51 protein-coding genes, 2 tRNA genes and 1 pseudogene are annotated in these 54,742 nt (G+C 32.3%); 22 read left to right on the top strand and 32 right to left on the bottom strand.

Annotated elements, in window-relative coordinates; genetic code table 11:
• Positions 1-342, top strand: a 342-nt coding sequence (locus ABD935_RS02410) for a transposase (RefSeq protein WP_345189963.1), incomplete at its 5' end; no start/stop codon positions are given.
• A gap of 210 nt (positions 343-552) precedes the next feature.
• Here ABD935_RS02410 and ABD935_RS02405 read toward each other — a convergent pair.
• Together ABD935_RS02405 and ABD935_RS02400 are read right to left on the bottom strand one after the other, a co-directional pair.
• Positions 553-1,032, bottom strand: coding sequence for an Lrp/AsnC family transcriptional regulator (locus ABD935_RS02405; RefSeq protein ID WP_345189961.1), 480 nt, complete (start codon positions 1,030-1,032; stop codon positions 553-555).
• 70 nt (positions 1,033-1,102) lie between these two features.
• Positions 1,103-2,248: a M14 family zinc carboxypeptidase gene (locus ABD935_RS02400; protein ID WP_345189960.1), complete on the bottom strand. Its 1,146-nt coding sequence runs from the start codon at positions 2,246-2,248 to the stop codon at positions 1,103-1,105.
• A 292-nt stretch (positions 2,249-2,540) separates the two neighbouring features.
• On the opposite strand from ABD935_RS02400, the gene ABD935_RS02395 reads away from it, so the two are divergent.
• A complete protein-coding gene (locus ABD935_RS02395) occupies positions 2,541-2,921 on the top strand; it encodes a helix-turn-helix domain-containing protein (protein WP_345189958.1) in 381 nt (126 codons plus the stop codon).
• Between the two features lie 39 nt (positions 2,922-2,960).
• Positions 2,961-3,329: a DNA topoisomerase IV gene (locus ABD935_RS02390; protein ID WP_345189957.1), complete on the top strand. Its 369-nt coding sequence runs from the start codon at positions 2,961-2,963 to the stop codon at positions 3,327-3,329.
• Between the two features lie 154 nt (positions 3,330-3,483).
• Here the strand turns inward: ABD935_RS02390 and ABD935_RS02385 are convergent, their stop codons facing one another.
• Together ABD935_RS02385 and ABD935_RS02380 are read right to left on the bottom strand one after the other, a co-directional pair.
• On the bottom strand, positions 3,484-3,984 hold the full coding sequence (locus tag ABD935_RS02385) for a hydrolase (protein ID WP_345189955.1): 501 nt from the start codon (positions 3,982-3,984) through the stop codon (positions 3,484-3,486).
• 10 nt (positions 3,985-3,994) lie between these two features.
• Entirely contained in the window at positions 3,995-4,756 is a 762-nt protein-coding gene (locus ABD935_RS02380) for an MBL fold metallo-hydrolase (RefSeq protein ID WP_345189954.1), read from the bottom strand.
• 95 nt (positions 4,757-4,851) lie between these two features.
• On the opposite strand from ABD935_RS02380, the gene ABD935_RS02375 reads away from it, so the two are divergent.
• On the top strand, positions 4,852-6,315 hold the full coding sequence (locus ABD935_RS02375; RefSeq protein ID WP_345189952.1) for a nucleotidyl transferase family protein: 1,464 nt from the start codon (positions 4,852-4,854) through the stop codon (positions 6,313-6,315).
• 72 nt (positions 6,316-6,387) lie between these two features.
• Here ABD935_RS02375 and bcp read toward each other — a convergent pair whose 3' ends face one another.
• Positions 6,388-6,843: a thioredoxin-dependent thiol peroxidase gene (gene bcp, locus ABD935_RS02370; RefSeq protein ID WP_345189951.1), complete on the bottom strand. Its 456-nt coding sequence runs from the start codon at positions 6,841-6,843 to the stop codon at positions 6,388-6,390.
• A gap of 36 nt (positions 6,844-6,879) precedes the next feature.
• Between bcp and ABD935_RS02365 the strand changes: the two genes are divergently transcribed.
• On the top strand, positions 6,880-7,539 hold the full coding sequence (locus ABD935_RS02365) for an endonuclease III domain-containing protein (RefSeq protein WP_345189950.1): 660 nt from the start codon (positions 6,880-6,882) through the stop codon (positions 7,537-7,539).
• A gap of 33 nt (positions 7,540-7,572) precedes the next feature.
• On the opposite strand, the gene ABD935_RS02360 is transcribed toward ABD935_RS02365, so the two are convergent.
• Both ABD935_RS02360 and ABD935_RS02355 read right to left on the bottom strand, forming a co-directional pair.
• A complete protein-coding gene (locus ABD935_RS02360; RefSeq protein ID WP_345189949.1) occupies positions 7,573-7,719 on the bottom strand; it encodes a hypothetical protein in 147 nt (48 codons plus the stop codon).
• Positions 7,720-7,776: 57 nt separating this feature from the next.
• A complete protein-coding gene (locus ABD935_RS02355; protein WP_345189948.1) occupies positions 7,777-8,361 on the bottom strand; it encodes an RNA polymerase sigma factor in 585 nt (194 codons plus the stop codon).
• A gap of 235 nt (positions 8,362-8,596) precedes the next feature.
• Here ABD935_RS02355 and uvrA point away from each other — a divergent pair, with 235 nt between their 5' ends.
• Entirely contained in the window at positions 8,597-11,383 is a 2,787-nt protein-coding gene (gene uvrA / locus ABD935_RS02350) for an excinuclease ABC subunit UvrA (RefSeq protein WP_345189947.1), read from the top strand.
• 136 nt (positions 11,384-11,519) lie between these two features.
• Here the strand turns inward: uvrA and ABD935_RS02345 are convergent, their stop codons facing one another.
• Together ABD935_RS02345 and ABD935_RS02340 are read right to left on the bottom strand one after the other, a co-directional pair.
• Complete coding sequence (locus ABD935_RS02345; RefSeq protein WP_345189946.1) at positions 11,520-12,620, bottom strand: DUF3667 domain-containing protein; 1,101 nt, start codon at positions 12,618-12,620, stop codon at positions 11,520-11,522.
• A gap of 190 nt (positions 12,621-12,810) precedes the next feature.
• Positions 12,811-13,548 carry a hypothetical protein gene (locus tag ABD935_RS02340; RefSeq protein ID WP_345189945.1) on the bottom strand — a complete coding sequence of 246 codons (738 nt, stop codon included), beginning with the start codon at positions 13,546-13,548 and terminating at the stop codon, positions 12,811-12,813.
• 315 nt (positions 13,549-13,863) lie between these two features.
• On the opposite strand from ABD935_RS02340, the gene ABD935_RS02335 reads away from it, so the two are divergent.
• Positions 13,864-15,117 carry a hypothetical protein gene (locus ABD935_RS02335; protein WP_345189944.1) on the top strand — a complete coding sequence of 418 codons (1,254 nt, stop codon included), beginning with the start codon at positions 13,864-13,866 and terminating at the stop codon, positions 15,115-15,117.
• Positions 15,118-15,481: 364 nt separating this feature from the next.
• Here ABD935_RS02335 and ABD935_RS02330 read toward each other — a convergent pair whose 3' ends face one another.
• The 4 genes from ABD935_RS02330 to ABD935_RS02315 form a co-directional block, all read right to left on the bottom strand.
• Positions 15,482-16,939, bottom strand: coding sequence for a lipopolysaccharide biosynthesis protein (locus tag ABD935_RS02330; protein ID WP_345189943.1), 1,458 nt, complete (start codon positions 16,937-16,939; stop codon positions 15,482-15,484).
• Positions 16,939-18,216 carry a glycosyltransferase gene (locus ABD935_RS02325; protein ID WP_345189942.1) on the bottom strand — a complete coding sequence of 426 codons (1,278 nt, stop codon included), beginning with the start codon at positions 18,214-18,216 and terminating at the stop codon, positions 16,939-16,941. The genes ABD935_RS02330 and ABD935_RS02325 overlap by 1 nt, the downstream gene beginning before the upstream one ends.
• Positions 18,217-18,295: 79 nt before the next feature.
• Complete coding sequence (locus ABD935_RS02320) at positions 18,296-20,740, bottom strand: YfhO family protein (protein WP_345189941.1); 2,445 nt, start codon at positions 20,738-20,740, stop codon at positions 18,296-18,298.
• Between the two features lie 116 nt (positions 20,741-20,856).
• Positions 20,857-21,141, bottom strand: coding sequence for a DUF4834 family protein (locus tag ABD935_RS02315; RefSeq protein ID WP_345189940.1), 285 nt, complete (start codon positions 21,139-21,141; stop codon positions 20,857-20,859).
• Between the two features lie 133 nt (positions 21,142-21,274).
• Here ABD935_RS02315 and ABD935_RS02310 point away from each other — a divergent pair, with 133 nt between their 5' ends.
• Together ABD935_RS02310 and ABD935_RS02305 are read left to right on the top strand one after the other, a co-directional pair.
• Positions 21,275-22,306, top strand: a complete 1,032-nt coding sequence (locus ABD935_RS02310) for a transporter (protein WP_345189938.1) — start codon at positions 21,275-21,277, stop codon at positions 22,304-22,306.
• A gap of 24 nt (positions 22,307-22,330) precedes the next feature.
• Positions 22,331-23,452: a GTP cyclohydrolase gene (locus tag ABD935_RS02305; protein ID WP_345189937.1), complete on the top strand. Its 1,122-nt coding sequence runs from the start codon at positions 22,331-22,333 to the stop codon at positions 23,450-23,452.
• A gap of 105 nt (positions 23,453-23,557) precedes the next feature.
• On the opposite strand, the gene capB is transcribed toward ABD935_RS02305, so the two are convergent.
• The 3 genes from capB to ABD935_RS02290 all read right to left on the bottom strand — a co-directional run bounded on the left by capB (position 23,558) and on the right by ABD935_RS02290 (position 28,396).
• Positions 23,558-24,817: a cysteate-C-fatty acyltransferase gene (gene capB / locus ABD935_RS02300; protein ID WP_345189936.1), complete on the bottom strand. Its 1,260-nt coding sequence runs from the start codon at positions 24,815-24,817 to the stop codon at positions 23,558-23,560.
• A gap of 401 nt (positions 24,818-25,218) precedes the next feature.
• A complete protein-coding gene (capA, locus tag ABD935_RS02295) occupies positions 25,219-26,259 on the bottom strand; it encodes a cysteate synthase (protein WP_345189935.1) in 1,041 nt (346 codons plus the stop codon).
• A 76-nt stretch (positions 26,260-26,335) separates the two neighbouring features.
• Complete coding sequence (locus tag ABD935_RS02290; protein WP_345189933.1) at positions 26,336-28,396, bottom strand: S9 family peptidase; 2,061 nt, start codon at positions 28,394-28,396, stop codon at positions 26,336-26,338.
• Between the two features lie 86 nt (positions 28,397-28,482).
• Between ABD935_RS02290 and ABD935_RS02285 the strand changes: the two genes are divergently transcribed.
• Together ABD935_RS02285 and ABD935_RS02280 are read left to right on the top strand one after the other, a co-directional pair.
• Positions 28,483-28,806, top strand: a complete 324-nt coding sequence (locus tag ABD935_RS02285; RefSeq protein ID WP_345189932.1) for a YbaB/EbfC family nucleoid-associated protein — start codon at positions 28,483-28,485, stop codon at positions 28,804-28,806.
• Between the two features lie 570 nt (positions 28,807-29,376).
• Entirely contained in the window at positions 29,377-30,690 is a 1,314-nt protein-coding gene (locus tag ABD935_RS02280; protein WP_345189931.1) for a phenylacetate--CoA ligase family protein, read from the top strand.
• A gap of 34 nt (positions 30,691-30,724) precedes the next feature.
• On the opposite strand, the gene ABD935_RS02275 is transcribed toward ABD935_RS02280, so the two are convergent.
• The 3 genes from ABD935_RS02275 to ABD935_RS02265 form a co-directional block, all read right to left on the bottom strand.
• The gene (locus ABD935_RS02275; RefSeq protein ID WP_345189930.1) at positions 30,725-31,873 is read right to left on the bottom strand and encodes an ATP-grasp domain-containing protein; all 1,149 of its coding nucleotides are present in this window, start codon (positions 31,871-31,873) and stop codon (positions 30,725-30,727) included.
• The gene (locus ABD935_RS02270) at positions 31,874-32,569 is read right to left on the bottom strand and encodes an ATP-grasp domain-containing protein (RefSeq protein WP_345189929.1); all 696 of its coding nucleotides are present in this window, start codon (positions 32,567-32,569) and stop codon (positions 31,874-31,876) included.
• Between the two features lie 264 nt (positions 32,570-32,833).
• Positions 32,834-33,850, bottom strand: a complete 1,017-nt coding sequence (locus ABD935_RS02265) for a threonine aldolase family protein (protein ID WP_345189928.1) — start codon at positions 33,848-33,850, stop codon at positions 32,834-32,836.
• Between the two features lie 264 nt (positions 33,851-34,114).
• On the opposite strand from ABD935_RS02265, the gene ABD935_RS02260 reads away from it, so the two are divergent.
• From ABD935_RS02260 to ABD935_RS02240, 5 genes are all read left to right on the top strand, one after another.
• The gene (locus tag ABD935_RS02260; protein WP_345189927.1) at positions 34,115-35,542 is read left to right on the top strand and encodes a DUF7467 domain-containing protein; all 1,428 of its coding nucleotides are present in this window, start codon (positions 34,115-34,117) and stop codon (positions 35,540-35,542) included.
• Positions 35,543-35,863: 321 nt separating this feature from the next.
• A protein-coding gene (gene prfB, locus ABD935_RS02255) for a peptide chain release factor 2 (RefSeq protein ID WP_345189926.1) occupies positions 35,864-36,974 on the top strand; the annotation gives its coding sequence in 2 pieces (ribosomal slippage) (positions 35,864-35,926 and positions 35,928-36,974; 1,110 coding nt in all).
• Between the two features lie 79 nt (positions 36,975-37,053).
• Positions 37,054-37,671: an HAD family hydrolase gene (locus ABD935_RS02250; RefSeq protein WP_345189925.1), complete on the top strand. Its 618-nt coding sequence runs from the start codon at positions 37,054-37,056 to the stop codon at positions 37,669-37,671.
• Complete coding sequence (gene arsC, locus ABD935_RS02245; protein WP_345189924.1) at positions 37,671-38,012, top strand: arsenate reductase (glutaredoxin); 342 nt, start codon at positions 37,671-37,673, stop codon at positions 38,010-38,012. The genes ABD935_RS02250 and arsC overlap by 1 nt, the downstream gene beginning before the upstream one ends.
• Positions 38,013-38,098: 86 nt before the next feature.
• Complete coding sequence (locus ABD935_RS02240) at positions 38,099-40,519, top strand: TonB-dependent receptor (protein ID WP_345189923.1); 2,421 nt, start codon at positions 38,099-38,101, stop codon at positions 40,517-40,519.
• Positions 40,520-40,591: 72 nt separating this feature from the next.
• Here ABD935_RS02240 and ABD935_RS02235 read toward each other — a convergent pair whose 3' ends face one another.
• The gene (locus ABD935_RS02235) at positions 40,592-40,765 is read right to left on the bottom strand and encodes a hypothetical protein (RefSeq protein WP_326283304.1); all 174 of its coding nucleotides are present in this window, start codon (positions 40,763-40,765) and stop codon (positions 40,592-40,594) included.
• Between the two features lie 348 nt (positions 40,766-41,113).
• Between ABD935_RS02235 and fumC the strand changes: the two genes are divergently transcribed.
• Positions 41,114-42,511 carry a class II fumarate hydratase gene (gene fumC / locus ABD935_RS02230; RefSeq protein WP_345189922.1) on the top strand — a complete coding sequence of 466 codons (1,398 nt, stop codon included), beginning with the start codon at positions 41,114-41,116 and terminating at the stop codon, positions 42,509-42,511.
• Between the two features lie 283 nt (positions 42,512-42,794).
• On the opposite strand, the gene ABD935_RS02225 is transcribed toward fumC, so the two are convergent.
• Both ABD935_RS02225 and ABD935_RS02220 read right to left on the bottom strand, forming a co-directional pair.
• Positions 42,795-43,379: a Crp/Fnr family transcriptional regulator gene (locus ABD935_RS02225; RefSeq protein ID WP_345189921.1), complete on the bottom strand. Its 585-nt coding sequence runs from the start codon at positions 43,377-43,379 to the stop codon at positions 42,795-42,797.
• 34 nt (positions 43,380-43,413) lie between these two features.
• Entirely contained in the window at positions 43,414-43,572 is a 159-nt protein-coding gene (locus tag ABD935_RS02220) for an aspartate/glutamate racemase family protein (RefSeq protein ID WP_345189920.1), read from the bottom strand.
• Between the two features lie 294 nt (positions 43,573-43,866).
• On the opposite strand from ABD935_RS02220, the gene hutI reads away from it, so the two are divergent.
• Positions 43,867-45,105, top strand: a complete 1,239-nt coding sequence (gene hutI, locus ABD935_RS02215) for an imidazolonepropionase (RefSeq protein ID WP_345189964.1) — start codon at positions 43,867-43,869, stop codon at positions 45,103-45,105.
• 55 nt (positions 45,106-45,160) lie between these two features.
• Here the strand turns inward: hutI and ABD935_RS02210 are convergent, their stop codons facing one another.
• The gene (locus ABD935_RS02210; protein ID WP_345189919.1) at positions 45,161-46,045 is read right to left on the bottom strand and encodes a chromosome partitioning protein ParA; all 885 of its coding nucleotides are present in this window, start codon (positions 46,043-46,045) and stop codon (positions 45,161-45,163) included.
• Between the two features lie 117 nt (positions 46,046-46,162).
• On the opposite strand from ABD935_RS02210, the gene ABD935_RS02205 reads away from it, so the two are divergent.
• Both ABD935_RS02205 and ABD935_RS02200 read left to right on the top strand, forming a co-directional pair.
• On the top strand, positions 46,163-47,182 hold the full coding sequence (locus tag ABD935_RS02205; protein ID WP_345189918.1) for a formimidoylglutamase: 1,020 nt from the start codon (positions 46,163-46,165) through the stop codon (positions 47,180-47,182).
• Positions 47,175-47,636 carry a GNAT family N-acetyltransferase gene (locus ABD935_RS02200; RefSeq protein WP_345189917.1) on the top strand — a complete coding sequence of 154 codons (462 nt, stop codon included), beginning with the start codon at positions 47,175-47,177 and terminating at the stop codon, positions 47,634-47,636. The genes ABD935_RS02205 and ABD935_RS02200 overlap by 8 nt, the downstream gene beginning before the upstream one ends.
• Before the next feature lie 993 nt (positions 47,637-48,629).
• Here the strand turns inward: ABD935_RS02200 and ABD935_RS02195 are convergent.
• The 4 genes from ABD935_RS02195 to ABD935_RS02180 are packed head-to-tail and all read right to left on the bottom strand — an operon-like array spanning position 48,630 to position 49,849.
• Complete coding sequence (locus tag ABD935_RS02195) at positions 48,630-49,217, bottom strand: NUDIX domain-containing protein (RefSeq protein WP_345189916.1); 588 nt, start codon at positions 49,215-49,217, stop codon at positions 48,630-48,632.
• Positions 49,218-49,255: 38 nt separating this feature from the next.
• On the bottom strand, positions 49,256-49,477 hold the full coding sequence (locus ABD935_RS02190; protein WP_345189915.1) for a hypothetical protein: 222 nt from the start codon (positions 49,475-49,477) through the stop codon (positions 49,256-49,258).
• 15 nt (positions 49,478-49,492) lie between these two features.
• Positions 49,493-49,654, bottom strand: coding sequence for a hypothetical protein (locus ABD935_RS02185; protein ID WP_345189914.1), 162 nt, complete (start codon positions 49,652-49,654; stop codon positions 49,493-49,495).
• A 45-nt stretch (positions 49,655-49,699) separates the two neighbouring features.
• Positions 49,700-49,849 carry a hypothetical protein gene (locus ABD935_RS02180; protein ID WP_345189913.1) on the bottom strand — a complete coding sequence of 50 codons (150 nt, stop codon included), beginning with the start codon at positions 49,847-49,849 and terminating at the stop codon, positions 49,700-49,702.
• Positions 49,850-50,382: 533 nt separating this feature from the next.
• Here ABD935_RS02180 and ABD935_RS02175 point away from each other — a divergent pair.
• Positions 50,383-50,622, top strand: a complete 240-nt coding sequence (locus ABD935_RS02175; RefSeq protein ID WP_345189912.1) for a hypothetical protein — start codon at positions 50,383-50,385, stop codon at positions 50,620-50,622.
• Positions 50,623-50,656: 34 nt separating this feature from the next.
• Here the strand turns inward: ABD935_RS02175 and ettA are convergent, their stop codons facing one another.
• Entirely contained in the window at positions 50,657-52,348 is a 1,692-nt protein-coding gene (ettA, locus tag ABD935_RS02170) for an energy-dependent translational throttle protein EttA (RefSeq protein ID WP_345189910.1), read from the bottom strand.
• Positions 52,348-52,530 (bottom strand): CAL67264 family membrane protein, encoded by a 183-nt coding sequence (locus tag ABD935_RS02165; RefSeq protein ID WP_019387444.1) that lies wholly within the window; start codon positions 52,528-52,530, stop codon positions 52,348-52,350. The genes ettA and ABD935_RS02165 overlap by 1 nt, the downstream gene beginning before the upstream one ends.
• 231 nt (positions 52,531-52,761) lie before the next feature.
• Here ABD935_RS02165 and ABD935_RS02160 point away from each other — a divergent pair, with 231 nt between their 5' ends.
• Complete coding sequence (locus tag ABD935_RS02160; protein WP_345189908.1) at positions 52,762-53,235, top strand: hypothetical protein; 474 nt, start codon at positions 52,762-52,764, stop codon at positions 53,233-53,235.
• Between the two features lie 193 nt (positions 53,236-53,428).
• Here ABD935_RS02160 and ABD935_RS02155 read toward each other — a convergent pair.
• The 3 genes and pseudogenes from ABD935_RS02155 to ABD935_RS02145 all read right to left on the bottom strand — a co-directional run.
• Positions 53,429-53,503: transfer RNA gene (locus ABD935_RS02155), tRNA-Pro, on the bottom strand.
• A gap of 32 nt (positions 53,504-53,535) precedes the next feature.
• Positions 53,536-53,623, bottom strand: a tRNA-Ser gene (locus ABD935_RS02150).
• Between the two features lie 99 nt (positions 53,624-53,722).
• A pseudogene (locus ABD935_RS02145) lies at positions 53,723-54,673 on the bottom strand (HD family phosphohydrolase); the annotation flags it as partial.
• Positions 54,674-54,742 lie beyond the last annotated feature (69 nt).

Genomic DNA, 54,742 nt, shown 5'->3' with positions numbered 1-54,742 from the left:
ACAAATCAAATGTCTTGGACAGCAAACACCATAACCGAACTCTACAAAGCTAGATGGGAAGTAGAAATATTTTTCAGGGATATAAAACAACAGCTGCACATAAAGTCTTTTATCGGAACGAGCCAAAATGCGGTTATGATACAGATTTGGACAGCACTTATAACTATTCTCATCCTAAAAGCACTAAAAACACAGGCCAAACATGCTTGGTATTTATCAAATTTAGTAGCTTTTATCAGACTTAATCTTTTTGTTAAAGTAGACCTGCACAAATGGCTCGATAATCCATTTGCAAAGGAACAACCTCCGCCAAACAAGTATGTGCAAGGGGTTCTTTTTTGAAATTTAGTAAAAGCAATGAAATAAACCAGTAAAATGGTTAGATTTAGTGTGTCCAAAATTTATTTAGGACAGGATTGATTTGAGATATAAAAACAAGGTTCCTAAAAAAAAATAAAATTTTTAAAGCAAACAAGAACTACTGAACTAAAACATTTTGTATAAAAAAAGCCCTTAAAAAGGGCCTTTTTTATATAATTGTAAAAAATAAATCTACATGTCATTAAAAATTGAATGCATCAAACGCTTTTTATCGTTAATGCTTTCTTCTAAAGAAATCATTGTTTCAGTTCTATAAACGCCTTCAATATCGTCTAGTAAAAAGATTACTTCTTTAGCATGCTCAGTACTTCTCGCTCTAATTTTACAAAAAATATTAAACTTCCCAGTTGTAATATGTGCCACAGTAACAAAAGGTATTTCATTTATACGCTCTAAAACAAATTTTGTTTGAGAGGTATTGTTTAAATACACTCCAACATAGGCTATAAATGAGTAGCCAAGTTTTTTATAATCCAACATCAATGAAGACCCTCTTATTATTCCTGACTCTTCCATTTTTTTAACACGTACATGAACGGTACCTGCCGAGATTAATAATTTTTTAGCAATGTCTGTAAACGGAATTCTTGTGTTGTCGATTAACATATCAAGAATTTGATGATCGATTTCGTCTAATTTGATTTTCCCCATAATTAATTATTCTTAAATAAAAAGCGAAATTAATACATTTTCATTAATAATAACACATTTTAGATACGTTTTATTTCGGTAATAATGAGATTTTCTCATTATTTAATATTACGAAAACGTTTTCGTGGTCTTTTTCCAATAATTGTCCATCACTATTAAAAACTTCAAAACCACTAGCATCAATTTCTCTATGTCCAAAAAGTTTTTCTAATTTTTGTGTTTTAACAACTTTTGGGATGAATTCTACTTTATTGTCAACCAATTTTTCTTGATATTGAATACCAATATCAACTAATGTTTCATCAATTTTTGCGTTTCTGATAATAACATCCAAAAAACACTTGTCGTTTTCCGGAATTTTTAAATAGGCTTCGAAGTTATCGCCTTTTATATCCGTTTTAGAAATATAGTCCAATGAAGAGATATATGACATATAAATAAGCTCGCGCGTATTTTCACGTTCATAGTCGTTAGGATAATGCCCAGCTTCAAACAGAATGGTTGGTACATTTTCACTTTGAAAGGTATCTCCAACACAATTTAAGTTAAAAGCATCGTCATACACCCCAATTTGGTTTGGAATTACGTCTTGCAAAGTTTCATTCATAACGCCAATAAGCTCCATGGCGATTTTTCTATTTGGGGTTATCGTGCATGCTTCATCTTGTGCTGGAGCTAAAAAAGATACTGTTGCCAATTTATTTGTGCTTCCTGCGCTAAAAATTGTGCGTTGCCCATGCAGATTATAACAAAAATGAGGCTTAAACGTTTTAAAAACCGATTTTAAAACCTTGCTTTCTGGTTGCGACAAGTCTTGAGCATCTCTATTTAAATCTACCTGATTAGCATTTATACGCGTGTAAGCCTTTGCGCCATCTGGATTTAATATGGGTATAATATACAATGTACAAGCGTCTAAAATGTATTTCAGCTTTTCATCATCATCCAGTAAGGAGTTTAATAGGTCAAATAAAGCCTTGGTAGTTGTTGATTCATTTCCATGCATCTGTGACCACATTAAAACCCTTTTTTTTCCATTACCAATTTTTAATCCATAAATAGAATCGTTTAAAACAGATTTACCAATAATTTCAACAACTGCACATTTGCTTAAATTACCTAGTAAAGGCTCTATGTCTTTATTCGTTATATAACGATTAAACAAGCTGGTTTCCTTATGCTTTAAAAATAATGATTTTATATACTCAATTTGCATGCTAATATTTTTATGTCACAAATGTAAACAATTACTAATTTACAAATGTAAACAGTTAAAATCAAGGATTTGTTTACAGTCGTATACAAAACATATCGCGAGGTTGCTTTTTTGAATCTAAATTTTATTAAACAAAATAAAATAATACATAAATTACTATAAACTATATGATTAACATGTTCTAAATAAAGTTTCTATTTAAAATTTTTAAAAGCTTAAACATAATAAAATTCTGTTTTTAAAGTTATATTGTTACATTTGTAAATCAAAATAGCCGCTATACCAATTTACAATGATAAACACTGAAGATTTTATAAAACGCTTACACAAAGTGATGGATTACTACGGTGAATCTGCCTCCTCCTTTGCCGAAAAGATTGGCGTGCAGCGTTCAAGTATTTCTCATATTCTATCCGGAAGAAACAAACCAAGTTTAGATTTTGTTTTGAAAGTACTTTCGGCATTTCCTGAGGTCGATTTATATTGGCTGTTTAATGGTAAAGGCCAATTTCCTTCTGAGAATAAATCTGTAAAAATCAACTCGCCAACAAAAAAAGAAATCATTCCGCCCACAACCGACCATATAATAAAATCCGAAATGAAGGAAAATAAAACCATTGAACGCATTGTTATTTTTTATTCTGATGGAAGTTTTAAAAATTTCAATAATTAAAGGTATTCTTTTAGTAGTTTTGCTGTTCAATATTATTTTATGCGAATTTTAGCCCTTCTTATACTATTAAGTCTTTTTAGTTGTTATGAAACCACCAGAAACTGTAAAGACTACAAAACTGGTGAATACTACAGTGAAGTTGTTATAAATGATGAACTGTTTAAGTCTTCTTTTAAAAGAAGCGAAAATTTACAGGTTGAAGTTTATAACAATAAAACAGATTCATCTTATCTTCGATGGATAAACGATTGCGAAGTCATTTTCAAAACCATCAACCCAAAGAATATGGCAGAACGAAAAGATATTCATTTAAAAATACTGACGACAACAGACTCCTCATATACTTATGAATACTCGTATGTAGGCGAAACAAAAAAACAAAAAGGTATTGCTTACAAGGTTGAATAATTCAGTTGCAATTTTGATTATCCCACTAAACATGCTCCGCACTATAAACTTAGGGATTTTCAAGATTTCAATAAATCTGAAAGATTTTTATTGGCGATATATGACAATCCCAAATTTTAAAACTGGACCATTCGTGAATTCGCGGCTAAAAAAACTAATCAAACGGATACAAAAAAGACTCTACCAAGTTGAATTTAAGCTGTTTACCTTCAGTGATTTGATAGGTTAAAAAAATCTCCCCCCAATATTCACCATCCGAAAAATCGGCAATAATCCATTTATGGTTTAGCATTTTCACGGTGTTAATGAGCATCTTTCTGCCCTCACTAGCCGCATAAGGCACTATGGGATGGTCGCCTTTAGCTTCGTTTAACTTGTAAAGTTCATCTTTAATAAAAGGGATTAATTCATCAACGTTATACCCTTCATTTTCAAAATAACTAATAGCATCTTCGTTTCTATCCAAATTAAAATGAGACACTTCTGCTATATCATTTTGCAAACCCGCCACTGAATCTTTATATTTTTCTAATTGCGTTTTATACCCAATCAATTTATTATCCATGTCTTCAAATACGCGCTTAGCATTTACATACTGGAATAACACAAGTAATATGGAGAATACAAACAAATACATTAAAATTCTTGACTTCATTTTTTAAAATTTAAATTGTTAGCTGCAAACCATCATAGGCTAAAAAAACATTTTCGGGCAATGACTTTTCAACATCTTCATGAAACCCTAATAAATGGCTAATATGGGTTAAATAAGCAGTTTCAGGATTTACTTTACTAATAAATTCTAAGGCTTCTTCTAAATTAAAATGTGACTGATGTGGCTTTAAACGCAATGCATTTACAACCAAAACCTTAACATCTTTCAGCTTTTCAACCTCTTTGTTTTTAATGGTTTTCATATCGGTTAAATACGCAAAATCATTAAACCTATATCCAAAAACCTGTAATTCATCATGCTTCCCATTTATAGGAACCACCTCCAAATCATTCAACATAAAAGGTTCATTCTTAACACGATTAGTTATAACCGTTGGAGCTCCTGGGTATCTGTTTTTAGTTTTGAAAACATAATCAAATCGCTTGTTCAATGCTTTCAACACCCTCTTATGAGCATAAATTGAAATATCGCCTTGCATGTAATAAAAAGGCCTGATGTCATCAAATCCTAACACATGATCGGAATGTTCATGTGTAAAAATAATGCCGTCAATTTTTACACATTTCGACCTTAGCATTTGATATCTAAAATCCGGACCGCAGTCTACAACGTAAGTAAAATTATCCCACTCCACTAAAATAGAGACCCGCAAGCGTTTATCTTTTGGATTTGCACTCAAACAAACAGGGTGTTTGCTTCCAATAATCGGAATCCCTTGAGATGTACCAGTGCCTAGAAAAGTAATTTTCAATCTTAAGTAAAGTTTTACACAAAAATAAGCTTATTTTTTTGTTTGCCTTACTTATTTGATACCTTTGTCATTATTAGCTATAACCTATAATTGACATGGAAATTACCATAAAAGGAGACAAAGAATTTGATGATATCCCATCATTAAAATCTAAGGCACTGAAAATTAATCTTAATGCAAATATTTACGGGTCATTTGCCGAAATTGGCGCAGGACAAGAAACCGCTAGACACTTCTTTAGGGCTGGTGGCGCTTCTGGCACTATTGCTAAAGCCATGTCTGCATACGACAAAGACTTCAGTGATGCCATTTATGGAGCAGAAGATGACGGACGCTACGTAACGGAAGCTCGTTTGCGCAAAATGCTTATTCATGAAATGGACCTTATGGAAAACAGGTTAACTCGTGAAAAAAACCCAAATAAAATATTTTTTACTTATGCTAATACCGTTGCCACCATTGACTTTGCTAAACAATTTAAAGGCCATGGTTGGGTTGGAATTAAGTACCAGGTAGAAGCTACTGGTGATTACAACGAAATCATTTTACATTTACGTTTTAAAGAAACAGATGCGCGTTTGCAACAAGAAACCCTTGGTGTACTTGGTACAAACCTAATTTATGGTGCCTTTTACAAGTACAATGAACCTAAAAAGTTGCTACGCTATTTATATGACCATTTAGACAATGACCAATTAGAAATTGACACCATTAATTTTTCTGGTCCTGTTTTTAAAAATATTGACAATCGATTAATGAGTCTGCAATTGGTTAAAAACGGCATGACAGATGCGGTAATGTTTGGACCAGATGGCACAAATGTATTGCCAGCAAAAGTATTTTATAAGAAAAACATTTTAGCCTTGCGTGGTAGTTTTAGACCTGTAACTAGGGTAAATATGGCTATGTATGAGAAATCATATGAAATGTTTATTAAAGAGAACAAGGTTGATGTTGATAAAACCGTGGTGGTTTTTGAAATCACCCTATCGAATTTAAGAGCTGAAGGTGAAATTGATGAACAAGATTTTATTGACAGAGCAGATTTACTGTGTTCATTAGGGCAATCTGTAATGATTTCTAATTTTCAGGAATATTTTAAAGTCGTTGAATACTTCTCTAATTACACCAAAGCAAGAATGGGATTAGCCATGGGTGTTAGTAATTTAATCGATATTTTTGATGAGAAATATTACCGACACATAAGCGGCGGTATTCTTGAGGCCTTTGGAAAATTATTCTTTAAGGATTTAAAGGTATACCTATACCCAATGAAGGATCTTGAAACCGGCGAGTTAATCACTAGTGAAAACTTAAAAGTATATCCTCGTATGAAAGAATTGTACAAATTCTTCAAATATAACGGAAAAGTTATTGATATAAAAGATTACGATGAAAGTATCATGAATATTTTCTCGCGTGAAATATTACAAATGATTTTGGATGGTCAACGCGGCTGGGAAGAGATGGTACCAGAAGGAACAGCAGAATTAATTAAAGATTACCGCTTATTTGGCTACACCAGAAAACCTTTAACTTTAAGTAGAAAAAGAAAATAATTTATCACTTCATCTAATAAAAAAGCAGGTTGTTCTTAATAGAACAACCTGCTTTTTTATTATGACCAAACTTCACTTCTCTAATATCTGAGCAGCATGATCTTTAGTTTTTACTTTTTCAATAACACGATCCACAACACCGTTTTTATCTATTAAAAAAGTCATTCTATGGATACCATCATACTCCCTACCCATAAACTTTTTTGGTCCCCAAACGCCAAAGGCATTAATTACAGTTTTATCTTCATCTGCTAAAAGCGGAAAAGGAAATTCATATTTATTTTTAAAATTAGATTGTCGCTTTGCTGAATCTGCACTAACACCTAATAGTTCATAACCTTGAGCTTGCAACTCCTTATAGTTATCTCTTAAATTGCAAGCCTCCACAGTACAGCCCGGAGTGCTTGCCTTTGGATAAAAAAATACAACTAGCTTTTTTCCTTTGTAATCACTTAATGATATAGTATTTCCTTGTTCGTCTTTTGCCGTAAAATTAGGCACAGCATCACCTTGTTTTAGTGTGTTCATAGTCTTAACTTTGAGTTTTTACCAAAAATACAATTTATGACTAAAAAAGAGAAGGTTAACTTTGTTATTAATACGCTTTACAAACTTTACCCAGAAATCCCTATCCCTTTAGACCATAAAGACCCCTATACTTTACTTATTGCTGTATTAATGTCTGCTCAAAGTACAGATGTTAGAGTCAACAAAATAACACCATTACTATTTGAAAGAGCAGATAACCCTTATGACATGATAAAGCTTAGTGTTGAAGAAATTCGAGAAATCATAAAGCCTGTTGGATTATCTCCCATGAAGAGCAAAGGTATTTATGGTTTATCAAAAATACTTATTGAAAAACATAATGGCAAAGTACCGCAAAGTTTTGAAGCTTTAGAAGAATTCCCTGCGGTTGGACACAAAACAGCTAGCGTGGTCATGTCGCAAGCTTTTGGAGTTCCTGCATTTCCTGTGGACACCCATATTCACAGACTAATGTATCGGTGGAATTTAAGTAATGGTAAAAACGTTGTGCAAACTGAAAAAGACGCAAAGCGATTATTTCCAAAAGAATTATGGAACGATTTACACCTTCAAATTATTTGGTACGGACGTCAATATTCGCCTGCAAGAGGCTGGGATTTAGACAAAGATATTATCACAAAAACCATTGGAAGGCAATCGGTAATTCAAGACTTCTTTAAAAACAAAAAGTCCTAATAAAATAACATGTATTAGGACTTTTCAAGAAACTTAATTTAGAAGTGTTTCAAACTTCAACTCATTACAAGTAATTACACTTAAAGCCTTAGAGTAATTTAGAAGAAAACTAACCGTTTCTTCTTTCGGATTAAGATTATCTACTTTTTTAATAGAATTTTCAGAGTAAATTTTTGCCATTATTTTAAGTTAAGGGATTATTTAAACCATTAACGCAGCAAAATTTACTTTATTGTACTAATTTGTTAAAACAATATTGTGCTTATCTATAATCTTACGCAAATTAATTAAAGCATAACGCATTCGCCCTAGAGCCGTATTGATACTAACGCCAGTTCTTTCAGATATTTCTTTAAAACTCATATCCTTATATATGCGCATCATTAATACTTCCTTTTGATCTTCGGGAAGCTCATCAACTAATCGTCTAACATCATTTTCAACCTGCTCTTTAATAATAGCTTTTTCAGCATTTAAACTACTATCGCTTAACACAGAAAAAATACTAAACTCACCAGTATTATCAAATTTTGGCATACGATTATTTTTTCTAAAAAAATCAATGACCAGATTATGCGAAATACGCATAACCCAAGGCAAGAACTTGCCTTCTTCGTTATAAGCACCACGTTTAAGCGTGCGAATCACTTTTATAAAAGTATCCTGAAAAATATCTTCAGCAACATCTCTGTCATATACTTTTGAATAAATAAAACTGTAAATTTTTTGCTTGTGCCTAATGATGAGTGTCTCTAAAGCGCCTTCATCTCCTTTAATGTAATTGCTAACCAAAGTAGCATCCGTGATAATTTCGTGTTGCATAATAATTACTTTTAGCGCATAGAAGAGGGCTTCTTTGCTTGGGGTTAAGTGTTTAAAAGTAATTTTCTGCGTATAGGCGAGAGTTTATTTAATAGCTATATCTTATCAAAGATAACAACAATCATTCCTAAAATGCAAAAAATAACATCTTTTTTAACATTTTATTGAACAATAATGTACTTTTCAGGTTCATTTACTTATAGTATCTTTGCAAAACCACTCCCTTTAAAAGCTTATGAATACTAATATTTCCGAAGTAAACCCAAAAGAAAACATCATTATAAAAGGTGCAAAATTGCATAACTTAAAAAATATTGATGTTGTTATACCAAGAAACAAATTAGTAGTAATAACTGGTTTATCTGGTTCTGGAAAATCCAGTTTAGCGTTTGACACACTTTACGCAGAAGGACAAAGACGCTATGTTGAAAGCCTATCGAGTTATGCGCGTCAGTTTTTAGGCAGGCTTAACAAACCCAAAGTAGATTACATAAAAGGCATTGCTCCTGCTATTGCTATTGAGCAAAAAGTAAACTCCACTAATCCACGCTCAACCGTTGGCACGACTACTGAAATTTACGATTACTTAAAATTATTATTTGCTAGAATTGGCAAAACATATTCTCCTGTCTCTGGAGTAGAAGTTAAAAAAAATACCGTTACAGACGTTTTAAATTATTTAAAAACGTTTCCCGAAGGTGAAAAACTACTACTCCTCGCTCCTATTTATTTAGAAGAAGGACGAACTATTGAAGACAAGCTAAATGCATTACAACAACAGGGCTATGCTAGGATTAAAGTGAATGATTCGGTAGTTAGAATTGATGAATTAGAAGCTATTAACAAAAAAGACAACATATTACTAGTCGTCGATAGAGTTATTACTAAAAACGAAGAAGACTTTTATAATAGATTAGCAGATGCCATACAAACAGCTTTTTTTGAAGGTAAAGGTGAATGTATTATTGAAACGCTAAGCGATAAGAAACAACGGCCTTTTAGTAATAAATTTGAATTAGATGGTATTAATTTTTTAGAACCTAATGTTCATTTATTCAGCTTTAACAACCCTTATGGTGCTTGCCCTAAGTGTGAAGGTTATGGCGATATTATTGGTATTGATGATGATTTAGTGATTCCAAACACGGGGCTTTCAGTCTATGAAAGTGCCATTTTTCCATGGCGTGGAGAAAGTATGAGTTGGTATAAAGACCAATTGGTAAATAATTCGCATAAGTTTGATTTCCCTATTCACAAACCTTATTTTGAGTTGAGTGATGCTCAAAAACAGCTTGTTTGGACTGGAAATGAATATTTTGAAGGATTAAATTCATTTTTTACTGAATTAGAATCGAAAGCTTATAAAATTCAAAACCGGGTCATGTTATCACGGTACCGCGGAAAAACCAAATGCAAAGCCTGTGATGGTAAACGCTTGCGCATTGAAGCCAATTATGTGAAAATCGCTAACTCCACTATTACGGATTTAGTTGAAATGCCTTTGGACAAATTGACCAGTTTTTTCAAACAATTGGAATTAAACGATTACGACACGAAAATTGCCGATAGACTATTAAAGGAAATCAATAATAGATTGTCATTTCTTGCTAATGTTGGCTTAGATTATTTAACATTAAACAGAAAGTCGAATACACTTTCTGGTGGCGAAAGTCAGCGTATAAACCTTGCAACCTCTTTAGGCAGTAGCTTAGTTGGCTCTATGTATATTTTAGACGAACCTAGTATTGGTCTACACCCAAAAGACACGGAGCGTTTAATATCCGTTTTAAAATCTTTACGGGATTTAGGCAATACAGTTATTGTGGTTGAACATGACGAAGATATTATGAAAGCCGCCGATTACATTATAGATATTGGACCAGAAGCAGGAACTTTTGGAGGTCACGTAGTTGCGGAAGGTACTTACGCAGATATTTTAGCATCAGAATCTTTAACCGCAAAATATTTAAATGAAGAACTGAAAATTGAAGTTCCAGGAATTAGAAGAACTTCAAAATACAGTGTTGATATTATTGGAGCTAGAGAAAACAACTTAAAAAATATTGACGTTAGTTTTCCATTGGGCATGTTAACTATAATTACCGGTGTTTCAGGAAGTGGAAAAAGCACCCTAGTCAAAAAGATTTTATTTCCTGCTTTGCAAAAGAAATTGACCGATTTTGGAGATAAACCAGGACAGTTCACAGCTTTAGAAGGTAATTTTAGTATTGTTAATCATATTGAATTTGTAGATCAAAATCCTATTGGACGGTCGTCTCGTTCTAATCCAGTAACCTATATTAAAGCCTACGATGATATTCGTGCCTTATATTCTAAACAGAAATTAAGCGCGATTAGAAACTACCAAGCAAAGCATTTTTCTTTTAACGTAGATGGCGGACGTTGTGAGACTTGTAAAGGTGAAGGTGAAGTAACCATTGAAATGCAATTTATGGCAGATGTACATTTGGAATGTGAAACTTGCAAAGGCAAACGCTTTAAAAAAGAAGTTCTAGAAGTCACTTATGCCGGCAAAAGTATTGACGATATTTTAAACCTAACTATTGATGACGCTGTTGCATTTTTTGATGCTAACCAACAAACTAAAATAAAAACGAAACTACAGCCCTTACAAGATGTTGGTTTAGGTTATGTTACTTTAGGGCAAAGCTCTTCTACCCTTTCCGGTGGAGAAGCCCAGCGTATTAAGTTAGCAACTTTTTTAGGAAAAGGGAACAATAAAGATAAAGCCCTTTTTATTTTTGACGAACCCACTACAGGGCTTCATTTTCATGATATTCAAAAGCTATTAAAATCATTTAATGCGTTGATCGAAAAAGGACATTCTATTATTGTTGTAGAACACAATCTAGAACTTATAAAATGTGCAGATTATATTATTGACCTTGGTCCTACCGGAGGTGAATATGGGGGAAGCCTAGTTGCCGTAGGAACTCCCGAGGAAATTGTAAAAATTAAAACTTCTGAAACAGGGAAATATTTAAACGATAAGATTCAATAATATTAAAATTATTTGGGCGTTACCCAAGGGTCGGGCTTTCACTACTCGCTTCCTCCTATCGTCGGCAAGCTCAAACAAGCCGTTCAATCCCTAACGCAAACCCAACATACATTTGCATCCAAATTAATTTTAAATATCAATAAAACATAAACGCAAATACTCCTAGAATAACTACTGTTAATGGCGCAACAAGCAATAAAAACAAGAGCGTAGTTATACAAGTCTTAAAAAAGGTCATAAAACGGCCTTGCTGATAAAATCGCTTCAATGCCATAAATAAATATATAAATACAGATAGCGACACGAGCCAATCAATCCAATCTGGCACATCCCAAATAAAATTTACGCCAATAATGACACTAAATACGGTAAAGAGGAATGAAAAATAGTAGAAACTAAATACAAGGTGGTGCGCATACAGACCGTGTTTTCTATATAAAATTTTAAGAATTAGCGCGAATATCGGCAATAAGAAAAACATCGCGATAGGTATCGTATCATAAAAGGTTTGAAGGATACTACCACCCTTTCTTGACCTATAAAACTTCAATGCTTGAGCATACAATCGCCTTTTAAAAACCCCTGCATCATCGTTCATTCCCATTTCCTTGTAAAGAATATTATCAGGAACTTCTAAGGCTATTAAAGAATCTAAAGATTTTGTATTAAAATCGAAATTAGCAATATCATTATTTCTAAAATCTTCAGTACTTACTAATGAATCCATTTGTTTTTCAGAAAACCCATGAATAAAGGTGTTGTCTTTTAAGGTTTTACGGAGTTCAGCAAGCGCTATGGAATCTTCTGTTTTTTGTTTTGCTAATTCAACCGCTTTAATAGAATCTCTAATACGCTTATCTGAAATGTTATCAACTACATTTTCTTTTTTAAAAGTTTGAGCTAATTTTTCATCTAAGGTCTGTACCTGACTGCGTTGAATAAATGAAAACAAAAAGAAAAACACCACAGCTATAAACAGATACATTTGCGCTGGATGTAAATATAACAAGCGTTTCCCTTCAATAAATTTACTTGCTAAATACCCAGGCTTAAACAATAGAGGAAGAAAACTTTTAAAAAAGCGCGCATCAAACGAAAAATAATTACTTATCGTATTATAAAACAACACTTTAACAGTAAGCTCGTCCTTGGCCTGTTGCCCACAATGCGGACAAAATTTAAAGCTATCCTTGAATTGTTGCTCACAATTTTTACAAGTTTCCGTTTTACTTTTCATTAAAAATGATTGAATTCTATAAAAATAGGGATTTTTAATTAACGGCACATTATTCAAAAACAAGTTCAGCCAAAAAGTTTTTAGTAATGGCATCTACAATACTGCATTCCATATACTATTTCAAATATTTAGATATAAAAAAAGGAGCTTTATAAAGCTCCTTTTTAAAAGTATTTTAATTGTTGTGCTGTTATTTCACAAATTTCAACACGCCACTCTCAGTTGATAAAATATAAATAGCCCCTCCTTTTAAAGAAGCCGTACTAATTTCATTAGAAATAGCACCTTTAGTAATCATTCTTCCAGTTAAATCATAAATTGAATAATCTCCACTTATCTTACTATCAAAAACAATAGCATCAAGGTTTGCATTATAAAAAGCTGCTAATTTACTTTTATTGAAATCATTTGTGCTTAAAATTTCTTCCTCAATGGTTGATACGAAATTAATATATGTTTGATCACCGGAAGGATTAGCACCTACAACTTGAAGTATATATAGGTAACCTGCTACATAATCAGCAGTCAACTCTACAGGTAAATAACCTGCTGGTATATCAACTAGAACGGTAGCTTCACCAGCTGTAAAATCTGAAGGCGTTAAGGTGGCAAGAGTTGTGCTATTATCTGAGCCCCAGTTAAGAGGAGCATTTCCAAAACCAACTCTAGAGAAATTAATAAATAATTCAGGACCAACCGAAGGATTAGTTTCATCGTAATTTGTAATATGAAGGCTTATTCCACTACTATTAGAGTTATTAAAAGAATAGTTAGGAACACCACCCCAAGGATAACCAGCAAAGCTACCCGGATTAGAAGCATAAACGGTACCTCCATTCATAGCAACAGAATAGTAAGTCTGTGCAGTTAGACATGTTGTGCTGGTCATTAAGCCGAACATCATAAAGAATAAAGTAATTTTTTTCATAATCTTAAATATTTTAGTTAATTAATAATAGTAAATATAAATTATTATTGATTTAAATGAGATATGCGCAACTCGACATTAACTTATCAATATATCCTAATTTAACAAATAAAACTAGACTAAAACTAGACAAAACAAGAAACGCCTTGTTTTTAAGCATTTTATGAGTTTTCAACTTAAAAAAATCAGATGCTATTATTAATATTTTAAAGCAACCTTAAAAACCAGATTAAACCACTTATCTATATTTAATGATTTTTTTTTGGCACGCTGTTTGTAATTACCTAATCGTATAACACCCTAAAACATATAATTATGAAGAAATACATATTCTTATTAGCAGGTTTAGCTCTTACAGGATTTACCGTTAACGCAGACACAACCAACGTTAACACTATTGAAACATCAACGTATTACGGAGGTTATAGTAATTCTTTCATATTTAATATAGATGGTGTTGAGTTTTCGGTGTTCCGAGATGGCCAATTCGATTTTAATATTATCAGAAATAATTCGCGCTTAAGTGTAAATATTGGGTCGAGAAATGCAAATATCAGTTTTAATTCTGGCTACGATTATAATGCTTATGTACAATACGATGAGTTTGGTGCTATCATTCAAATAGAGAACATTCCTATTTATTATGACTACTACGGACGTATTAGTCAAGCAGGAAACGTAAACATCTATTATAACAACTTTGGCTATATAAACCGTGTTGGTGGGCTAAATGTATATTACAACAGACATAATAATTTTTCACACTATACTGGATTTATAAACATATACAACAGAGGCTATGTTTACAGACCGTGGCACAGATTCTATAGTATTCCTGCTTATGATTATTGTGTAGTCTACAACAGACCTTACAGACAATATTACAACCCTGTACGTTACACCTATAACAGACCGTTTTATAACAATTACAGACCTAGAACAGCCATTGCTAGCAGACACGGTAATACAATTGCAAGAAACAGAAGCTATGCAACCGTTAACAGAAGCAAAAGAAATGTTACGCAAATAAACAGAAATGCAAATTCCAGAAGAAGCGTTGCAAAAAACACAACAACTAGACGTGATAATAATACGGCTAATAGAAGAAAAACGTCTTCTACTGTCAATAGAGAAGCTACAAAACGTAACAGCACAAATACAACTAAAAACACAAGACCTAGCGCTCCCGTAGCAAAAAGAGACGTTTCAAGACGAGAAAACACGGTTACAAGAACACCCTCTAGAAACAATTCTCAAATCAGTAATACTAAAAGAACAAGACAGACCGTTAACACTAGAAGTACAAGACCGAGTAATAATACAAAAACAGTAACCCGAAGCAGAAATAATACGGTTACTCAAAAACCAAGAACACAAAATTCTCGTACATATACTAGAAGTAATAATAAAACTAGAAATACACAAGTAGCACAACGCACTGTAAGTAAGCCAAGAACAACGCAAAAGCGCACCGTTACTAGGTCTACACAAAGCAGTAAACCAAGAGCTACACAAAACAGAAGTAGTTCTAGCAACAATACAAGATCGACGACAAGAAGACGATCATAATAACTTTGGTTGGTTAGTTAAGAAAGCCCTGCAATATGTATGCCTCAAAGCTACGTTGCGGGGTTTTCTGTTTTCTATTCCTGCGAAAGCAGAAATCTCATTAAAATATCCAAATACCCTTTAGTGGATTCTTTCATGATAGCCATCTGTAAACCCACAACTTTATGAAGAGTGCCACGAATGCACTAATTTTTTCTTTATTATGGATTAATACAAAATGAATCAACACCAATTTTCAAAAAAATCTATAGATTTATTATTCGTGATCATTATATTTTACCTGTTTTTAGTTTTTATTCGTGTATTCGTGGCAAAAATGACTCTGAACTAAAAGCATGTGTTTGGCTTGTAGAAATGCAAAAACCTACTTCAACTTCAAATAGCGCTTAATAAGTAGCGATATATCTTCTGAAAAATCAAACTTATAAACTACAAAAACATAGATTGCAGTAATTAATAAGGATTTTAAACCAATATTAACGATGGGATGAAACGGAAACTCCCAGAAATAAAACAGCAATACACTTATAAATATAAAAGTTCCTATCTTTAAGGTATACAAGGTAAATGGAACCATTTTAAACTTCCTGTACACAAAAAACAATTTAATAGAATTATATACAAAAATAGCCAAAAACGTAGCAATACCAGCACCATTTATACCAAATAACGGAATAAAAACAATGTTTAGGATAACCATTAGAATCACCAGAATAACACCTAAAACCAAAACTACCCTATAATAATCGCTATTAAATAATATGGCATTATTGCTACCCAAAAGAGAATCATATAGTTTTGATATACTAATTATAAATACTACAAACAAACCACCGCTAAATTCTTCTGGAATAATGTAATACAACTGATTGATATTAAGCACTATCAATAAAAAAATAAAACCTCCAACAATAAATAAATTCAAAGAACTGCGTTTGTACAAATCTTCTAAGGCACCAAAATCTTTTTCATTTAAATACTTAGCAGATAATGGCAATAATATTTGATGCATAGCACGTTGAGGCACCGAAATAACTGCTGCGATAAAAATTGCCACATTATAATAGGCTATTTCTTTAATATCAATATAATGTCCAAGCATCACTTTATCTACATCTAAAAGAATAGTAGCGATAGACCCTGCAATTATTATTAAAAGTGAGTATTTTAAAATGTTACGTAAATTATTGACACGCTTAAATGTAATGACAGGCAGCTTTATGCTAAACGCATACACACTCATTACCAACATTCTTAAAATATAAACCACAACTAAGCCAGCCATAAACTGCTCTAGGTCAATAACTTCAAAATGCAGCAAAAAAAGCAAAGTCATTGTACCTACTCTATGAAAAACTTCTTTCATAAAGTTCCCGAAAACGGTTTGCATTTGCACTTTTGCCCAAGCAAAAAACACCTCAAAATAAGCTAATGCAATAGCAATAAAAACGGTATGCCATAAATACCCTTTAATGATTTCATTTTTCTGAGAAAGAAAATTGCCAATAACGTCGTAACCCAAATAAGTAATTAAAAATATTGGAATTATGATGAGTATGGGCAGCACCAACATGAGCGTCAAAAAACTATTTACGGACACTCTTGTTTTAAAAGACGAATAAAATTTCACTAAGGTATTATGCACACCAAATGCCATTAAAGGCATGATTACATAAGCTAAAGATAGCATGTACCCTACCATGCCATAATACTCAGCACTCAAAAATTCGGTGTAAAGAAATAAGGTGTTAATTGCTCCAATAAAAAAACCCAAATAGGTATAAATAATATTTTTAAAGGATTGTGATGCAACTAGTCCCATTATAGTAATTTAGATAGCGTTTGCGTAAGCGATTTTCTATGATACTTTTGCAAACCCACTGGATGCGATTGTAATGTTTTATTCTGAAAAGCCTTATAATGCTCTAAGATAATCCTTTTTAACGATTCGTAATCATCGTAATTTAAGTAGTTCCCCGTATTCGTTTCTTTAATGATTTTTTCAACGTCGGAGTCTTTTGGACCAATAGCAATAATAGGCCGGTTTGAAACCATATATTCAAATAACTTACCAGGGATTATACACTTGGTGTCTTCTGAATCTATTTCAATTAGCAATAAAATTTGGGATTTTTTTTGAAACCTAATGGATTCTTTATGTGAAACATAACCCGCATTATTGATATAATCACTTAAACTATTTTTTTTGATGGATTCTAATACAATATTACTGACTGCACCGATGAAATTCAGTTGAAAATCTTTTGAAAAACCCATGTTTTCGTTTACTAAATCACTGAGTACTTTCCATAAAATTTCTGGATTGCGTTTGGACAATAAAGACCCAATATGAGATAGCGAAAACTTTGAATCCATTTCGAAAGCTTCTGAAGATTCATTATCATAACCATTAGCAATAACAGCTATAGGCTTGTTTGTTATTTGCTGAAACTCGTTTTTGGTAGTAAAACTGGTTACTATAACTTGGTCTGCGGCATTTAAAACCTGCTTTTCTAAAGCTTTATGTTTTGCTTTTGATGATTCAGTAAGCTTTAATTGTTTATGATATCCAATTGTTGTCCAAGGATCTCTAAAATCTGCTAACCACTTTACGCCTAAGGCTTCTTTGAGTTTTAAACCTATAAGATGCATACTATGTGGAGGCCCTGTAGTGATAATGGTTTCAATGTTTTCTTTTTGAATATATTCGGAAAGAAATGGCACCGAAGGCTTTACCCAGCCGACTCTAGCATCTGGAATAAAAAAGTTGCCTCTAATAAAAAGCATGATTTTCTCAATGAAAGATTGCTTTTTATAGTCAGATATAATGCCTTTACTAATGGTATTTGATGATTTTTTTGAAAATAATCCTGCCCATTTATAAGGCTCGTTTATAGGATGTTTTATAATAGTAATATCCTTAGAAACCTCAGAGACTAAACTTTCATCTATTAAAGGATAATTAGGATTTTCTGGAATATAAACAATGGGGTCGATATTGAATTCAGGTAAATATTTTACAAACTTTAACCATCGTTGCACACCTGGACCTCCTGCGGGTGGCCAATAATACGTTATTATTAAAACTTTTTTCTTCATTCTTGTATTCCCTTGAAAAAGGGAATCTTATTAATAAAACCTAAACCATAGTGGATTCCTACCTTCGCAGGAATGACAACTACTCTTTTAAAGGGATATCATTTCGTTTAAACTCATAAAACAACCCACCAAGCAACAGCAAACCGAGTAAAACCGAACCCGCCAAGGCAATACTACTCCCTGTTTTAACCACATCTGGATCAAACTTAAACTCGATAGTGTGATTTCCTGCTGGAATCTCCATACCTCTTAAAATGTAATTTACACGCATGTGATCGGCAGGCTTTCCATTAATAAATGTTTTCCAGCCTTTACCATAATAAATCTCAGAGAATACTGCAAATCCATTATTCGAATTGCTTGATTTATATTTTAAATAGTTGGGCTTTACTGATTTTAATGTAATTGAAGCCAAAGAATCAACTACGAATTCATTATTATAGTCCTTCATTTTAGCCAATGGAGGATAACTATAAATCGCCTTGTTTTTAGTGTCTAAACTATCCAACAAGGTAATTTCTTCATCTGCAGAATTCACTTTTTCTAGCGTTTTAACAAACCAAGCATTCCCATTGGCATCATCATTCTCATAAGGAAACGGATTTCCTTTTTCATCTTGAGCAATAATATACTTAGTATTCAGCATACTCAACACATTAATATTGTTTTTGGATACATAAAAACTAAAAACCTCGCTATAACGTCTTAATTCCGCAGCGTTATAGCCGTTTAATGAATTATGGTAGTAAGATGGCTTTGACGGTCCTGAAACCAAATCAAAAACCCTGAAATGCGTTGTATCTTTTAAGACATACTTATCGATTTCGTTTGCTTCAAACGGCTTATTCATTTTTACTGCTGAAACAAAATCATCGTTATTTACATAGCGCCTATCCACACCAACCAAATCAAAAAGTATTAAAGCACAAAAAGCTGTTATCACCCATTTCTCTTTCAGCTTTTCTTTTAAAAACATAAAAACAGCAGCTGCAGACAACAAAACCAAAGCTAACGTCCTTAAAGCATCTTGAGAAAAAACAGTTTTTCTATCTGCTTTAATCGCATCAATAAAATCTTGCCCATAATTCTGACGATAATATCCATCATTAATACCAACAAAATCAAATAAAGACGACTTAAAAAGTAGAAAAACAAGAGCAATACCACCTGTAATTATGGTCGCATATTTCAAAGCTTTCAACTTGTCTTCTTTCTTTTCAAAATCATTAAACAATCTTACTAGCCCGAAAATAGCTAACGCCGGAATACACAGTTCTAAAATAACCTGAATAGAGCTTACTGCTCTAAACTTATTATAAAGTGGTATGTAATCAATAAAAAAGTCGGTTAAAAATGCAAAAGGCTGATTCTTCCCATAAGACAATAACAACGATAATAGCGTTCCGCCAACAAGCCACCATTTTAAACGCCCTTTAACTAGAAACAAAGCAAATACAAATAAAAACAATATAACCGCTCCAATATAAGCTGGCGCTTCTACAATAGGTTGCTTGCCCCAATACAAAGGTGCGCGTTTAGATTCTTGCAAGGCTTGACTTGTGGTTGCTCCTAATTTCCTAAAAGCTTCATAAGTAGCGGAATCTTTTCCAACATCTTCACTATTCCCACCACCCATAAAACGTGGAATAAACAAATTAAATGTTTCTGTAATACCATAACTAAATTGGGTAATATAATCTCTATCTAAGCCAGAAGATATTTCTTTTGGTGAACCATCAGGATTTATAGTCAATTCACTTTTACTACGTTTGCTTTCTTTTACATATTCATTGGTTGCTAATATATTTGTCGCATTTAATGCTATGGAAAGCACTACAGCACCTACTAAAACCCCAATTGATTTAAAATAATGCGGTAACATGTTCTTTCTAAAAGCATCTACTAAATATGCAATTCCTAAAATAATGACCAAAAACATTAAATAGTAAGTCATTTGAAAATGATTCGCTACTAACTCTAGTCCCATAGCTACTGTAGTTAATAAAAACCCGGGGATATATTTCTTCTGAAAAACAAGCAAAATACCGCTCAACACCAATGGCATATAAGCAATGGCATGTGCTTTACTATTATGACCTACACCTAGAATAATAATTAAATAGGTTGAAAACCCAAAGGCTATCGCCCCCAGTGCAGCAAGTTTAAAATCGACTTTCAACACCAATAAAAACACATAAAAACCCAAAAAGTAAAGAAATAAATAATCGGCAGGTCGTGGTAAAAACCGAAGCGTTAAATCTAATTTTTTGATATAATTATGCGGATATTTTGCCCCTAATTGATAGGTTGGCATCCCTCCAAAAGCACTATTTGTCCAATACGTTTCATCGCCTGTAGCAGCTTTAAAATCTTTTTGCTGCTTACTCATGCCTATAAATTGCACAATATCGTTTTGATATATGGCTTTCCCTTTTAAAACAGGATTAAAATACGCTAAAGAAAGTATAATAAAACCTACCAGAATAAGTAAGTGAGGAAGTAACTTTTTTATTGAAAATTGCATGAAAAGGGTTTAAGAAAAATGATTTCGGAAAAATAGTTATAATTTTTCAGAACGGCATATAACGAAATTATTAAATTCTTAACGGCGAATTTCCGTTGTCATGGAAATAAAAACTGCTATTCTATTTCTTCGTAATCCACATAATCCCCAACATCTTTATTTGAGGTTTTGGTTTTTGGTGTTTTATCAATGGTAACCTCGCCTTCTTTCTTAGGTTTTTCTTGCTGTTGCCCGCCTTGAAATCCACCAAATTGTTCACCAAAACTTTTTTCTGCCTTTTTAGCAACAAACTTTATTAAAAACGGCGCAAATAAACGTGCTAGAATCTTTATTCCAAAATAAACCAGAAGAATAATAAGTATCATTCTAACAAAGCCAGTTGCAGATGCAAATTGTAACATAACTATAATTTTAATACAAAAATACAATTCTAATTATTTAAAAAACGCTCAAGAATGATAAAAAAAGCATAAAATATCTATATTTGAAAAGCGTTTGAAAAGCTATATTGCACATATAATTAAACCTTTGATTATGAGCCCATACAAATCCGTCCTGTTTTTTTTCCTAAGCTTAATATCTACTCAGGTCTACTCTCAATACACCGATGTCATTAATTCTAACAGGCCAGGTACTTCCAGAAGTGCATTTTCTGTCGGCACTAATGTGGCACAATTTGAAGTGGGACCTTATATACTAAGTGAAAAAAGAACGCCTACTATAGCAAATGAAGTTTCTGGATTTGGAATCGATTTTGCTGCTCGTTATGGATTATTGCTAGAAGAACTAGAGATAAACGTTGAAGGAACTTACCAAAATGACACCAAAACATTTACTTCAAATCTATCAGCAGAAGAAAAACGCTCCAATTTCAAATTCGTTGCAATTGGTGCTAAATATTTGGTTTTCGACCCATACAAAAATGCTGAAGAAGACAAACCAAATCTATACAGCTGGAAAGCAAACAGACAGTTTAAATGGAAATCTTTAATCCCTGCTGTTTCAGTGTATTTAGGGGCTAATTATGACACAAAAACTAATCCATACACGGCACCTGGAATTGAAGGCTTTAGCCCTAAAATCATGATTGCCACTCAAAATAATTTTGCTGGCGGCTGGGTATTTGTCATGAATTTAATAAAGGACAGAATTGGAACTGATCAGTCCGATTTTCAATACATATTGACCCTAACGCATTCCTTCAACCCGAAATGGGTTATATTTGGCGAAACACAAGGTATTCAAAGTGATTTTTATGCCGATAACCTTTTTAGATTTGGTGGTGCCTATTTGTGGGGGAAAGACTTTCAGTTAGACACAGCATTAACGTTCAATACCAAAGACACCCCATCAGTTTTTAGCGTGAATTTTGGAGCATCTTACCGATTAGATTTCCATAAAGATAATGACAAAGAAGTAGATAATGGTACTTCTGCTGAAGCTGAGGGACAAAGACGATCTAACCGCAAAGGTAAAAACAAGAGTAAGAAGAATAAAAAAGACCAAGATTCTGATAACACAATTAAGAAAAGAAAAAAAGACGATATAGATTTTGATGATAACTAACCCGTCAAAATATATAACTATACTATGATAACACTAAAAGAAGTACACTCCAAAAAAGACCTGAAAGCATTTGTAAAGTTTCCTTTTGAGCTTTACAAAGACTCTAAATATTGGGTCCCTCCTATTATTAGTCAAGAAATTAAAACCTTTAGCAAGAAAGACAACCCCGTTTTTAATGACGCCGAAGCGAGATTGTTTTTGGCATATAAAAACAACAAAATTGTTGGTCGAATTGCTGCGATAATAAACTGGCTGGAAGTAAAAGAGCAAAACCAGAAGAAAATGCGTTTTGGGTGGTTTGATTTTATTGATGATTTAGAAGTGTCGAAAACCCTTTTAAACGAAGTTGAAAAAATCGGGAAAGCACATAACCTTGAATACACAGAAGGACCGGTTGGATTTTCTAATCTTGATAAAGTTGGTGTTATGACTGAAGGGTTTGAATCGATTGCTCCTATGGTGACGTGGTATAACCATCCCTACTACATTAAACATTATGAAGTTGCCAATTTTAAAGTTGAAAAATCATATTCTGAAAGTAAGTTTCCTTTTAAAAATGTGAAACCGGAATTCTTTTATAAAGCTCAAGAACTTATTAAAAGACGCTACAAGCTAACAGCACTAAAGCTTACCAAAACAGAAGAGGTTATGCCTTATGCAGATAAAATGTTTGACCTGTTTAATGAAAGTTACGCTTCATTATCCTCTTTTGTGGCTATTAACGATATTCAAAAAGAATATTTTAAAAAGAAATTTATAAGTTTCGTTAATCCTGAGTATATCAAATTCATAGTAGATAAAGATGATAACATGGTTGGTTTTGCAATCGTGATGCCAGCATTCGCTAAAGCGCTACAGAAGATTAAAGGCAAATTGTTTCCTTTTGGATTCAGACATATTATGGATGCAAAAAAGAACAGTAAAGATGTTATATTTTATTTAATAGGCATACATCCAGATTACCAAAACAAAGGGGTTCATGCCGTAATATTCAATGAATACTACGAAACATTTAAAGAAAAAGGCATTGAAACCTGTTTTAGAACGCCAGAATTAGAGGACAACTATGCCATTCATCAAATATGGAAGCATTTTGATCCCGAAGTATACAAACGGCGAAAAACATTTAAAAAAGATATAGACTAAAAGACTATAGATCACATATCTTTTATATATTACAAAATAGATACTTAAAACAAAAAAGTCCAATTCATTAATGAATCGGACTTTTTTAATATGACATATTTATTATTACTCTCCCATTGCTGCCATTACAGCTGCTGAAAGACGTTTATAAGTTCCATTTTCTAATCGCTCTCTAATAGCATCAAAAGCATCTAATGTTTCAGACACATCTTCTAAAGTATGTGTAGCTGTAGGTATTAAACGAAGCAAAATTAACCCTTTAGGTATTACCGGGTAAACCACTATAGAACAGAATATTCCGTAATTTTCACGCAAATCTCTAACTAGCGCCATAGCTTCAGGAATACTACCTTTTAAATATACTGGTGTTACACAGCTTTGAGTGGTACCAATATCAAAACCACGCTTTTTTAATCCCGATTGTAGTGCATTAACATTTTCCCATAACTTGTTTTTTAGTTCTGGCATTGTTTTAAGCATATCTAAACGCTTGCGTGCACCAACAACCAATTGCATTTGCAATGATTTTGCAAACATTTGAGAACGTAGGTTATATTTTAAATAATCAATTATTTCTTGATCGCCTGCTATAAAAGCTCCCGTACTTGCTAAAGACTTAGCAAATGTTGCAAAATACACATCAATATCATCTTGAACACCTTGTTCTTCACCTGCTCCTGCTCCTGTTGCTCCTAATGTTCCGAAACCGTGGGCATCATCAACAAATAATCTGAAATTAAATTTCTTTTTAAGCGCTACAATTTCTTTTAAACGCCCTTGCTCACCACGCATACCAAAAACACCTTCAGAAATCACTAAAATACCTCCTCCAGTTTGTTCTGCCATTTTAGTAGCACGCTCTAAGTTTTTCTCTAAACTAACTACATCGTTATGTTTATAGGTAAAGCGTTTTCCCATGTGTAAACGCACACCATCAATAATACAAGCATGTGCATCAACATCATACACAATAATATCATCTTTAGCTACTAAAGCGTCAATAGTTGAGACCATACCTTGATAACCGAAATTCAAAAGATAAGCAGCTTCTTTACTAACAAAATCAGCCAATTCATTTTGAAGTTTTTCATGCAAATCGGTATGACCAGACATCATTCTTGCACCCATTGGGTAAGCAGAACCATATTGTGCCGCCGCTTCCGCATCTACTTTTCGTACTTCTGGGTGATTTGCTAAACCTAAATAATCATTAATGCTCCAAGTAATAACATCTTTCCCTTGAAACTTCATACGATTAGAAATTTCACCTTCTAATTTAGGGAACACAAAATACCCTTCAGCCTGAGACGCCCATTTACCTAGCGGCCCTTTGTCTTTGTAAATTTTTTCAAATAAATCTTTCATTTATTATAAATCTTATTGCTATTAAAATTAAGACGTAACTATAACTAGAAAAATGCTTTTAGGGAGTGTAAACATAACTAAATGTTTAAATTTAAAGAAGCTTTTAGTTCTTAGTTAGTTATGCAAAACTAAATATTTATATGGTTTGAGCATAATTTTTAAGGCTCAATTATTTAAAATACCAATTAAACTTCAAAATAACACATCTAAATCGTTTCTTTTTAGATTATTATGCGTTTAAAAACACAAGCTAAGCTATTCTCAATTTTTTCGCCTTAACTAATCTGAAAATAATTCAATTTATTAATATACATTTAAAATTTGATCGGTATAAATCAAAAAAGAGATGATATATTACTTTTTCAGCAAACTATCATCTCTTTCTTTTAAAGTTTTTTTTACTATTTTATATACTGAATGTTTTGCGCAGCAGCTTCGTTTTTACTATCGAAGAATCCTTGTTCATTCATCCATTTATCACTATAAACCTTACTCATGTATCTTGCGCCATGATCAGGGAATATAACTACAACATAATCATCTTTTTTAAATCTACCTTCTTCTCCTAGCTGTAAAATAGCTTGGGTAACCGCTCCAGATGTATATCCTACAAACATACCTTCGGATTTAGCAATCAATCTAGCTGTATGCGCACTGTCTTCGTCAGTTACTTTAACAAATTCGTCTATAACATCAAAATCAGTAGCTGTAGGGATTAAATTTTTACCTAAACCTTCTATTCTATATGGGTAAATTTCTTTTTCGTCAAACTCTCTAGTTTCGTGATATTTCTTAATCACAGAACCAAAAGCATCAACACCAATAATTTTAATATCAGGATTTTGTTCTTTTAAGTACTTAGCCGTACCGGAAATAGTACCACCAGTTCCGCTACAAGCAACAAGATGCGTAACTTTACCTTCAGTTTGTTCCCATATTTCTGGGCCAGTAGATTTATAGTGTGCATCAATATTTAATTGATTAAAATATTGATTAATATAAACAGAGCCTTTAATTTCACTATGCAAGCGCTTTGCTACTTCATAATAAGAACGCGGGTCATCTGCACTAACATGTGCTGGACATACATACACTTTTGCTCCCATAGTTTTCAACATGTCAATCTTATCTGGAGAAGACTTAGAACTTACTGCTAAAACACAATCATACCCTTTTATAATGCTTACCATTGCAATACTAAACCCTGTATTACCAGAGGTTGTTTCTATAATGGTGTCGCCCGGAGTAAGAATACCTTTCTTTTCGGCTTGTTCTATAATATAAAGTGCTATTCTGTCTTTAGAAGAGTGTCCTGGGTTAAAAGATTCTACCTTAGCATAAAAGTTGCCTTTTAATTTGGAAGTTATTTTATTAAGTCTAACAAGCGGTGTATTGCCCACTAAATCTAATACATTATCAAAAACTTTATTTCTATGTTTCATAAATGCTTTTTAAAAATCGTTATCTAAAAAAGATAAGCACGACTCAAACGGCACAAAAATAAAACTTTTTTTTTTATTAACCATGAATTCCTTCTAAATCTAACAAAAAGGCATATTCTAGAGCAACTTCCTTCAAGCTTTCAAAACGACCTGAAGCCCCGCCATGCCCCGAATCCATATCGGTACGCAAAAACAATCTATTTGAATCTTTTTTATAATCTCTTAACTTAGCCACCCATTTGGCAGGTTCCCAATATTGCACTTGAGAATCATGCAAACCAGTAGTTACAAGCATGTTAGGGTATTCTTGAACTTTTACATTATCATACGGTGAATAGGACTTCATGTAATTATAATACTTTAAATCATTAGGATTTCCCCATTCATCATACTCCCCTGTTGTTAGCGGAATTGTATCATCGAGCATTGTTGTAACCACATCAACAAAAGGGACAGCGGCTAAAATCCCATGATATAGCTCTGGATTCATATTTATAATAGTTCCCATTAATAAACCACCTGCAGAACCTCCATAGGCGTACAAATGCTTATTTGATGTGTAATTCTGCTCGATTAAGTGTTTTGAACAATCAATAAAATCATGAAACGTATTTATCTTAGTTAGTAGTTTTCCATTTTCATACCAATCTCTTCCTAAATATTCGCCGCCTCTAATATGAGAAATAGCGTAAATAAAACCTCTATCCAGCAGACTTAAGCGAATGCTTGAAAACGACGGGTCTGTTGTAGAACCGTAAGAACCATAAGCATATTGTAATAACGGATTAGAACCATCTAGCTTTATTCCTTTTTTATAAACTAGGGATATGGGCACTTTTACACCATCTCTAGCGGTTGCCCATATACGCTTTGATTCGTAGTTTTCTTTTTTGAATTTACCCCCTAAAACCTGCTGTTCTTTTTTAATCTCGTTTTGCTTCGTTTTGAAATTATAGTCGATTACTGAACTAGGTGAAGTCAATGAATTAAATCCGTAGCGTAAAACATCACTATCAAAATCTGGGTTATTTCCTATATAAACCGTATAAGTTTCAGAATTAAAAGGCAAACAATAGTCTTCTGCCCCGTTCCAACTGATAATTCTCAAATTATTAAGTCCGTTTTCTCTTTCGTTTACAACCAAATAATCTTTAAAAATTTCAATATCTTCAATTAAAACATCCCGTCTGTGAGGCATTACATCTTGCCAATGTTCTTTTTCCGTGGTTTGCTCATTTGTTTTCAGCAACTTGAAATTAGTAGCGCCATCACCATTGGAAATAATATAAAACGAATCATCGTAATGAGCAATGCTATATTCTAAATCTTTTGTTCTTTTTTGAAATATTTTGAATTCCCCATCAGGTGTATCAGCATTTAGTATTCTATATTCAGAGGATAAAGTACTTGAAGACCCAATAACTATATATTTTTTGGATTTTGTTTTGTAAACAAAGGTGTTAAAGGTTTCGTTTGCTTCATGGAAAACTTCAGAATCATTTTTAAAATCGGCATGTAATTTATGTTTGAAAATTTTATGCGAGCGTAAGGTAACCTCGTCCTTCATAGAGTAAAACAAGGTTTTATTATCGTTTGCCCAAGTTGCGCTACCAGTGGTGTTTAAAATTTCATCTTCATAAATTTCGCCAGTTTGTAAATTTTTAATCTTAATGGTATATTGTCTTCTACTAACAACATCTGTTGAAAACGCTGCTAGCGTATTATCTGGACTTATAGAAATTCCTCCTAAATTAAAATAAGCGTGGTCTTTTGCCATGTCATTACAGTCAAATAAAATTTCATCTTCGGCATCTAAGCTTTCCTTTTTTCTTATATAAATAGGGTAATCTTTTCCAGTTTCATACTTTGTAATATACCAGTAACCATTTAACTTGTATGGCACTGTAGAATCATCCTCTTTAATCCGCCCTTTCATTTCTTCAAACAAATCTTTTTGGAATGCGTCAGTATGTTGCATCATTTGCTTGGTATAGTCGTTTTCAGCATTCAAATAATCAATAACTTCTGGATTTTCTTTTTCATTTAACCAATAGTAATTATCTATTCTTATATCATCATGAATCTTTAATTCTTTTGATATTTTTTTAGCGATTGGGGCTTGAATTGTTTTTTTCAATGAAGATGTATTTATTCTTATAATTTAAGGCTTCAAAAATAGAAAAATTAAATAGCTTTGTCTTGTAATAACTAATATTAAAAATTATGTTTGGAGATATGATGAATATGATGGGCAAACTTAAAGAAACCCAGAAAAAAGTTGAAGAAACAAAAAAACGTTTGGATACGGTTTTAATTGATGAAGCCAGCAATGATAACAAGCTTAAAATTACTTTAACCGCAAACAGAACCATCAAATCTATTGAAATAGATGATACATTGTTAGAAGACAAAGAGCAGCTTGAAGATTATCTAATTCTTACCTTAAATAAAGCTCTAGAAAATGCTACTAAAGTGAATGAAGCCGAATTAGCTGCAGTTGCCAAAGAAGGGATGCCTAATATTCCTGGCATGGATATGTTTAAGTAAACATGAACATGTAACATAATTGCTAAATAGTCAATACATAATCAAATTATTCAAACAACTAACAGTCAGATATTTTAAAAAAAATAGCAACTAAAAAACTCTTTTATTAACCTCATGAAATATAAATAAAATAGACCAAATGCTATCAAAATTTCATAGGTCTAACTGTTTTATATTTTGTCTAAAAAAACCACCACCAACTCTTGTAAATGCGGATATACACACTACAGACACGGTAGTCACTAAAAACTTTAAGTGATTTAAAAAGAAAAGGAGGTAAAATTTAATTTGCCGCCTTTTCTTTTTGGTTATAGCGCATCCAAAAAAACTTTCAATTTCCTTTAAACTTGAATTAGTATTAAAAATCAAAACTTTAAACAAACCTCAGTGTAGCAATTAACATATGCCTTCCTTAAACTAAAGGATTATAACTTGAATTTAAAACCAAAAGAAAATATTGATATTTAATCTATTTTTATTTGATAAAAAAAAGACCAACATTAATATTCGCTTATAGAAACAGTAAATATTATAAATTATATTTATTTTTATCCGGAAAACTTAATTCCTATGCCCCTAAGCAAACTTAGAAATAAACTTTATTGGATTAGTGATACTCTAAAAGGTAGAAAGGTTGGTAATTATTTAAAGGAAATTAATTTTATACTTAACGACCCTACAAGTATAGAGTCCAAAAAAATTCAAAAAAACAATCTTGACAATTTATTGAAGCATGCTACAAACACGACAGCTTTTTATGCAAAATATAAAGACACAAGTTCTATAATTGATTTTCCTGTTATTAAAAAAACAGTAATTCAGAATAATTTTGAACAATTTCAATCTTCGTGCTTTAAAGATAAAAAAAAGTATAAAGTTTCTACTAGCGGATCTACAGGCGTTCCTTTCTTTTTGTTTCAAAACAAAGATAAAAAACATAGAAATACAGCTGATGTAATTTATTTTTTTAATCAATGTAATCATAAAATCGGAAATCGTCTGTATGAATTGGAGGTATGGAGAAATCATAACAAGAAAAGCAAGTTTAAATGTTGGATGCAAAACTCAATTCAGTTTGATATATCTAGACTGACTGATTATAGAATAAGTGCATTTATAAAACTTATTCAAAAAAACAAAAAGACGAATAAGACAATATTAGGTTTTGCCTCTTCTCTTGAAAGCATCACTAAATTTATTGATGAAAATAAAATAAGGCTTAATTACATCAATCTTAATTCAATAATTGCAAATTCAGAATACCTAAACTCCTATACAAAAACAAAAATGAGTGAATATTTTGGGGTTGAAGTATTATCAAGATATTCTAGTGAAGAAATTGGGATTGTAGCTCATCAAACTATAAAATCACCAGATAGTTTTATAATCAATCATGCAAGTTATTATATCGAAGTACTTAATTTTAATAATGACACTCATGTAGAATTAGGAGAATTTGGTAGAATCGTTGTAACTGACCTATTCAATTATGCTATGCCTATGATAAGATATGACACTGGGGACATAGCTAAATTATCAATGGAAGATAAAATCACAAAATTCGAATTAGTAGAAGGCAGAAAAATGGATCTTGTTTATGACTCATCAGGGAATAAAGTATCATCTTTTGTTGTCTATACAAAATTTTATAGGTACTATAAATATCTAAATCAATACCAGTTTATTCAGCAAGGGAGGAAAGACTATGAAATTAAACTCAATTTGAAAGATAATAACTTTAATTTTGAAGACAGCCTCATAATAGAAATGAAAAAGGAATTTGGTAAAGACGCCAATATATACATTACATATGTAGATGAAATACCTTTGCTTGCTTCTGGAAAAAGACGAAAAGTTATTAATAATTTCAGTAAATGTGTTTAAAATTTCTTTTGTTTTATAAGATGTAGACAAAAAATCAGCTGACTTTTGAAGTAAATGCAGAAGCTATTATATTTTTTGTGCGCAATACATATTTATAGAACATCGGTAATGGATCCTTTAAAACATATTTAAAAACAGTATTATTATAAATATATTTAAACTTAAAAACAAAAAAAGGGTTGCGTTTTATTTGGAAAACTAACCCCTTTAAATTAAGACAAGAAATAAGGTCTGCTTTTTGTAAAGCAACTTCATTTTTTAAATTTGACAAACATAATAAGTATGGAAAATTAACACCAGCCAATGCAGAGCCTTCTGTGTTAACCCAAAACCTGGTATTTATCTCTAATATTTTAAATTTTTTGTCTTTAAAATCATATCGACAATCTATATTTGCAATACCTGACCAATTTAAAGTGTAAATTAGGTTTTTAATTGTATGGATTAAATCCTTTTCTTCTACAAATTTAAATCCTATTTGAGGTAAAAATTTTCCATTAGAATTAAAGATATCCTTTTGGAAGGTATAGGCTATAATACTTCCATTTTTACAGAGTACGTTGCAACAAATATCATATCCATCAATAAAATTCTGTATTATAAAATCAGTATCTGATAAATTTCTTTTAAAAAAAGAAGAAAGGCTTTTAGAAGTCTCAATTTTTTTTATCAACTGTCCTCCACCATAACCTTTAACTGGTTTTACAATTACAGGAAAGCTTAAATCAAAATCGTTATCAGGTAAACTACCTGAACTAACCACATAACTTTTAGGGGAAGGTAATTTGTGCTTTTTTAGATGTTTGAATAGAAGCCCTTTATCTCCTGCTACTATAAAATCGTTCAAAGTAGGCAACAAGCATAATTTACTACTAGATTTAAATACGTCAATATTTTCTATTATTTTTTTAATTCCCGTTTCAAATATGGGAACTATTACATCAATATTATTTTGTTCAACTACATAATGTATATAATTAACCCATTCAATATCACTGCTTACTTTGGAATGATATATGTATTTTTGGACATATCTAGAAAAACGCATTTCACTTAACTTTTTGGTAGATAAAACAAAAATTTTAACCTCGCGCTCTTGGGCTAAACAATTAACAATAAAGCGCAAAAGATGGCTTTCGCCATCAGGAATTAGAACAGATATATTAGCCTTTTTATTTTTCATCTATTTTTTTTCCAAAGAAGAAAGACAATACAAGAAAGGGAAATTTACGCCAGCAATAGATGAAGCATCTGTACTCAACCAAAATCTTGTATTAATTTCAATAACCTTAAACACCTTTTCGTTTTCATCATACCTCCAATCAATATTAACAACCCCAGACCAGTTTAAACTTTTCATGAGTGTTTTTGTACTCTCAATTAATTCTTCATTTTCTATAAAATCAAAACTTATTCGAGGTGTTAATATTCCATCTCTATAAACAGTTCCTTTTTGAATTGAAAAAGCAATTAAATCCCCTTCTTTACATAATGCGTTACAACAAAAATCGCAACCTTGAATAAACCCCTGAACTATAGTATCACATTTATATTGATTGGTTTTATAATAACTCAAAACCTGCTCTTTATTTTTAACTATTTCGACACCAACTCCACCACCACCACCACCACCATCATCTTCTGCAGGTTTAATTATAACTGGAAAGCTAAAGTCTTCCAAATTCACCAAACTATTTGGTTTTACAATTAAAGTATTAGGACATGGAATTTGATTTTCCTTTAAATGCAAGTACAATAACCCTTTATTTCTCGCGGAATTAAGACTCTCTATATCTGGCAATTCACAGAGCTTATTAGGTTCTTTTATTTTTTCTATATTTTCAACAATAGTTTTAATCCCCATTTCATAAATAGGCAAAATAAGATCTATATTATTCTTATCTACTTCAAAATTAATATGATTTATTCATTCGTCTTAATTAGTTACTGGGTAGTAAATAAAATTTTCAATTAGTCTAGAATATTTCATGTGATTATTCTTAACAGAAGACATCACATATATCTTAACATTTTTTATGAGAGAAAAACAATTAACCACATACATTATTACGTGAATTTCTCCATCTGGAATTAATATTGAAATTTGTTTTGTCTTATTATTTTTCATTTAAATAAATATTTATTAAATAAAATTTAAAACATTTATTAATTCCTCATGCATTATATCCGTATAATCCAAATGTGTTACCATTCTTAATTTCCTATCTCCCATACTAATAATATGAATGTTTTTTTTAGCTAGTTGCTGCAAAAAATGGTTTTCATTTACATCTTCATTCAATTCAAAAATAACAATATTAGTCTCAACAGGTTCAACCGATTCAATAATTGCTAATTTAGTGAGTTCCTCGCTTATTTCTTTTGCTTTTTTATAATCTTCATTTAATCTTTCAATATTATTATCTAAAGCATATAATCCTGCTGCTGCTAAATATCCTGCTTGGCGCATGTTACCTCCAAATATCTTCCTAATTCTAATGGCATCTTTCATAATTTCTGAATCTCCAACTAAAACCGAGCCTATTGGGCAACCGAGCCCCTTACTTAAACATACAGCAATGGTATCAAAAACTTCACCATATTGTTTGGCTGTTTCATTTTTCGCCACTAATGCATTCCATATACGAGCACCATCTAAATGATACCCTAGTTTGTTATCATCACAAACTTTTCTAATATTCAAAATCTCATCAAAATCCCAACATGCACCACCTCCTTTGTTTGTAGTGTTTTCTATTTCAACTAAACTCGATTGACTATAATAATAGGCATTCGGGTTTATGGCCTCTAAAACTTGTTCTGCATTAAACATGCCTCTGTTACCATCAATCAATTTACAAGATACACCACTATTAAAAGAAGCACCACCAGACTCATAATTATAAATATGGGCGTATTTATCACAAATAACTTGATCTCCTGGGTTAGTATGTAGCTTTAAAGCGGTTTGGTTCGCCATGGTACCACTAGGAAAAAACAAAGCTTCTTCTTTCCCAAACATCAAAGCAATACGAGTTTCTAATTCATTAACAGTAGGGTCCTCCCTAAAAACATCATCGCCAACTTGGGCTTGCGTCATGGCATTCAACATACCTTTTGTTGGTTTGGTAACGGTATCGCTTCTTAGGTCTATGTTCATAAAATGAATTTATTGATAAAACTATAAAATATATTGTGACGAGTATAGTTTAACATTAAAATTATTTCATATATAATTTAGAATTAAGGATAAATACAAGGCTTGGCTAGCCTTTATCATAACACATAATATTATAATGCATTTTAACCGGTAAAATATAAAACTCAACTATTAACCGATTTAATGTATGTATTAATCGAAATATTTTCTTACTTAGCATTTACTTGATTAACTTTACAGAGTTATTAATCAAAATAATTAATTATGAAAAAAAATATTTTAGGAATTATTGGAATTTGCTTCCTGTTTCTCTCATGCGAAAATGAACTATTAGAAATACAAGAAGAACAAGGACTTTCTTTATCTTCTTCTTCATTATCAAGTAAGTCAAATTCACAAAGTGATTGTGTTCCTGATTTGGAAGCTTTAGAATTAAGCTTACCAGATGTTGTAACAGGAACTGTAACTGCAAAACCTGGAGTTGACTCTTACTTTACTCTAGATATTTTAGACACAGATTTAGCTGGTACTGATATTGCAGCTTGGTGTGTTGATCAAGACTTAAGTTTATATGAAGGAGATAGTCCGGAATTCATTGTTTACTCAACTTATGAAGAACTTCCCGAAGGAGAATTTGAGTTTCCAGAAAACTTTGATTTAGTTAACTGGGTTATAAACCAAGATTATATTGGTAAAGCAAGCACTAGTGGAGGCAATTATACTTTCGCACATATACAATATGCGATATGGTTACTAGTTGATGATTCTGTATGTATTGAATGTACTGCTTTGTCTGAATCTGGCGCTGACAGTTGGACTAGTAATGCAGCAGTTAATATTGCAATGGCTCAAGAAATCGCTGCCGCTGCAATAGCTAATGGAGAAGGATTTGTTCCAGGATGTGGACAAAAAGTAGGTGTAATATTAAATCCTGCAGGAAAGCAAGCAATTATGATTGTAGTAGATGTTCCTGAAAAAGAAGAAGAATGTAAGCCATGTGAAGGAAAAGTTACCGAACTAGAATTGCAATACAATGGTGATGTACAGGCAGATATTATAGTTAAAACAAAAGGAAAAGGCAAGAACAAAGTAGGTGATGATGTATTTATAGGCACAGTAAATCCTGGTGAAACATTTAGTTTTGTTGGAAAAGACGATAAAGGAACATTAGGTACAGAAATTTCCATTTATGTTAATGGCAGTTTAGACCAAAAAATCCATACCAGTTGTTCAGTACCAATTGGTCCTGGTGCCATTTTTGGAGATTATACGGTTATAAGCGGAAAGAGCCGTGAAGGTGGAGAATTATGTGATACAAACTACAGTGAAGAAGAGGAAGATGATAATTGCGATTGCGATGGTAAATTAACCGAATTAGATTTAGCATATTCTGGAGATGGAGCTACAATTATTGTAGAAACAAAAGGTAAATCTGGTTCAGAGATTTTTAATGAATATGTAGATAATGGTGGAACAATAGAACTTGTTGGAAACGATAAGAAAGGTACTTTAGGTACAGAAATCAAAATATACATTAATGGATCTGAATCTGTAAAAATCCATACCAGTTGCTCTGATCCTAATGTAGTACCTGGCTATAAAGTTGGAGATTTTGAAGTAATTCGTGGTGCCAGTAGAAATAATGGCGAATTATGTCCTGTTGATGTTCCTCCAAATACAGGTGGACACTAATACTGTGATGAGAAAATTGAAATTATGAGTCTTCCTAAAATAGGCTGACAGTTTTAAAAATTAAAAAAATCCAGAGAAGCTATCTTCTCTGGATTTTTTTATGTTTTTTTTATTTAAAGAAATACTTGGTTATCTAGCTTTCTAAACAGTTATCAATATAGTTAGCGGCTAAACACTATAGCATTTAAGTTGTTAATAATAACATAGTTAAAGACACTAAAAGCACTCTAATTATAATATTTAAATACCCCATAAAATATCATTAAAATTAATTTTCATCTAAAATATTAAACCATACTTTTGTTTAAAATAAAATCAACTATGATAACATCAGATCAAATAAAAGATCTTAATACCCGCCTCGATAAACTTAGGCACTATCTTTGACATAGACGCCAAACTTATAGAAATACAAAACGAAGAAGAACAAACCTTCGACCCTAATTTCTGGAACGATTCCAAAGCAGCAGAAATTATAATGAAATCACTTCGTGTCAAAAAAAAATGGGTAGAAGATTATAATACTGCAAAAACACGTATTGAAGACCTTGAGGTTTTATATGAATTCTACAAAGAAGATGAAGTTACTGCTGAAGAAGTAGAACAACACTACAATAAACTAACCACGCTTCTAGAAGACATCGAATTCAAGAACATGCTTTCAGAAGAAGGCGATAGCCTAAGTGCCGTGCTTCAAATTACAGCTGGAGCTGGTGGTACCGAAAGTTGCGATTGGGCAAGTATGCTTATGCGCATGTATTTAATGTATGCCGAAAAAAGCGGATTTAAAGTTAAAGAGCTCAACTTTCAGGAAGGTGATGTTGCAGGAATAAAAACCGTGACATTAGAGATTGAAGGCGATTTTGCTTTTGGTTGGCTAAAAGGCGAAAATGGTGTGCATCGTTTGGTGCGTATCTCCCCTTTCGACAGCAATGCTAAACGACATACTAGTTTTGCTTCAGTTTATGTATATCCGCTTGTTGATGATACTATTGAGATTGACATCAACCCAGCAGATATTGATATTACTACAGCACGTTCAAGTGGTGCTGGTGGCCAAAATGTAAATAAAGTTGAAACAAAAGTACAGTTAACCCACAAACCAACTGGAATTCAAATTTCATGTTCTGAAACCCGTTCGCAACACGATAATAGGTCGAGAGCTATGCAAATGCTTAAGTCTCAATTATATGAAATTGAACTTCAAAAACAATTGGCGCAACGTGAGGATATTGAAGCTGGTAAAATGAAAATTGAATGGGGAAGTCAAATTCGTAATTATGTGATGCACCCTTATAAACTCGTGAAAGATGTAAGAACAGCACATGAAACGGGTAACGTTGATGCGGTTATGGATGGCAATATTGACGAATTCCTAAAATCATATTTAATGATGATGGGACAAAAAGTAGAAGATGATTCATCATTATAAATATATTGGAAAAAGGAGTCAAGATGATAAAAAATAATATTAATCAAAGTCCCTCCTTTCGAGGAAAATATGGAGGCTTATGAATAAAATAGACACGATTATATTCGACCTCGGCGGTGTTTTAATAGACTGGAACCCTGAATACGTCTTTTTAAATGAATTTAATGGCGACCGCAAAAAAATGCAATGGTTTTTTGATAACATTTGCACTAGTGATTGGAATGAAAACCAAGATGCTGGTTACCCAATTGCCCAAGCTACAGAAGATTTAGTTAAAGCGTTTCCTAAGCATGAAAAACACATTAGATTGTTTTATGGTGATTGGGAACGTATGCTCGGTGGCTCTATAAAAGGTACTGTTAATATTCTTGATAAATTAATAAAATCAAAGCAATATAAAGTAGTCGCTTTAACCAATTGGAGCAGCGAAACCTTTCCCATTGCCCAAGCACGTTTTGAATTTTTGCAGTGGTTTGACGGGATTATTGTTTCTGGTGAAGAAAAAACCAGAAAACCTTTTAAAGATATATTTGATATCACTATGAATCGATTCAACATAACTCCTGAAAACTCTATATTCATAGATGATAATTTAAGAAATATTGAAGCTGCCAATAATTTAGGAATTAATGGCATTCAATTTGAATCTCCAGAAGAACTCATTAAGCACTTAAAAAACTATAATATCCATTTATAATGATTAAAATATACCATAATAACCGTTGTAGTAAATCGCGTTGCGGATTGGAAATTCTCGAAAAATCAGGAAAAGAATTTGAAGTCGTTAAGTATCTTGACAATATCCTTTCAGCTAAAGAGCTAAAAGACATCATTAAATTGCTAGGTATAAAGCCTATTCAATTGGTAAGAAAAAATGAAGCTATTTGGAAAGACAATTATAAAAACAAGGATTTAAGTGATGCTGACATTATAAAGGCCATGGTTGAAAACCCAAAACTTATAGAACGCCCAATAATAATTAACGGGAATAAGGCTGTTATAGGAAGGCCACCTGAGTTAATACTTGATATTATTTAACCTTTACCCCTGCCAATTAACAGAACTTTAACCATTTCTGATCAAACCATACTATAAATTTGCAGTCTAACCATCAAAAACTTTTAATGGCTAAATCTTTAGTATTAATAATCACTTTTTGCATTTTCACTGTATTTGGTTTTGCTCAAAGACCAGAACAAAAAGAAGTTACTGTTTCAGGGCATATTATTGATAAAGAAACTCAACAGCCTTTAGAATATGCTACCATAGCCTTTTTTAATAAACGTCAAAATAAAATTGTTACCGGAGGAATAACCGATGCTAAAGGTAACTTCAACATATCCATTCAAACTGGGGTGTATGATATTACTATTGAATATATTTCTTTTAAAACCATAACCATTCCTAATAGAAAATTATCTAAATCTGAAGATATAGGTCGTTTTTCTCTTGAAATAGATACAGAATCGTTAGATGAAATAGAAATTATTGCTGAACGTACTACAGTTGAAATTCGCCTTGACAAAAAGATATATAATGTAGGCAAAGATTTAACGGTTAGCGGCGGCACTGTTAGCGATGTTCTAGACAATGTACCATCGGTTTCTGTAGATGCTGAAGGCAATGTGGCCTTAAGAGGTAATGATAATGTTCGCATTCTCATCAATGGAAAACCTTCTGGTTTAGTTGGTCTCAACTCTTCAGATGCATTACGACAATTACCTGCGGATGCCATTGAGAAAGTTGAAGTTGTTACCTCGCCGTCAGCAAGGTATGAAGCTGAAGGAACAGCTGGAATCCTAAACATCATTTTACGCAGAAGTAAATTACAAGGGCTTAATGGGTCTATAACTGGAAATGTTGGTCATCCTGATGCAGCTGGTATTTCTGGAAACATTAATTATAGATCAGGCGACCTTAATTTTTTTAACACCTCCTCTTATGGTTATAGGGAAAGTATAGGACGCTGGTACAATCAGGTAAAATATTTTGATATTAACACTCCCGATTTGGATGAAAAAAGGGATTGGACAGACACCAGAAAAGGGCTTACAACAAACGTTGGTTTAGAATGGTACATCAATAAAACCGCCTCGCTCACCTCTGCCCTTGTGTACAGAAATAGTGATAATGAAAACAATTCCGTTAATAACCTTATTCAGTTAGATAAAATAACAGGGGCCACAAGCCAAAATATTAGATTAGATCCAGAAAAAGAAGATAATAAAACAATTCAGTATTCATTAAATTTTACAAAAGACTTTAAAAAGAGTAATCATAAGTTGACCTTCGATTTTCAATATGAAACATCAAATCAAGATCAAAATTCATTAATTAATGTTAATGGCATGGATACGGATATTGTTAACACTTCAGAAGAGCAAACAGATATTTTATTGCAGTCAGATTACGTTTTGCCTATTGGAGACATGAGCCAAATTGAAATTGGATATCGTGGCAATTTTAAGGATACAACTACAGACTATGAAGTTTTATTACTTAATGATAATTCAAATGAATTTGAATTAAACACTAACCTTTCTAATGTTCTTAATTTCAGGCAGTACATAACTGCCGCTTATATGCAATTTGGTAGTAAAATTTACAAGTTTTCATATTTGCTTGGATTACGAATGGAAAATACACGTACCACTTTAGACCAACCAACAAGTGGCGATTTTAAAAAGAAAAGCTTAACAGGTTTATTTCCAACAGTAAATTTAAACTATGAAATAAGTGATGATGAAAGTATCATGTTTGGTTTTAACCGAAGATTGCGACGACCACGAGGGTTTATGCTAAATCCTTTTCCTTCTAGATCAAGTTTAACCAATGTATTCCAAGGTAATCCAGACTTAGACCCTACTTACAGTAGTAAATATGAATTAGGTTATTTGAATAGATTTGGAAAATTCACTTTAAGTTCTGCTGTATATTATGAACATTCCGATAATGTTATGACATTTGTAAGCAGAAAAACTGGAGAAACGGTAACCATTGACGGCGAAAACTTTCCGGTTGTTGAAAGAGGCCCAGTAAACTTAGCTACCGATAATCGATACGGATTTGAATTTAACCTAAATTATAGTCCAAACAAAAAATGGCGTGTTAATACAGATTTCAATTTATTTAAGCTAGAAAGAGCTGGTAGTTTTGAAGGCATTGACTTAACTTCAAATAATTTAACATGGTCTGCCCGTTTTACCAATAAGCTAACATTGCCCTACGCGATTGATTGGCAAACAAACATGAATTATAGAGGCCCTAGTAAAGATGCTCAAAATAACAGAAAAGGAAGAGGCTCTATAAGTACTGCGTTTAGCAAAGATCTGTTTAAAGAAAAAGCTTCTATAGCCTTTAACATCAGAGATGTATTTAATAGCAGAGTATACAGAAATCATATTACCGCAGATACGTTTACAAGTGATCAAGAAGTTCAGTTTAGAGGTGGACGCACTTTTACCTTATCTTTTACGTACAGATTCAATCAAAAGAAAAAACGCGAGCGCGAAGGTGGATTTAACGGCGGTGATGTTGAAATGTAACAGCCTTATATAAAACAAAAAAGGAAGCTAATCTGATATTAGCTTCCTTTTTTTATAAGTTAAATTATGCTTTTAAGCTTGACGCTTCGCTTTCTTTTCTTCTCTAATTTCTTTTAATCTTTCAATTAAAGAACCACCGATCCAATAAGGGATTACAAAGGTTAACAAAAATATCATTAACCAAAATCCAATTGTTAAAATGGTTAAGAATGCTAAAAAGCCTAAATATTGATCAAAATCAAACATAATTGTAAGTGTCTTTTAAAAAATCTTATGCAAAGATAATGCAAAGGTTGGTGTTATACAATATCAAATTAAAATTTAATAAACAATTTTATAAAATTGATTCCTCCCTTTAATGAAGGTCCTTAAAAGTTTGGTACCTCATCACCTAATCTAATTGTTGCTATTTTATTTTATAGTTTAATTAATAAATCTCATAATATAAATTACATGAATGAGTATAAAGTTAATCGTTTCCACAAAAGCCACCTTTTTAATATGTTAAAAAATCTAATAAAAACTAACATATATCATAATAAAAAGCATACTAAAACAATTAACTTTGCAACTTAAAATTAAATAACAAACACGATGAGTTACAGAATAGAGAAAGATACCATGGGAGAGGTAAAAGTACCTGCCGATAAACTTTGGGGAGCGCAAACCGAACGCTCAAGAAACAACTTTAAAATTGGGCCTTCTGCGTCTATGCCTTTAGAAATAGTTTATGGTTTTGCATATTTAAAAAAAGCTGCTGCTTATACAAATTGTGAATTAGGAGTTTTAGTCAAAGAAAAACGTGATTTAATCGCTCAAGTTTGTGAAGAAATTTTAGCAGGTAAACATGATGACCAATTTCCGCTAGTCATCTGGCAAACGGGTTCTGGCACACAAAGTAATATGAATGTTAATGAGGTTGTTGCCAACAGAGCACAACAATTAGCTGGAAAAGTTATAGGCGAAGGCGAAAAAACGATTCAGCCTAATGATGATGTTAATAAATCGCAATCTTCAAACGACACCTTTCCTACAGGCATGCATATTGCGGCTTATAAAAAAGTGGTAGAAACTACTATTCCTGGTGTTAAGCAGTTACGTGAAACGTTGAAGAAAAAATCGGAAGCCTTTAAAAATGTAGTTAAAATTGGTAGAACACATTTAATGGATGCCACACCTTTAACGCTTGGTCAAGAACTTTCTGGTTACGTTGCTCAATTAGACCATGGTATAAAAGCCTTAGAAAACACCTTACCTCATTTAAGTGAATTAGCTTTAGGCGGAACGGCTGTAGGGACTGGTCTTAACACACCAAAAGGCTACAGTAAACGCGTTGCTGAATATATTGCAGAATTTACAGGATTACCTTTTGTAACTGCACCAAATAAGTTTGAAGCTCTTGCGGCTCATGATGCATTAGTAGAAACACATGGCGCTTTAAAACAATTGGCAGTCTCTTTAAATAAAATTGCTAATGACGTTAGAATGATGGCTTCTGGTCCACGTTCAGGTATTGGAGAAATCATTATCCCTGCTAACGAACCTGGAAGTTCTATTATGCCGGGAAAAGTAAACCCAACACAATGCGAAGCATTAACTATGGTTTGTGCACAGGTTATAGGTAACGATGTAGCAATTGCTGTAGGTGGTATGCAAGGACACTATGAATTAAATGTTTTTAAACCTGTAATGGCTGCTAATGTTTTGCAATCTGCACAGTTAATTGGTGATGCTTGTGTGAGTTTTGAAGAACATTGTGCCGTTGGTATTGAACCAAATCATGAAGTGATTACAAAATTATTAAACAATTCTTTAATGCTTGTAACGGCTTTAAATACTAAAATCGGCTATTATAAGTCTGCTGAAATTGCAAATACAGCACATAAAAATGGGACAACTTTAAAAGAAGAAGCTATTAATTTAGGTTACGTAACTGCTGAAGATTATGATGCTTGGGTAAAACCAGAAGATATGGTTGGAAGCCTTAAATAAAATCCTTAAAAGATAATTAAATAAAAAGACAGGTAAAATAAATTTGCCTGTCTTTTTGGTTGGTTAGCTATCAATCCTTTGTAAATTACAATCCAAAAGGAAATGTAGACAAATATAAAACGAAGAAATCTTATATAAAATAACATTTGTTAAGTTCGTGAAAAAAGAGGATCCCTGAAATAATTCCAAACCTAAAAACCAAAGATTTATATTTTCCAAGTCTTGGGTTTTTAGGTTATTGTTTTTAATTTAGTTACAAATGGTATTATATAGTTCCCTTTCCTTATATTGCTTCATTTCTTTTATTTTTTTTTCTAATCCTACTTAATTGAACCGGTGTAATACCAAGATAAGAAGCAATATGATACTGAGAAATCATGTCATCTATATTAGGGATTAGCTTTTTTAATTCTAAATAACGATCTGAAGCATTCAATGAAATTAAATCTACCAAGCGCTTCTCATAATTAAAATACACCTTTTCTAAAATTTTAATATGCAAATTTTTAAGCGAAGGATTATCTTTACATAATTTCATTAATTCAGAATAATCAATTTCATAAATCTTGCAATCAGAAAGTGTTTCAAAAACAAATAAAGATGGTTTTTTTTTAATTAAAGCCGTTAAGGAAGCTAAAAAACTTGATGGCAAATAAAAACTTTTATTGAATTCTTTTCCTGATTCGGTGCTTAAATAGCAACGTATAATCCCAGAAACAAGCAAATAAATTTTTGAAGGAACCTCTTCATAATTTATTATTTTAGTTCCTGCAGGAATTCTTTTAAATTCTGTGATTTTCACAAGTTCAGAAAAAGTTTCTTCAGAAATATTTTCAATAGAATTTAAAAAATCAAAATTTCTCTTCATTATAATTTATTTTAAGCTTTTTTAAATACATGGGTTACTGAATTCTAGTTGTATCAAAAACGGGTACTGAAACATCTGTTTGCTTTATTAATAATGGAATTTCAGTGCATCCTAAAATTACACCTTCTGCACCATCATCAATTAATTTATCCATAATTTGCAAATAAATTTGTTTAGATGCATTTTTTAACATGCCTTTTGATTATTCCATGTAAATTGTAAATTATTTCATGAATTATATTTCTATCATCTAATTTATTCTATCTGTTTCCTTTTTTCAGATTTGTAATTTCAGCAAAATAAAACGAGTTTATAATTACCTTCCATGAATGATTTTCTTCAAAATCTTCACTTTACAATCTATTCAAACTTAATAATACATTTTTGTTGATTGAAGCGTAATTTCACCAATTAATCCTATAGTTTCCATTGTTTCTAACTTTTTGTGACTAAATTTATAGCTCTAATTCTTTTATCCATACTTATGATGTCTATATTAATCATTAATATAAAAGAACTGCTTCAAGTAAGAGCATCTCATGTTTTAAAAGTTTCTGGTAAGGACATGAAACACTTGCCAACTATTAAAAATGCTTTTCTTTTAATGGACAATGATACTATTATTGATTATGGCAGTATGGATAATTGTAAAAACATTACTGCTGATAAAACTATTGATGCTAAAGGAAAACTAGTATTGCCAACATGGTGCGACTCCCATACGCATATCGTTTATGCGGGTAATAGAGAACAGGAATTTGTTGATAGAATTAATGGATTAAGTTATGTTGAAATTGCTAACCGTGGCGGCGGTATTTTAAATTCTGCCAAAACACTTCAAAACACCTCTGAAGAAGATTTATATAGCCAATCTATTCAGCGTGTTAAAAATGTTATAAAACTTGGAACTGGTGCGCTTGAAATAAAATCAGGTTATGGGCTTACAGTTGAATCTGAACTTAAAATGCTTCGCGTTATAAAACGTATTAAAGAAAACTTTCCGATAGAAATTAAAGCCACATTTCTTGGTGCACATGCGTTTCCTGAATCATTTAAAAATAATAAAAAAGGGTATATCGATTTAATCATCAATCAAATGCTTCCTAAAATTGCTAATGAAAATTTGGCTGATTTTATGGATGTATTTTGTGAAAAAGGGTATTTTTCGATTGAGGATACCGATACTCTTCTTTCCGCAGGAAAAAAACACGGATTGGTTCCTAAAATACACGTCAATCAATTTAATGCTTTTGGAGGTGTTGCGCTCGGCGTAAAACATAGGGCATTATCTGTAGATCATTTAGAGGAATTAGAACTTGAAGATATTGAAGTTTTAAAAGAAAGCGACACCATGCCTCTGTCACTCCCCTCCTGTTCATACTTTTTAGGTATACCTTATACACCCGCAAGACAACTTATTGATGCTGGTCTGCCGCTTGCTTTAGCCACCGATTATAATCCAGGATCTGCACCTAGTGGAAATATGAATTTTGTAGTAAGTACCGCTTGTATTAAAATGAAAATGACTCCAGAAGAAGCTATAAACGCAGCCACTATCAATGGAGCCTATGCTATGGGTATTTCAAATGAGTATGGCAGTATCAGTAAAGGAAAAAAAGCAAATATCATTATTACAAAACCTGTTCCTAGTTACAATTATTTGCCTTATGCTTTTGGCGAAAATAATATTGAAACGGTTATTATAAAAGGTAGAATAACAGCATAAAAAAACCTCAAACTTAAAAAGTATGAGGTTTTAATTTTGAGAGGTTTTTATAAATCTACTTTAAAGTAAACTCAGAACTTGACACTAAGTCTTTTTCGTTAAAAACGTTTACAACGTAACGTCCTTTTTCAAAGTCACCTTGTCCTTTAGACGTAACAAACTCACAAATATTAAGGCTTGCATTTTCATAATTAAACTTACTAATAATGCTGTAGTTTAGTGTTTTTTCATCAAATGTAACTTGTTCATTTAAACCTAAAATATTGTTTTTAGGATCAATAACTTGAACATACAATTCTTCGTCACCAGCTTGAACTAAAGCATTTTTAGCAACTGTAAAACAAACTCTAATTTTGTCTGTTCTGCTAGCTCTTTCAGTTGGTATTAATTTACCAGAAGTTCTTTCTATAACTCCAAAACCTTTTAAGCCAACGGTGTTTAAAATAGCAGCATTCTCGACAACTTCTGCCAAAGCATTGTTTTGTACTAATAATGAATCTGTAAATATGGTGCGCTCTTCTAAACGTACACGAGTACTATCTAAAGATGTTGCTAAATATGAATTCTCTACTCTTAATGAATCATTTTGAGCCAATAACACATCCATTTCTTTTTGCAATGATTGGTATTTTCTCTTATATCTCCATAAACTTTTTACATTAGTTTCAGATATTTTCAAAGAGTCAATTAATCCTTGAATACGCCCTCTAGCTTCAACTAAATTTGCATTCGACACTTCATTTTCACCAATAGCATCATCATATTGCTTTGCCATGGCGTTTAAATCGTTCATTACTAATTGCTTTTCCTCAGTTAATTCATTCTGAACTTTTTTACTACTATTGTACAAATTCATAGTGTAAAAACCTGTAGCAAGAAATAGAACTAGCGCAATACCTAATCCTACTTTTAGTCCTGTGTTACTTTTGTTGTCTTCCATAATTACTTGTTTTAATTTTTGTTAAAGTTAATGTAATTTTGTTATAATTTTAATAGCTTGTTTTAATGCCATAAACAAATAATGACGTATTTTTAATATTCAAAATTTATTTATTTTATGGATAAACTCGTTTTATTTAACAATACTACTCGTAATAAATTATTAAACAAACGCTCTGGTGAATCCAAATTTGGTCAACACGTTAAAATATTACCCCGCATTTCTAACATATACGAACAACTTGAAAGTTTAGATGTTACACATGTTATTTTAGGTCTACCAGAAGATATCGGGGTGTTTGCCAATCATGGAAAAATGGGGACTTCAAAGGCTTGGTATGCCACCCTTAAAGTTTTGTTAAACATTCAAAGCAATGAATTTACTAGTGCTAACAAGGTTTTGATTTTAGGACAACTAGATTTTACATCTGAATTACTTGCAGTTTCAAAATTAAATCCAGCCAAAAAAAAAGATATTTTAAAAGCAAGAAAACTTGTTGATACTATTGACGCATCCGTTACAAACATCATACATCAAATTGTATTGGCAGGAAAAAAGCCTATTATCATAGGTGGCGGACATAACAATGCTTATGGAAATATTAAAGGGGCAAGTTTAGCCTTAAACAAAGGCATTAATGTGATTAATTTTGATGCGCATTCAGATTTTAGAGATGAAGAAGGCCGCCATAGTGGCAATGGATTTAAGTACGCTTTCGCGGAAGGATTTTTGGCCAATTACTTTATTTTTGGTTTGCATGAAAATTATACCTCTGATAAAATTATCAAAATACTTAATATCTCAAAATCCATTAAGTATAATACATTTGAAGCTATAGAGGTTAGAAATGAATTAAAATATAAAAAAGAACTAGAACGTGCTGCCACACATGTTGCTAAAAACCCTTTTGGTATTGAAATAGACTGCGATGCCATTGAAAACATGCCTAGTAGCGCTATGACTCCTAGTGGTTTTAGTGTAAACAGAACCCGAAATTTTGTAAATTATTTTGCAAAACATAATAACGCCTGTTATTTGCATATTTGCGAAGCTTCTCCAACTAAAAAGACAGCGAATAAGGTTGGTAAACTCATTACCTATTTAATTACGGATTTTATTAAAGCGCATAATGGTTGATATCATTTCTTTTGAAAAACTGTATGCTAAAGATTTCTATGACTTAAATACAGAATGGTTACGAACATTCTTTTTTGTTGAACCTTATGACGAAGACGTTTTAAGTAAGCCAGAACAATACATAATCAATAAAGGCGGACATCTATTTTTCGCTAAACTTAAAGATGACATAGTTGGTACAGTAGTACTAATGCCAATAGGTAATAAAGGACATTTTGAATTAACCAAAATGGCAGTTTCCCCAAAACATCGTGGGCAAAAAATTGATCAAAAACTGATTCAACATTGTATTAATTTTACCATGAGAAAAGACATACCCAAGCTCATCATTTATTCTAGCAGAAAATTAGAAAGCGCTATTTATATTTATAGAAAACATGGTTTTATTGAAATCCCTGTAGAACCTGATTGCCACTATAAACGTTGTGACATTAAGATGGAGTTGGTGGTTTAATCCCCAACTGCCTTTAAAGAATCAATCTGCTTTTGCAATCTTACAATTTCTTTAGTTTTTTTCTTGGCCTTAACTTGTTTCAGGAACTCATCATTAGAAATAACTTTTAAAGAAGGATCATTCCTAATTGTTGTGTTTAGGCAAAAATTGTAGTTAATCTATAAAGGAAGAATTCTACATTTTTGACCCCTCTAAATTGTGCTCTAAAGGCTTTTATTTGGGCATTAAAGAATTACTGGCTCTAAACCAAACCAATGGCAAAGTCCACTATAAGCTCCAATATCAGTATCTGAAAAATCAAAATCAGTTACAAAAGGCTATTAATTTTGGTCGTCAGGTAAGTCAGGTATCTTAACCGCTGTTCTCATGTTCCAAGGCTTTCCATTTAATTAAATTTTCAAAACTATCAATAAGATAAAAATGGATAGAAACCGTATGATACTTTAAAACATCTAAAGGTTCATAAAACGCCAATGCCTTGGTCAAAATCTAAACAGATAGGAGAGTCTCAAGTAATGTCTTTAATTTTTTCTCCATGTACTTAAATATGAACTTCATTAGTTCCCTATCAAACGTGTGATATTGTAAATACACGGGTTTTCCTTTTTGCAAAGGCGAAATAATAATGCTATGCGAGTTGACCTCACCATTATTTTAAGTAATGTAGTTCTTCTTTTTCTTTAGCAATTTCCGGGCTCCATCCTATGCCGTCAATATGAAATGTTTTTAATTTCGTTTCACTAAAACCAAGCTTTACCAAAGCATTTATTATAACGCTCGACTAGCATTCCACTTATGGGAATAAGTTCGCTTCTATATAAATTGACTGCTTTTAGTTTATCCATATTTCATATTCCCATGAAAGTGGGAAATTCATTTTTTTTTTCACGAACCCGCCTGCCGGACGGGCAGGTTCACGAATGATAACTTGAATCCTTTTTTACAGTATTAATCTCTATAGGTGGGTTCCTGCCTTCGCAGGAATTACAAAATCTATTCCAACAACTTATGTATAATTGCATATTGCAACAATACAATGGTTCTTGTGTCAACGATTTCCCCATTATTCAACATAGCAACAGCTTTTTCAAAAGGCATTTCCAACACCTCAATATCTTCTGCTTCACTTTCTAAACCACCACCATCATTAACTTTCATATCATCTGTATATTCTCCAATAAAAAAATGCATTTTTTCAGTCATAACACCTGGAGACGAATAGCCTTCATATACTTTTTTCACTGACTCTAACCTGTACCCTACTTCTTCTTCTGTCTCTCTTATGATACAAGCCTCAGGATTATCTTTATCTAACATTCCCGCTGCAATTTCGACTAATAACCCATCTTCATTATCATTCATATAAGTTGGCATCCTGAATTGCTTGGTTAAGATAATAGTTAGTTTTTCTCTGTTATATAACAAAATACCTGCACCATCACCTCTATCATAAACCTCACGCATTTGGTTAACCCAAGTGCCATTTTCCATTAAATAGTCGAAATTTAACTTTTTAAGAATATAATAGTTGTCTGAAAGCAAAGTGCTTTTTATATTTTTAAGTCTACTTGATTTTTGCATGTTTTTAAATTTCAGCGGTTACAATAATTTAGATTTGACTAGGTCTCGACCTTAGCCTGTTTTGAGCGCAGTCGAATGCTCGACCAAACAGCCATTTTAGGTTTTGCTTTCAAGATTTTTATAGCTTCTGTTTCTATATTTATTTGATTTACACTAGCGTCTAATTTTCGTTTAAAATAGGTGTCTGCAATAATTGCCACATTATCTATATAACGCACGACTTCCTGACGACAAATTTCAGAGAAATCCAATCCTTTCATATTCGCTCGCATTAATTATTGAAACATGTTAAACTTAGTTTGGTAGTCTTGTTTAAAATAGACTTCTGGATTTTTAAACCAGTCTTCTTCCAAATCAAAATCAGTAAATCGTAATGACACTGCAGACTGAATATTTCTAACATCACGAGAAGAAAAGAATGGAAATGCCTTTTGCATATCTTTATAAAGGTTTGCATAGAACAAATGCTGATTTGTTTTGAATTACTTTTCAATTTTATCATAAATATCATGTACACGCTCTTCTGTTGGCTTATCGCTGACGTTAAGAATTTTTTCCATATTTTTTTCCAACCCTTGGTCTTGCAAATAGCTATAGTTTTCTGGTCTTTGCATGTTTACAAAATCTGGCATGGTTTCATCAAGTTTACGCCACCAAATGTGATCTTGGTCTAAAAAATCATACTCTGTTCGTCCTGATAATCGGTTAAACCCTTAAATAGCATCCAAAAGAGAAGTTCTGTCTTTCTCTACCATGTGTGCCACATCATCCAAAGTAACATTTAATATCTTTTAGCGAACCTCTGGATCATCTTCTTGAGATAATTTAGATTTCATAGTATTAATATCTTTTCCCCAATTGATATCTACTTATTTAGTTTTCTCGTTTGAATTAGTCTCTAATAAGTCGAAAATCATCAGAAATAGTCTGTTTTATATTTTAAATTCAACAATTTTACAGACAAGCAATTTCGTTAAAAAATATGAATTTTCAATTTATATTACTCAATTTATTAGTATCAAAAGGTATTAAAACGTTACATCCGTTTTTTTAATATATTTTAGATTCCATATAAAAAATAGAATCTAACAATGATTTCATTTCGTTGCCAAATAAATAAATTGTAGTATATTTGGTTAGCTGTTAACCCAAACGTACTATTTTAATGATACTTAATCAACTTACTTCTATGATTTTAGCTATTCCTTTAATTAACCAGTCTCAGATTGTAATAGTGCTAACTGTAGTTGTTATATTTTTTGGTATTATATTGATTTTAGGTGTTAGAAAATCTTATAAGTTAAAAAAAGAGAATGAACGATTGGAAAAGATGAATACTTCAATATCTGATGACGAAGAAGATTATAAGGATTTTACCGAAGGACACATGTATGGTAATAAATAAAAACGCCCACTTTTCAGTGAGCGTTCTTGATAACTTATCTTACTAATTTCTTATACTTTATTCGTTTCGGCATCAAATCACCTCCAAGACGTTTCTTTTTGTTTTCTTCATAATCTGAAAAACTACCTTCAAAGAAATACACTTGACTATCCCCTTCAAAAGCCAAGATATGCGTACATATTCTATCTAAAAACCATCTATCGTGCGATATGACTACGGCACATCCAGCAAAGTTCTCTAAACCTTCTTCTAAAGCACGCAATGTATTTACATCAAGGTCGTTAGTAGGTTCATCTAAAAGCAATACATTACCTTCTTCTTTAAGTGTCATTGCCAAATGCAAACGGTTACGCTCTCCTCCAGAAAGCAATTTCACCTTTTTATTTTGTTCTCCACCAGAAAAGTTAAATCGACTTAAATAGGCTCGAGAATTTACTTCTTTACCTCCCATCATAACTAATTCCTGCTCATCACTAAAGTTTTGCCATATCGTTTTTTCTGAATCTATATTGGAATGTTTTTGATCAACATAAGCTAGTTTAGCGGTATCTCCGACTTTAAACTCACCATTGTCAGGAGTTTCTTCTCCCATTATCATTCTGAAAATAGTCGTTTTACCTGCTCCATTTGGACCAATTACGCCAACTATTCCAGCTTGTGGCAAGCTGAAATTTAAATCGTCATACAACAATTTATCATCATAGCCTTTACTAACACCAATGGCTTCAATAACATTAGTTCCTAAACGTGGTCCATTAGGTATGTATATTTCAAGTTTTTCATCAAGCTGTTTTTGATCTTGACTCATCAACTTATCATAATTATTTAAACGTGCCTTTTGTTTGGCCTGGCGTCCTTTCGCACCTTGGCGGACCCATTCCAACTCACGTTCTAAAGTTTTTTGACGCTTAGAGGCTGTTTTGCTTTCTTGCGCCATACGTTTCGATTTTTGATCTAACCATGATGAGTAATTCCCTTTCCACGGAATCCCTTCTCCTCTATCGAGTTCTAAAATCCAACCAGCTACATTATCTAAAAAGTATCTATCGTGTGTTACAGCAATTACAGTTCCTTTATATTGTGCTAAATGATGTTCTAACCAATGCACCGATTCAGCATCTAAATGGTTGGTAGGCTCATCTAATAATAACACATCTGGTTCTTGTAAAAGCAAACGACATAAAGCTACCCGGCGCTTTTCTCCTCCAGAAAGCACGCCTATTTTTTTATCTCCATCCGGAGTTCTTAAAGCATCCATGGCAATTTCTAGTTTCGTGTCTAGTTCCCAGGCTCCAGCAGCATCAATTTGGTCTTGAAGTTCTGCCTGACGATTCATCAATTTTTCCATTTTATCGGCATCAGAATACACTTCTTCTAAACCAAACTGGTCATTGATTTTATTGTACTCGTCAAGAATAGCTACAGTTTCAGCAGCACCTTCACGCACCACTTCCATTACGGTTTTATTATCATCAAGTTTTGGCTCTTGCTCCAAATAACCTACCGAATAATCCTGTAAAAAGGTAACATCGCCTTGAAAATTCTTATCAACGCCTGCAATAATTTTAAGTAATGTCGATTTTCCAGAACCATTAAGACCTAAAATTCCGATTTTGGCTCCGTAGAAAAAACTTAAATAAATATTTTTTAAAACAGGAGTGTTTGCTCCTTGAAATGTCTTGGTTAAACCAGACATTGAAAAAATCACTTTCTTATCATCACTCATTATACTCTTCCTTTTAATGCGTTAAAAACCCATGCTATAGCAAAAAAGCCTATACCCACAGTTGCAAAACCCCAACCGGCAACATCATCATATCTATATGCGCCCATTAAAATGAGTACAACTCCCATAATAATCATTAAAACTGTTGCCCAAGCTAGAACCGTATTTTTATTCATTGCCATAATCTCTTCTTTTTTTTGGTTGTTAGAGTAAAAGCAAATATCGTAAATTATAATTGAAATGCTTTGATGATTATTTATTAAAAAATATCATTTCTGGATTAAATCATTGTTAATAACACTTCACATTCATTCATGTATTATTTAGCCTTATTTTGTAATATTTTTAATTCGAAATATTAATTATATGATGCTTTTTTTGTAAATTGTTGTCAATCAACAAACTTATTGAATATGAAAACCAAATCATTTTTATTTACCGCTTTTTTTATGATTGTTATATCCTGTAACAATTCAAAGGAAAGAAAAGAAAAAACGTTTGTAGACGATACAAATAAAGAGGAGCTAACTCTAATTGGCACATGGGAACGCACAAGTTACTACAATTATATAGATAATGTAATTGTAGATAGTTTTGTAACAACACCATCTAATAGACACGTTAAAATGTTCTCTCCTAAAAAAGTGATGTGGTGTAGAAATGTTTCTGCAGACTCAACAGAATGGTTCGGTTATGGTTCTTATACTCTTAAAGATAGTTTGCTAACCGAAGTTTTGGAATTTGGGTCTAAAGCAATGAAATTTTATATTTCCAAAGAACCCACCTTTGTCTTTAAGTGTAATATTAAAAAGGACAGATACACTCAAATACAAATTGATGAAGAAGGGCATCCTATTTTTGCAGAGAATTATGATAGGATTGAATAATTGACCTTTTAAAAAAAGTGCTTCAAAGTATAACAGATTGATTTTCAACTTGAATGTATTCAAAATGTTATTTTAAGTTACGACAATTTTAAGTTGGTTTTATATGATATCAAAACCATTATATAAAACAAAAAAAAACACTGTTAATCGGATGATTAACAGTGTTTTTTCATGTCTCCTATTTCTAGGTTTGTCGGGGTGGCAGGATTCGAACCTGCGACCTCCGCGTCCCAAACGCGGCGCGATAACCGGGCTACGCTACACCCCGAATTGGTTATCTAAATTTCTTAAGGAAATTTGCGGAGAGACGGGGATTCGAACCCCGGGTACCCTTTTGGGGTACGACGATTTAGCAAACCGTTCCTTTCGGCCACTCAGGCACCTCTCCAGTAATTTTGTATGAACAACACATTTATATTTAAATGCGGATGCAAATGTAGCTTTTCATCTTAAAGAACACAAGTATTTTTTTTGATTTTTTTTGATTTTATTCTGGGTATTCAATTCTTAAATGATAAATATTTGCAAGCTTGTGTTTTAGCACTTTTTTTATAGATTGAATTTCTTTAAAAGTAATATTTGCGTTTAAAAATTGCCCTTCTTCTATTTGCTTATTAATTATGTTTTCGACAAAAGCTTCAATTTTTGTAGAAGTAGGCTCCTTTAAACTTTTAGAAGCAGCCTCTATGCTATCGCACATCATTAAAATTGCAGTTTCTTTGCTAAATGGTTTCGGTCCTGGGTAGCTAAAATCCAACTTGTCAACTTCAGTTTCTGGGTAATCCTTTTTTTCTTGCATGTAAAAATAATAAACCACACTTGTACCATGGTGTGTTCTAATAAAATCTATAACTCTATCTGGTAAATTGTTTTTTCTGGCTATCTCTATACCGTTAATGACATGGTCCGTAATTATTCTTGCACTTTCTTTTGAAGACAATTCATCATGCGGATTAATACCTGTAGATTGATTCTCTGTATAATACGTTGGACTTTTCATTTTACCAATATCATGATATAAAGCACCTACCCTAACTAACATAGCGTTTGCTCCTATTTCATTAGCTGATGCTTCAGCAAGATTCGCTACATTTAAAGAATGGTGAAATGTTCCAGGGGCCTTATTTGATAATTCCTTAAGCAGTTTAGAGTTCGTATCCGACAATTCTAAAAGTGAAACATCTGAAACTAATCCAAAAAGTTTTTCGTAAGCATAAATTAAAGGCTGGACAAACAAAGTAGCTAACCCACATAAAACAAACCATATAAATGTTTCCCATTTAAGGGTTTCCACACTACCCTCGTGAATAACAAAAAATGCAAAATAGGCAATGATGTAAATAAGTGTTATTTGCCCTACTGATATAAATAAATTGGCACGTTTGTATAACTCGGACACCGTTAATATGGTTACAATTCCCGCAATAATTTGAAGAAACCAATCCTGTCCTAAATAAATTTTGGACACACTAAATCTAACCATTTTACTGATTTATTTCATTGCTTT

This window comes from Algibacter agarivorans, from assembly GCF_039543245.1.
GTDB classification, from domain to species: Bacteria; Bacteroidota; Bacteroidia; order Flavobacteriales; family Flavobacteriaceae; genus Algibacter_G; species Algibacter_G agarivorans.
This window is presented reverse-complemented; position numbering and strand designations above follow the sequence as displayed.

Excerpts from the sequence above, each read along its gene's own strand:
- capB (WP_345189936.1), bottom strand. The coding sequence starts at position 24,817 with ATGAAAGATTTATTTGAAAAAATTTACAAAGACAAAGGGCCGCTAGGT.
- ABD935_RS02355 (WP_345189948.1), bottom strand. The coding sequence starts at position 8,361 with ATGCAACACGAAATTATCACGGATGCTACTTTGGTTAGCAATTACATT.
- ABD935_RS02360 (WP_345189949.1), bottom strand. The coding sequence starts at position 7,719 with ATGGCAAAAATTTACTCTGAAAATTCTATTAAAAAAGTAGATAATCTT.
- ABD935_RS02220 (WP_345189920.1), bottom strand. The coding sequence starts at position 43,572 with ATGTTAAAAAATGCATCTAAACAAATTTATTTGCAAATTATGGATAAA.
- ABD935_RS02375 (WP_345189952.1), top strand. The coding sequence starts at position 4,852 with ATGGAAATTACCATAAAAGGAGACAAAGAATTTGATGATATCCCATCA.
- ABD935_RS02365 (WP_345189950.1), top strand. The coding sequence starts at position 6,880 with ATGACTAAAAAAGAGAAGGTTAACTTTGTTATTAATACGCTTTACAAA.
- ABD935_RS02180 (WP_345189913.1), bottom strand. The coding sequence starts at position 49,849 with ATGCCAGATTTTGTAAACATGCAAAGACCAGAAAACTATAGCTATTTG.
- ABD935_RS02405 (WP_345189961.1), bottom strand. The coding sequence starts at position 1,032 with ATGGGGAAAATCAAATTAGACGAAATCGATCATCAAATTCTTGATATG.
- bcp (WP_345189951.1), bottom strand. The coding sequence starts at position 6,843 with ATGAACACACTAAAACAAGGTGATGCTGTGCCTAATTTTACGGCAAAA.
- ABD935_RS02325 (WP_345189942.1), bottom strand. The coding sequence starts at position 18,216 with ATGAAGAAAAAAGTTTTAATAATAACGTATTATTGGCCACCCGCAGGA.
- arsC (WP_345189924.1), top strand. The coding sequence starts at position 37,671 with ATGATTAAAATATACCATAATAACCGTTGTAGTAAATCGCGTTGCGGA.
- capA (WP_345189935.1), bottom strand. The coding sequence starts at position 26,259 with ATGAAACATAGAAATAAAGTTTTTGATAATGTATTAGATTTAGTGGGC.
- ABD935_RS02400 (WP_345189960.1), bottom strand. The coding sequence starts at position 2,248 with ATGCAAATTGAGTATATAAAATCATTATTTTTAAAGCATAAGGAAACC.
- ABD935_RS02335 (WP_345189944.1), top strand. The coding sequence starts at position 13,864 with ATGAAGAAATACATATTCTTATTAGCAGGTTTAGCTCTTACAGGATTT.
- ABD935_RS02250 (WP_345189925.1), top strand. The coding sequence starts at position 37,054 with ATGAATAAAATAGACACGATTATATTCGACCTCGGCGGTGTTTTAATA.
- ABD935_RS02330 (WP_345189943.1), bottom strand. The coding sequence starts at position 16,939 with ATGGGACTAGTTGCATCACAATCCTTTAAAAATATTATTTATACCTAT.
- uvrA (WP_345189947.1), top strand. The coding sequence starts at position 8,597 with ATGAATACTAATATTTCCGAAGTAAACCCAAAAGAAAACATCATTATA.
- ABD935_RS02320 (WP_345189941.1), bottom strand. The coding sequence starts at position 20,740 with ATGCAATTTTCAATAAAAAAGTTACTTCCTCACTTACTTATTCTGGTA.
- hutI (WP_345189964.1), top strand. The coding sequence starts at position 43,867 with ATGTCTATATTAATCATTAATATAAAAGAACTGCTTCAAGTAAGAGCA.
- ABD935_RS02385 (WP_345189955.1), bottom strand. The coding sequence starts at position 3,984 with ATGAAGTCAAGAATTTTAATGTATTTGTTTGTATTCTCCATATTACTT.
- ABD935_RS02260 (WP_345189927.1), top strand. The coding sequence starts at position 34,115 with ATGAAAAAAAATATTTTAGGAATTATTGGAATTTGCTTCCTGTTTCTC.
- ABD935_RS02165 (WP_019387444.1), bottom strand. The coding sequence starts at position 52,530 with ATGGCAATGAATAAAAATACGGTTCTAGCTTGGGCAACAGTTTTAATG.
- ABD935_RS02200 (WP_345189917.1), top strand. The coding sequence starts at position 47,175 with ATGGTTGATATCATTTCTTTTGAAAAACTGTATGCTAAAGATTTCTAT.
- ABD935_RS02225 (WP_345189921.1), bottom strand. The coding sequence starts at position 43,379 with ATGAAGAGAAATTTTGATTTTTTAAATTCTATTGAAAATATTTCTGAA.
- ABD935_RS02160 (WP_345189908.1), top strand. The coding sequence starts at position 52,762 with ATGAAAACCAAATCATTTTTATTTACCGCTTTTTTTATGATTGTTATA.
- ABD935_RS02305 (WP_345189937.1), top strand. The coding sequence starts at position 22,331 with ATGATAACACTAAAAGAAGTACACTCCAAAAAAGACCTGAAAGCATTT.
- ABD935_RS02285 (WP_345189932.1), top strand. The coding sequence starts at position 28,483 with ATGTTTGGAGATATGATGAATATGATGGGCAAACTTAAAGAAACCCAG.
- ABD935_RS02190 (WP_345189915.1), bottom strand. The coding sequence starts at position 49,477 with ATGAAAGGATTGGATTTCTCTGAAATTTGTCGTCAGGAAGTCGTGCGT.
- ettA (WP_345189910.1), bottom strand. The coding sequence starts at position 52,348 with ATGAGTGATGATAAGAAAGTGATTTTTTCAATGTCTGGTTTAACCAAG.
- ABD935_RS02235 (WP_326283304.1), bottom strand. The coding sequence starts at position 40,765 with ATGTTTGATTTTGATCAATATTTAGGCTTTTTAGCATTCTTAACCATT.
- ABD935_RS02265 (WP_345189928.1), bottom strand. The coding sequence starts at position 33,850 with ATGAACATAGACCTAAGAAGCGATACCGTTACCAAACCAACAAAAGGT.
- ABD935_RS02395 (WP_345189958.1), top strand. The coding sequence starts at position 2,541 with ATGATAAACACTGAAGATTTTATAAAACGCTTACACAAAGTGATGGAT.
- ABD935_RS02185 (WP_345189914.1), bottom strand. The coding sequence starts at position 49,654 with ATGCAAAAGGCATTTCCATTCTTTTCTTCTCGTGATGTTAGAAATATT.
- ABD935_RS02205 (WP_345189918.1), top strand. The coding sequence starts at position 46,163 with ATGGATAAACTCGTTTTATTTAACAATACTACTCGTAATAAATTATTA.
- ABD935_RS02390 (WP_345189957.1), top strand. The coding sequence starts at position 2,961 with ATGCGAATTTTAGCCCTTCTTATACTATTAAGTCTTTTTAGTTGTTAT.
- fumC (WP_345189922.1), top strand. The coding sequence starts at position 41,114 with ATGAGTTACAGAATAGAGAAAGATACCATGGGAGAGGTAAAAGTACCT.
- ABD935_RS02195 (WP_345189916.1), bottom strand. The coding sequence starts at position 49,217 with ATGCAAAAATCAAGTAGACTTAAAAATATAAAAAGCACTTTGCTTTCA.
- ABD935_RS02345 (WP_345189946.1), bottom strand. The coding sequence starts at position 12,620 with ATGAAAAGTAAAACGGAAACTTGTAAAAATTGTGAGCAACAATTCAAG.
- ABD935_RS02340 (WP_345189945.1), bottom strand. The coding sequence starts at position 13,548 with ATGAAAAAAATTACTTTATTCTTTATGATGTTCGGCTTAATGACCAGC.
- ABD935_RS02210 (WP_345189919.1), bottom strand. The coding sequence starts at position 46,045 with ATGGAAGACAACAAAAGTAACACAGGACTAAAAGTAGGATTAGGTATT.
- ABD935_RS02275 (WP_345189930.1), bottom strand. The coding sequence starts at position 31,873 with ATGAAAAATAAAAAGGCTAATATATCTGTTCTAATTCCTGATGGCGAA.
- ABD935_RS02310 (WP_345189938.1), top strand. The coding sequence starts at position 21,275 with ATGAGCCCATACAAATCCGTCCTGTTTTTTTTCCTAAGCTTAATATCT.
- ABD935_RS02240 (WP_345189923.1), top strand. The coding sequence starts at position 38,099 with ATGGCTAAATCTTTAGTATTAATAATCACTTTTTGCATTTTCACTGTA.
- ABD935_RS02315 (WP_345189940.1), bottom strand. The coding sequence starts at position 21,141 with ATGTTACAATTTGCATCTGCAACTGGCTTTGTTAGAATGATACTTATT.
- ABD935_RS02280 (WP_345189931.1), top strand. The coding sequence starts at position 29,377 with ATGCCCCTAAGCAAACTTAGAAATAAACTTTATTGGATTAGTGATACT.
- ABD935_RS02175 (WP_345189912.1), top strand. The coding sequence starts at position 50,383 with ATGATACTTAATCAACTTACTTCTATGATTTTAGCTATTCCTTTAATT.